Origin of the sequence: Arthrobacter sp. 49Tsu3.1M3, assembly GCF_900168135.1 — a bacterium.
In the GTDB taxonomy this organism is placed as follows: Bacteria; Actinomycetota; Actinomycetes; order Actinomycetales; family Micrococcaceae; genus Arthrobacter.
The window spans coordinates 1-57671 of sequence record NZ_FUZD01000013.1; the positions used below are offsets into that span (position 1 = coordinate 1).

Below are 57671 nucleotides of genomic sequence, written 5' to 3' on the forward strand. Positions count from 1 at the left end.
CATCGTTCGACTTGCATGTGTTAAGCACGCCGCCAGCGTTCATCCTGAGCCAGGATCAAACTCTCCGTTGAAGTAAAACAGACACAACCGGCACCCCCGGGAAAACGGGAGAAACCAGCTGCACAAAATTTGAAACCAGCCAAAAACACCAGACCACACCACGGGGTGGCGGGCCCGGCAAATTCAACCAATTCAATACAATAAATTGGTATCAACAAACTTGGCACACTATTGAGTTCTCAAACAACAGACACACCCGGCACCACCACAACCATTTCAGTCGAGGATCGCTCCGGAGCAACTTTTCAAACTTACCCGATCTTGGAAGTCTTTGCAAATTCGCATTTCTGCGATTTACATTCGTCCAAGAAGGTCCCCACCGTTATTTAGCACGCAAATTCGCGAACCATTTTCAGGCTGTTTAGAAGGGGGTCGGTCGCTTTCTTTCCGCATCAGCGGCGGCGACTCGAATTACTTTACACGCCGGGAGGACCCTGCACAAATCGGCCCCGTGAGGGGGTCCTGTAGCGTCATATTCCCCGGAATCACGCGGATTACGGCCGCCCCAGCCGCCCCCAAGAGCCAGCCGCCCGGCGTCGGGCTTCTATGGAGTGGGTCACACGCGCACAGCGCGAGGCTTCGTTCCCGGTGCCATACTCAGAGCGTGACGACGTCGTACACGTTCCGTGCCGAGCTGTGGCACTACCCCGAGGAAGCCGGCTGGCACTTCATCACCTTGCCGCCAGAGCTGACGGAGGAGCTTAAGGACCAGGCCGCTCCGTTCCGGAAGAGCTTCGGTTCGGTGAAAGTGAGCGCCTGCATCGCCGCGCAGCGGTGGCAGACGTCGCTCTTCCCGGACAGCAGGACCAACTCGTATCTCCTCCCCGTCAAGAAGGCCATCAGAACTGCAGCCGACATCCGCGCCGGAGACGAGGTGGACGTGGAAATCGATCTGATTTTCGAGGGCTGACAGCAGGGACTGGATTGCAGGGGTGACTGCGGCGCGACTCGAGCGCTTGTGCTCTCCGTCGCGCCGCCGCTTGAAGGAGCCGCTGCTTGAAGGAACAGTTCACCCCGCCGGAGATGCCTCCACGAAAGCCACTTGCGTGGCGTATTGCTGATAGAGCTTGACGGCCTCGTCGATCTCGATGTGGCCGAAGTTCAGCGCGACCTGCAGCCCCTCCAGCTGGGCGCTGGCGGTCTCGGCCGCGCTTACACGGTCCGCCACCGAACGGGACGTGGCAAAGTTCGTGGCCAGCGCCGCGGCGATGGAACAGATCACCGCCAGCAGGCACAGCCCGCGCCACACCACCGAGTCGTCGGGCAGGTTGAAGATGTTAGCCACCGCTTCAGTGAACCCCGTGCCACCGGCGGCGGGGCCGGCCGCGAACGCGGCGGCCAGCGCACTGCCCACGATGCCGATGCTGGCCAGCCGGGAGCGGCGGGGCCGTTCCCGGCCAAGGTAGGACTGAAGGTCCCGTTGCTTCTGGTCGATGCGGTTGGACAGTCTTTGCCGCGTATCAGATGTTTCGTCCATGACCTGGTCCCCGGTTCCCTCGCCGATCGTGTCCGCACGCCTGGAAAATGGGATCCGGCTTGCCACCGGATCCCCCGGGGTTCTCCCAGCTGGGACGGGATCTCCCTGCCCCGTTGCCGCTCTCCTCCCGAAACGCGCACACGTTCAGGATGCTCCCGCGCCACTGCGGGTGTCTAGACACTTGACCGACGACGCCGGCGTTCCCCGCCCGTCCGAGCGGGCCGGGGTGCCCCGAGGTTCTGCCGCCGCCGCTATTCGCTCGTCGGCGCCTTCACGTCGGCTGCCGCGTGCAGGGCGGTCTCGGTGGGAGGCCGCCAGATTGGCGTGCCGTCGAGGGAGAGGTCAGCCGGTGGAGCAGTCACATGGGCCGTGATCCCCTGGGAGCGGAGCTCGGCCTCAAGTATGAGCAGCATCGTCTCCGCCATGCCTCTAGAGAGTTCGCCTTTGGTGTCAGTCCAAATCATGGGGCCCAGTTCGGTCAGATAGACGTCAGAGACGTAGTTTGGCGTGTACTGGGGGTAGTCGCCAGTCATTTCGGCCGGGGTCAGTTCCTTGCCGTTCTGATCCACCGACATAAAGCGCCCTGCCGCGGCATACAACGCCGCGGCCGCCTTGTCCTGATCGTCGGTCTCGACAAGGAACCCGGGTGACGTTTCCCATCCGTCACCTAGTCCTTCCTCGTACCTCTCGCCCTGCTGGTCGAAGATGTCAGGTGCCACGGTTACGCTCACCGCGCTGTTTCCCTTCACGCTGCCATCGTGGGCGATGGACGGGCTCGGCTGAGGACTCGGGGTTGAGGGTGCCGCACGCATGGTAGGCGAATCGAAGGCCGGAACCAGCTGCACGGATCCGGAGCATCCGGCCAGCGCCATGCCGAGAGCCACCACTGCTGCCCCAAAACGATGTCGTCCTGACATGTATTTCTCCCCCCGGCGTCTACCAGCCGAGGTCAGTGTAAGCCTCACCCTCCGCCCCGCAGTAGACCTAGCTTGCGGGGTCGTACTGGAAAGCGCGCACCTCCTGCGCGCAACGGCAGGCAGCCGCGATTTTCGCGGCCCACTCCACGGCCGCCTCGTACGAAGGCAGCTCCAGCACCGAGTAGCCGCCTTCGAGCTGTCTCGTCTGCGGGTAGGTGCCCTCGCGCACGGTCCCATCGCCGTCGACCATAACGGGCGGGATGCTCTCATCGATGCCTCCGCCGAACACCCAGACGCCGGCGTCCTTCGCCTCCTGGACGACCGCGTGCGAGGCATCCGAAACAGCCTGCAGGTCTCCGTCAGGGAGGACCATGGCGGCACTGGGAAACGAGATCAGATACTTGGTCATTCGCGTCGACTCCTTGTTTGCACTACGGCGATCGCGTTCATCCTCGCCGATGACCTCGTGCCACGCACCGGTCTTGGCGGGTTCCGCGGAGGCCGGTGTCCGCCCCCGATCCGCCTGCCGACGGCCGGCTCCTGCTGCGTCACCGTGCCTGCGGCGTACCTGGACCGTCAGGCAGCACCCGATCCGTACGGACGCGTGATCGCCTCAAGGAAATGCCCGTCAGGATCCGCGAAGTAGACGCCGCGTCCGCCGTCGTTGTGGTTGATCTGCTGTGGGCGGGACCGTCCGGGGTCCGCCCAGTAGGGGATGCCCTCGGCCTGGATCCTTGCGAAGATTCCGTCGAAGTCCTCCTCGCTGACCAGGAAGGCGTAGTGCTGCGGGGCGATGGGTGGGGCCGCCGTGGCGAAATCGAGGGCCACCCCGTGCTCAAGGGGCACGGTCATGAAAGACCACATGGGTTGGGGTTCCGGCAGCCCGAGCACGTTGGCCAGGAACTTCGCCGACCGCCGCTTGTCCGTTGCGTAGACGATGGTGTGGTTGAAAGCGACCGTCATGGCGACCTCCTCCGGTGTGGTTGTTTGAGACCATCTGACATCCGGCACTCCTCAGATTTCAAGAGCGCCAGCTACGTCCCTGGAACGTCATGGCATGCGGTGCAAGCCCACCTCAAGCCCACTTGAGCGACACCCGGCGATCACAGAACGCCGCCACGAAGCGCTGAGCTCCGCACAGTGACCGCACGACGTCAGGCCTGACCCCCGCCTCGCTGGAGGTGGGGGGCAGGCCCGTGCGGTTACTGGCGTGAGGCTGCCGGGATTCAGTCAGCCCTGGATGGACCGCAGGGATGCGTACGGTTCGCTGGGCAGGTTGCCTGCCATCCAGGGGCGGGTGGACCGGATGGGAGGGGTGTGGCCCCGGCCGTCCCGGACGACCGCGACGATAGTGGCGACGGCTGCGAAGACCAGGAGTCCGGCGAGCAGGAGAGCGGCAAATTCCATGTGAGAAGCACCTCGGGCGAGTGATGGAGCTGGTTGTTGGGGCGGATGATGGAGCAGGTTGTTGGGCCGGAATCCCGGATGATCGGTGCGGGGTTAGGTTTGCGGCTGGGGTTCAGGTTTCCGGCCCTTTTTGTGGGGACATGTCCAGTTTCCGCACCCACCGTGTGAGCCACCGTGTGAGCATTTTCCGCTTTGGTTTCCGGCCCGCTTCCCGCTCCCCTCGGCTCCGGTCAGGCGCCGATCATGCGCCGGTCAGGCGCCGTCGCTCCCCCGGTGCACGCTCTCCGTCGGCCCCTCCCGCGCGCCCGCTGGCGGCGTAGCATGACTCATATGGCCGAGACTTGGATTCGGCTCCTCGGTCCGCCCCGGATCGAGTCCGCTGGCACCGCACCCCGGCAGCCCCGGGGCCGCAAGGCCTGGGCTGTGCTGGCCTACCTCGCGCTGCAACCGGGCGGCACCGGCCGGGCCCGGACGGCGGCCCTCCTGTTTCCCGACGCCGAGGACCCGCTCGGTGCCCTGCGCTGGAACCTCTCCGAGCTGCGCCGGACCCTCGGCGCGGAATCCGTGGGCGGCGACCCGTTGCGGCTGGTGCTGCCGGCCGGCTGGAACTGCGATGTGCTGGCGGCCCTGCGGCCGGCCGGCGACGACGACCCGCGGACCTTCGACGGCGAGCTCCTGGAGGGTCTCACCTTCGAAGAATGCCCGGCGTTCGAGTCCTGGCTCGAGGACCAGCGGCACCGGCTCGAGAACTCCGTCCTGACGCTGCTCTACGAGGCATCCCTCGCCGCGCTGGCGGCAGGAAACGCGGACGACGCCGTCGACCTCGCCACGCGCGCGCTGCACCTGGACCCCTTCAACGCCGACTGCCACGCAGTGCTGATCAAGGCCCTGGTGTCCTTGGGTGACTACCGTCGGGCGCGGGAGCAGGCCGACAAGTGCCGCGAGCTGTACCGCCGGGAGCTTGGGCTCGGTGTGCCCGCGGAGGTGCGGCGGGCACTGTCCGACGCGGCGCCCGCAGCAGAGCCCGGGCTGCCGGCCAGCTCGGCCGCGGTGCGGTCCTACCTCGATGCCGCCGAGGCGTCGCTCTCGGCAGGCTCGGTGGACCGCGGGGTGGAGCAGTTACGCCTCGCCACTGATCTCGCGCAGCGGACCGGCGATCATCACCTGCTCGCCGAATCCCTGGTCACTCTGTCCGGGGCACTGATCCACCAGACCGGCGGCCGCGGCGCCGAGGTGGCCGATCTCCTGCACAGAGCTTTACGAACAGAGGCGCTGAAGTCGGAGGGATTGGACCCGGAGTCGCTGGCGTCGGGGGGACGGAACCGCGGGCGGCCGGCGTCGCGGGTGGCGGCGGCCGCGTTCCGGGAGCTGGGGTACCTGTCCGTGCAGCGCGGCATTCCGGACCGTGCGGCCGGCTGGCTGGAGCAGGCGGCCCGGGCGGCGGACGGGTTCGACGACGAACGCTCCAGGATCCTGGCGATCCAGGGCATGGCGGCCTCGGACACCGCGCACTACGGAGAGGCGCTGGCCGCTTTGGCCGAATCGAGCCGGCTCGCCACCGCCGCGGGCGGCCGCCGACTTCTGGCATTCAGCCAGGCTCTGGCCGGCCGGGTGCATCTGCTGCGCGGTGATCTGGAGCCGGCGGCTGAATGCCTGGACCGGGCCCAGGAATTGATCGCGGCCGAGCACTGGACGGCGTTTGAGCCGTTTGTCGCCGGGCTCCGCGGCGAGACGTTCCTCGCCGCGGGCCGCCTGGAGGACGCCGCTCCCCTGATCGACCGCTCGTGGGTGATGGCCGACGTCGCCGGCGACCACTGCTACCTGACCCTGGCCGCCGGCGCCAAGGCGAGGCTCAGCATGGCGCTGGACGATCAGGCCGCGGCCGAATCGTGGCTGAAGCGGGGGCTCGACACCACCCCCTGGTATCTCTGGTACCGGGCGCGGCTGCTGGACACGGCCGCCGAGGTCGCGATTGACGCCGGCTCCCCCGCCGCCGGGGACTACGCCGACCGGCTGGGCACCATGGCCAGCCGCGGAGCCCTGCGCGAACTCGTGGTCCGGGCGCACTCGCACCGGGCGGTCCTGGGCGATGCTGCCGCCGCGGAGACCATCCCGTGGCTGGCCAAGGACATCGACAACCCGGCGCTCAATACTTACCTGGCACGGCGGGGCCAGCTCTGACTCCGGGCTGCGGCGCGCTGTGGCGCAGGGCGGCAGGGGCGAAAGACACTGCTGACTCGACGGGCGCCCGGTGCTACGGTAGCGAAATGGCAGCAACCTTGGTTCGCCCCAGACGCGGCAAAATCTTCGCAGGCGTGTGCGCTGCCTTGGCCGACCGCTTCGAAGTCCCCCGGGCTTTTGTCCGGCTCGGGTTTATGTTCTTCGGCCTGTTCGGCGTGGGTGAGTTCGTCTACGTCGCGTTGTGGATCCTCATCCCCCGCGACGACTAGCCGCAGACTCCTAGTGCGGTACCCCGCGCGGGGAGCCCCGGCCGGGATCAGGCACGCGACGGCAAAGCGGGCGGACGACGGCGGTGCGCCCGCCGTCGTCGTGCTGCTCTTGAAAGCACAGGCGGGTTAAACAAAAGCAGGGCCCGTCCGAAGACGGGCCCTGCTCGAAACCTACCGGTCCCGGGTATCTAAAAGGAAATTAGATAGCCTGGATGTTGGTGGCCTGGGGACCCTTGGGGCCCTGCTCGGTTTCGAAGGAGACCTTCTGGTTCTCTTCGAGGGAGCGGAAGCCGGAGGAGTTGATCGCAGAGTAGTGTGCGAAAACGTCCTGTGAGGAGTCATCGGGGGAAATGAAGCCGAAGCCCTTTTCAGCGTTAAACCATTTGACGGTACCAGTAGCCATTATTTTTGTCCTTCGTGAAGGTGGAGGAACTGTCCCGACTTTCGGGTCCTCCTGTTTGGGGTGCTCAAAACCGCTGCTTCAGAAGAACAAGGTCTTGCAACCTTGCGTACTGCCTGAACTACGAACTGCATAAACACAACAACAGGATCAACTGTACAGGAGATTGCGGACAGCATTTACCACGGCCCCGTTGTGCCCGCGGTCGGGGCGGGGGTCGGGGTCGTCAGCCTGGGAACCGACTGGAGTAGTCGCCCATGTCCGTGTGGCCTTTGAACCCAGGGGAACCGGAACGCCGTGCGCTTGGCACAGCCTGGTGTTGTCGTCACAAGTAGGCCGAAAAGGTAGCCAGAATTAAAGGTGCCCCGATGATGAGCGCAAGGAGCCATCCTGCACGGCGGCGTCTCGCACTGTCGACGAGAGTCCGCAGCTTAGCGAATTCAAATCGTAGGAATGACGGGGCCATCATGTCAGTGGGTTTACTGTGCCAAGTTCCCGGCTCCACTGCAGCAGCCGTGATCTCCACTATCTGCCTCGGGGTGAGTATGTTCGGACGGCCGCTCAGCCACCGTAGGAGCTGTCTGTCCGTGAGCGCAGCGACACCTGAGGGTCTTTCCCTCACCGTCAGGCTCTTCGGGGCAACGACGACTACAACACCGGTGACCTCCACGGGCTCGTTCACCTTACGGGTAAGAAGTTTCGCTGCCCTGGTGGCTTCATAGCTGGCGTTGTACAGGTGGCGCTGTTTCTTGCCGGCCACCATCAGAGTGCGACCTGCCACCCAAACAGATTGTCCCGCGTGGTTCTTGGTGTTGAGTGTGAATACGCCGGCCGGACCTATCAGAACGTGATCGATGTCGGATGTACCGGCACCCACCGGCACGGCATGCAGGACCGCCCACTCAGGCCCTAACCTCTCAAGGAGCCGTCCTACAGCTATCTCTCCGAGGGCGCCCTTGTACCAGGGGTATTCGTCGGGGCTCAGCGGATCGGCACCGAAAACACGCCTCAGGAAAGACCGCGGCGGCACACCCTCCCGGTCGGACAGAAGCTTCTCGATAACTGCCTGCCCGGCGATCCGATCAGTCAGCCCGGGAGGCTGAAGGACGTGATCCCGCCCTGGCGAATGATCCTGTGGTGGACGGTCGAATGTCATAGCTCCCTATGCGTGTGAACGAAGGCCCACTCTTGGGCCATCGACATGACCCCCGGCCGTGCCGGAACGCTCATGCAGACCATCCTCACAGGGACGCCGGCCACCGGCAGGATCCGTGCGGAATTCCTTGGGAAAGCCTGCGGGGACCTGTACATGACAGCAGGAAGCCTTATCCGACGGGAAACGCCCACTGCCCCCGCCCGGCAGGCCCGGACCGGCCATCCCGGACAGTCTCCAGGAAGCATCATCGCTCGAACGTGTCTCCTAGTTCCGGTTGAGGCCGAACCGTCTAGTGAGCAGTGCGTTCTTGAAGTGGGCTTCGGCAGCGTCTACCTGCGCTGCGGGCGCACTGGGCGAGAAGACTTGCAGGATGCTGAATTGAAAGTGATGTCGATGGCTGAGGTCGACGGTGTCCAATGCGCGCAGGGCTATATTGCCACCGTGCCCGTTCTTTGCGTACGCGTTCCAACGTCCGAGAAACCGCTCGGCCCCGTCGGCTTTACCCACATACAACTGACCGCTTTTGGTGTCTGCGATGAGGTAGATACCCTGCACGGAACTGAGGGCTGTCCGCCACTGGCCGTACCGGTCATCCTCGAGAATCGCTTGCAGCTCGCCGAAGCTAATAACGATCGAATCGAATCCGGGGAATGGCTCAGTCTTTGGATCGGAAATCTCGACGACGGGCATCGTACCGGCCTGCGTTCCGGACTTGGCCCAGTTCACGGTGTCTGCTGTCCACTCAATAACCAGGCGCTGCGTATGTGCCGAGAATACGGGCGAGTGCCGCAGATCGAAGAAGCGGAGGAGGTCGGTACGCTCCGCAACCAATTCGCCGTGGTTTTCGAAGGCGGTGAGAAACCGAGCGCGGCGGCCACTAGTGGCTAGAAAGTTCAGCCAGATCCTCGGAGGGGTCTTTCCAAGCTTGTTGTTGCGCCCCTGTTCGCGGGTATATGCCAGTAGCTTCGGTCCTGTGGCGTCCGCCTGAGTGGACAGCCCCGCAGAAGTAAGGGTGTGGCGAATGACAACTACATCATTTGGCGCTAGCCCGGCGGCCTGAAAGAGGTGTCCAAGTTTGAGATCACCTCGGGGCTCGCTGTCATGCATACCTACCTCGCTCTTGCCGTCGTCTGCAGCTTTGGGCTTCAGGAGTCAGCATACGGGCCGAGAGCCGCACCCGCCGTGCCCTACCCGATTGCCTGTACCGTGCCCGGCTGCGGGCATATCCTGCAGGAGGACCAGTCCCCGACCGTCAACTACCGGAGGAATATCCATGGAAATGCCCAAAGCGTCCGACGCCGACAAGGAGCACTTCCGCTCGGTGCTGCCGGACCATCCCGAGGTGGTGGTCAAGCCCATGTTCGGAAACCTCGGGGCGTTCGTGCACGGGAACATGTTCGCCGGCCTGTTCGGCCCCACCATCGGCGTGAAGCTGGCCGAGGCGGACAAGGAGCTGCTTGAAGGCACCGAGCGGACCGTTCCATTCGGGCCGCCCGAGCGTCCGATGGGCGGCTATACCGGGCTGCCGGAGATCTGGAACGCCGAGGGCGACGGCGATGAGGCGCGGGCGAAGGCTTGGGTGGAGAAGGCATTTGAGCATGTGGCCGGACTGCCGCCCAAGGAGCCGAAGGTTTCCAAGCCAAGGCCCAAAAAGTAGCCGCCCGACGCCGGCCCTTGAGGACCCGCGCATGGCCTTAGAAGGCTAGGGCTGGGAAACATTCACGAGTTCTGACCGGCTGCCGGTTTCCAGGTCCTCGGTCAGGGCCAGCGCGCCGATCTGGGGGCAGTGATACTTATACTCCCGGGAGTCCTTTTCAAGCGGCGTCCAGTCGTAGACCTTGACGCAGTCGGTGTACGTGCCTGACTTGGTGGAGACGGTCTCGCCGGTAGCTACGGTGTCCCGCATGTCTTCCGCGTGACCCACGTAGGATTCCTGCCGGTAGGAGTCGCCGACGCGCTGCTCGGCCTTCATCCAGATGCCTGCTTTTGCCCCATCTCTTCCATGGAGAAAGCTGCCGGAGTGGTTCACCAACATTCCATTCAAGTAGTTGTTCACGTCCTCGCCGAAGTACCAGACGTCGCCGTTTTTGTGTTGCGCCAGGTAGTCCCGGGTTTCCTCTACGAGCTGCCCGTTCTTGTACTCCTTGTCGAGATAGACCACCGTCTCCACGCCCTCTATGGTCTTGGTCTCCGGCAGGATTTGGATCTCGATCCTCTCGGTGACTTTTCCTTGCTCGGTGGCCTCGTACGTCAGTTTTTTGCCGACAGGGAGGGCGAAGTATTTGTTGGTGATTTCAGTGGTGAAATCGGCGGGATTGATCTGCGGGTTGTACTCCGCGGCCGTACTCCTTTTTGTGTTGTCGAGGACAAATAATGTCGCCCCGGCAACAACCAGCAACAGGACGATCACACCAAAGAAGATTTTGGTTCGCCGATTCATGACCGTTCCCACTCCCTCTGAGTAGAAATTCCTGTAGGGGGTCAGAGCACCGTTGCTTGCCCGTGGCCATGGGAAAAAGGTAGCGGTGCGCACGGAACCAGTACACCCTTGACGAATGTAGGCGCTCCAACCGCCGCGCGAGTGGCCCTGTGACCGCAGCACCTGGATTGCCGGAAGGAACCCCCGAGCAGGCTGCGCTCAAACGCCAACTGAAGCGCAGCTCAAGTCCTTAGGTGACCTGGGAAACGTGGCGGGCTGAAACCTACCGGACGGCTTTGTCTGCGTTTACCCGCCCATGTGCCCAGTATGTGCCCGTGCCAGACACCTTGTCGGCGGTTGACTCGACGTTTGCCCGGACTGACGTATTCGTGGCGCCAGCGTGGGAGCTCCAGGCGAGCGCGGCAGTTGCAGCGACGATGGGTGAGGACATCGAAGTCCCGTTGCCGACGTCGTACCCGAAAGAGCGATTGTTCTGCGTCCCGAGGACAAACGTGTGGTTCGGGAACGTTGAGTAGACATTCACTCCGGGTGCTGCGACGTCCACCCCGCTGGCTCCGTAAGTTGAGAACGATGCCTTGGTGTCGGTGTTGTCGGTAGCGGTGACGGCAATGACGTTGGGGTATGCGCCCGGATAGATCTTGGTCTGGTTACTGCCGTTGCCTGCTGCGGCAACGAGCACCACACCCTTACTCCAGGCGTTGTTGATGGCAGTTTCGAGGGTGCGTGACGCCCGCACTCCGAGGCTCATATTGATAACCTTCGCGCCGTTATTCACGGCCCAATTGATACCGTTCGCAAGGCTCGAGCTCGAGCCGACCCCGCTGTCGTTGAGAACTTTGCCGTCCAGGATGGTGCATCCCGGACACACACCGGCGACGCCATCCGTGTTGGTGGCGGTGGCGGCGACAATGCCGGCCACGTGCGTGCCGTGCCCGTAATTGTCCTCACCGGCTTTCCCATTGCTGAAGTTGGCGCGTGCAGCAACCTTCGGTGTGATGTCGACGTTGTCGCTGGCGACCCCGGAATCGAGAACGGCGACTTTGATGCCGCTCCCTGTCGTGACGCCCCAGGCTTCGACGGCGTCGACATCAGCGTCCGCTATGCCCCCGGCTACAGACAGCGTGTTGGCGGTGTTGGTAAATGCCTGACCGTTGTTTTGCAGAGCGTACTGGCGGGGGAAATATTCGTCAGCCGTAGCGGCGGTAACGGTTTCGTCCGGCTCGGCGTACTCAACTGCCGGATTCCGGCTGAGCGCTTCGACGAGCTGGAGCTCCCGGCCGGCCGGTACCTTGACGAGTTCAGCGCCAGTGCTGCCGACCCCGGGGCCCTCCCCGAGGCCGTGCTGGCGCAGTACGCCCGCTGCCGAGCCATTGTCGCGGAATTTGACGATGATCTGCCCGGCACTGGGTGACGACTGGGTCGCCGCGCTGCTCGTGGTCGCTGCGTTGCTTGGGGCTGCCAACGTGATGGTGCCGCAGCCTATGATTACCGCCGCGAAGCCAGCTATAACGGTTCGTTTCATGCGGAGTATCTTGCTTCAATCTGCGCCGGGTAGATAGGGGCTGTCGGCACATTACGTGCAGGCTTCCCGGGGACGTGGTCATCGTCTCCGCCGTCGTCGGGAGGTCCTATGGCCCCCTCGATGTGAACCTCCCCGAGAAATAGTCCGCATCGCCGGTTTGGATGCTCCCCGCGGGTTTAGGGTGAGACGGTCGGCACCCGCCGCGAAAACCCTCGAGGAGGGTGCATGACTTCCAGCCAGTCCAGCTCCGAACAATTCGGACAGCATCTGAAGAGCGTGGGCGGCTCAGAGGCCGACGCCGACGGTTCCGCCTACGTCGTCACGGAGGAAGACACCGTGGAAAGTGTCGTCTCGGGCCTGCGGATGAAACAGCAGGAGCACGGCAATCTGGCCAGCGAGCCCTCCATCCTCCATGCCTCGGCCCAAGTCCTCATCAGCAGGCGCGATGAGAAGGATCCGGCCCATCACGCCGGGACCTCCCAACCGGGGACGTATCAGCTGGACATTCACCTTGGCGGCGGCCACAGCACCCGGGAATCCATCCCCGAAAAGGACCTGGAATCCGCCCAGATCTGGGCACAGGGACGGATCGACGCCGAAGGTGCGGACTTCGGTGCCATCTACTTTCCCTCCGGGGGCGGCATTGCCCCCGGAACGGGTGCACTGGAGTGTAGCTACGACCGCGCGGTGGGCTGGTACCGGTAGGCTGCGTGCCCCCTGAGTAGGTCTTCTTCACCGAGCGGGACCGGAACCAGGCGCCGGAGATCGACGACGTCTCCATGGACGGGTGGGACCTCTACGCCGCGTCACGCAGGGCTTGGTGGACGCCAACGTTCGCAACGCCGTCGTCCTCACCGGCGACGTGCACCGCAACTGGGCCAACGACGTCAAGGTGGACTACAAGGACCCGGCGTCGCCCGTGGTCGGCTCGGAACTGGTGTGCACGTCCATCACGTCCACCGGCAACGGCTCGGGCTCCACCACGGACCCGGTAATGGCCTGGAACCCGCACCTGAAGTTCACCAACGACAACCGCGGCTACGTGAACACCCGCATCACGAAGGACGCCATGACCGCCGACTTCCGGACGCTGGACTACGTCACGACGCCGGGCGCGGCCGTGAGCACGAAGGCGTCGTTCGAGATTCGGGACGGGGTGCCGGGGCTGCAGTAGCGCCACTCCCCCGGCCCGCCGCCACTCACTGCTAGAGGCAGCTGGGCTGGTAAGCCGGATCGGCGGGCCCGGACAACCGGCTTAGTGCGTGGGCCGCAATCTGGTGCACCACGGGGTCGTTCGGGGTCTGGTCATGTTCGATCGCGTCGGCCGCGCACTTGTCCTGGATGGTGATGTTGGTGACCTGCCGCGCCGGCCCGCTGAGGAACTGGCTGTTGTAGGGAATGACCACTTCGTCGTGGACCGTGGAGATGACGGTGTAGGCGGGTCCCGCAACCGTATCGCCGAAGGAGTTGAGCTTCTGCATGAAAGCCGACCCCGCCTGCTGGTCTGCGCAGGCGGCACAGCCCACGCCGGTGTAGTTGGGATCCGGGACGGCGCCCGGCGGCGGGACGATCACCCCTTCGGTGCCGTGGTTGGAGGGTGCGATCCCGATGAGCTGGTGGACATTCTTGGCACCGCCGAGAAAGCCCATGTAGTAGCGGGGCATCATGCCGCCCTGGCTGTGGCCCACCAGATCTACCTTCTTGGCGCCGGTGGCGGAACGCACTTTGTCCACGAACGGGGCGAGTTGCTGCGCCGAGTCCGCGACCGGCGCGGTGGCATACACGCCGTTGGTTTCGCCGTAGTTGAGGGCGAAGACGCAGTACCCGGCGCTCTTGAGGTACGGCGAGAGGGTGGACCAGTTCTTGTCCATGCTCTCGAAGGTTCCAGGCACCAGGATGACCGGATACGGATGCTCAGCGCTTGGTTTGCAGGACCAGTCATTGGCAGCACCAAGACGACCACACCAAAGAAGATTTTGGTTCGTCGATTCATGACCGTTCCCACTCCTTCTGAGTAGAACTTCCTGCAGTGGGTCAGAGCGCCGTTGCCGGCCCATGGCTATGGCCATGGGAAAAAGGTAGCGGTCCGCACTGAACCAGAACACCCTTGACGAACACCGCCCTTGGCGAGGCACGCCGTCGTCGGGCACCTGTACGTAGCGACGCTGCGGGCATATCCTGCCAACAAAGCCAGCCCTGCACCTTGGCTACGGGAGAAGGACCATGGAGACCCCGACGGCCGCCCGACCTGCGGCTCCGCAAAGCGTCGACACCCTTATCGTCGGGGCCGGGCAGGCTGGCCTGGCCACGAGCTACTGGCTCAGCCGGGCCGGCGTCGAACATCAGTTGCTGGAACGGCGGGAAACGCTTGGCGGGGCGTGGCAGGACCGGTGGGACGCGTTTTGCCTGAACACGCCGAACTTCTCGCTCGCGCTGCCCGGCATGCCGTATGACGGCCCGGCCCCGGAAGCATTCATGCTGCGGGATGACCTCATCGGCCATTTCCGGCGCTATGCGGAGAGCATCGGCGCCCCTGTCCGGACGGGCACGGGTGTCACGCGCATCGCGCCCGCGGAGGGCGGCGGCTTCACCGTGGCCACAACTCAGGGCAGCTGGCGGGCCCGGACCGTGGTGCTCGCCACCGGCGGCTACCAGACGCCGAAAATCCCGGCACTGTCGGCGCACCTGCCTGGCCACATCCTGCAACTTCACACCGACAGCTACCGCAACCCGGGCCAACTGCCCGAGGGCGCCGTGCTCATCGTTGGCACCGGCCAGTCCGGCGGCCAGATCGCCGAGGAACTGCTCGCCGCCGGCCGCGACATCCATCTGGCGGTGTCCACGTGCCCGGAGGCACCACGCCGGTACCGCGGCCAGGACCTCCTCTATTGGATGATGCAGCTTGCAGAATTCGGCCCCGACTACGGATTGAACGGCCTCACCGCGGGGCAGTTGCCCTCCCCCGCGGCGAGGTTCGTCTGCAACCCGCTGGTGTCCGGCGCCGACGGCGGCCACGACATCCACCTGCGGGACCTCGGCCGGCGCGGCGTCCGGCTGCACGGCCATTTGGAAGCAGCCGACGACGGCGACCTGGTCTTCAGTGATGATCTTCCGGAACGCCTGGGCCTGGTGGAGGCGGCGTTCTACCAGCGGATTAAGCCGATGTTCGACAGCTATATTGCCGCCACCGGCATGTCGGCACCGGAGCCGGAGCCGCCGCGCCAGGACGGCTGGCTTCCGTCGGAGCCGGCGCGGCTGAACCTCGAGGCCGCCAACGTCACCTCGGTCCTCTGGGCCACGGGCTACCGGCTGGACTTCAGCATCCTGGACATCCCGGTGCTGGACGAATGGAACTACCCCCGCCACCACCGCGGCGTCACCGAACACCCGGGCCTGTACGCCGTCGGGTTGCCGTGGCTGACCGGGCACGGCTCGTCCATCGTGGCGGGCGTGGGCCGCGATGCCGAGTACATTGCGCAGCACATCGCGGAGAACACTGGGCAGAACACTGGGCAGAACATCGCCGGCCGTTGACGGCGGCGTTCCAGAGGGGTGGCTACCCCGCGAAGGGCCCGTCGAAGTCCACTGGTGCGGCGAGGCCGGCCGAGCTGAACCAGTCCCTGGCCCAGGCCTGGACCGAGGGCATCGCGAGTTGCTCGGCAACAAGCTCCGGCGGCCCGTCGAACACGGACTTCCCCTCCTCCAGGAGGTCCCCGGTTCCGCTGCCGGCGAGGAGCGCGAAGAGGGCAGGCTGGTCGAGGAAGGGAAGCTTCCCGCCGTCGCCGTCGGTCAGCACGCCCCAGCGCGAGGTGAACAGCGAAAACTCCTCCGGACGCTCCCCGTGGTCCGCCACGAGCGGGCAGGCTTCGCCGTCGAGCTGGATCCGCCGGTAATTGGGCTCCGTTTCGTCGAGGGCCAGCAGCTGGACATCGTCCAGCCACGAAAGCCAGACCGCCGTGCACTCCCCCATCAGCGGATACGGGGCGGCGGCGATGTAGCCGGCCCTGCTCACGTGGGCGGAGTGGCCGACGGCGATGTTGTCCAGCTGCCCCCGGACCAGCGGCAGGACAGTGCTGACAGGCTGGTGGTAGTTGGCGAATTTGCGCCGCATCACGTCGGCGCTTGAATTCGAACCGATGGCGACCACCAGTGAACGGGCGTCCAGCGGTGCCGCGCCGGCTTGCGCGAGGGCTTCATCCAGGCCGGCCGAAGGCTCAAGGGGCCGGAATTCATCGCCGTCCATGACACCCGAGGTCACGGGCGGGTCCCACGGATACAGCAGCGGATCGAGATGGCCGGCGCCGCCGGCCCCGCTCAGTCCCATGGAGTCAGCCGTCAGCCGGGTGAAGCCGTCGGCATCGTGCTGGAGACTAATCAAGGTGGCCCGCTTTCGTGGTCCGGACTTCCAGTGTCCCGCAATTTTGGGGGAAACGGAGCTTCGGGGGAACCGGACTTTCGGCGCTAGCGTCGACCAGCCCGCCGCTTCGGTACGAGGCCCTTCCTGAAATCCCCGACGCAACCACCCGCCACCAGGCTCCGCAGAGAGTCAAGATTGGTGACGGGGCCGGGCAGGCGGGGCTGGCCCACCAGCTACTGGCTCGCCCGTACGGCGTGGAGCACCATGCACGGGAACGGCGCGCCACGCCGGGCGGGGGCGTGGCAGGACCGAGGGGACTCGTTTTACCTGAACACGCCCAACTCCTCGTTCATGCTTCCGCCGCTGACATACGACGGTCCCGAGCCGGATGCTTTCCTCCCCGCGACGCCGCTATTAACCGGTTCCGCGACTATGCGCAGCGGATTGCAGCGCCGGTACAGCTGGGCACGGAGGCCACACGGATTGCCAGGGCGGGCGGCCACTTCAGCGTGGAGTCCGCCGGCGGGCGGTTCAGGGCAGAGAACATAGTCCTGGCGAACGGTGCCTTCCAGCTCCGCCCGAGCATCCCCGCCGCGTCCGCCGGTCTCCCGGGACATGTGCACCAGATCCACAGCCACGACTGCCGCGACCCTCAGCAACTGCCTGACAGTGCCGTGCTGGTGGTGGGCACGGGCCAGTCTGGCGGCCAGATCACAGAGGACCTGCCGCGAGGTCCCGTTGTCCGATTCCGCATGTCCGGAAGCGCCCCGCAGCTACCACGGCCAGGACACCATCTACTGGATCCTGCAGATCAAGCCGCACTGTCCCGCGTACGGCATCAACGGACTCCAGGTGGGGCAGCTCCCCTCCCCCGCCGCCCGCTTCATGTGCAATCCGCTGGTCTCGGCCAACCATGGCGGCAACAGTATCCATTTGCGGGACCTGGGCCGCCACGGCGTCCGGCTTCACGGCCGCTTCCAGGGAGCGAACGACGGCGTCCTCGCCTTCAGCGACGACTTCCCCCACCGCCTGGCGCTGTCGGAGGCCGGGTTCGGCCAGCGCCTCAAGCTGAAGGCGGAGGCCTACAGATTCAGTCCACCTCCGAACTAGCCCGCCGCTCCGCAGCGATGAGTGCCCGGTTCAGATTGGTGCGGCCCTGTACGGCACCGGCCCTGTCCAACAGGATGACTATTGAGGCTTTGCCGATGACCCAGCTCTGCCTGCGGCGTTTCAGACCAAACTGGTGCCGGCGCCGACCGCGTCGGGTCCGAACATTATGCAGACTCCCAAGCCGAAGAACTGGATTCACCGAGAATGGTTCCCCCGACCCGTCAATAAATGACGGGGGCCTCCTCCTCCAGTACTTCCAAGCGAGCTCCCACATGTTTCAGAAGAGCCATTGCGTGCACAGATTGAGCTCTACTTACCGGCGATCGATGGGCGATCATGTTCCGTATTTTGACTACGCTACGTATGTCCTGCAACAAAGGTGCATCAATTCGTCCGTTTGCTTCTAACCTGCCGATGACGGTACCTATGGGTGGTCTTACCGGATGGGGGGCACTACGTTCTCGTGACTCCGTTTGGCCTAAGTGACGGAGCCTATTCTCAAGCTTTTCCCATTCCGCAAGGTACATTATTTGCAGCCTGGAATCGTTGAAGTCAGTCTCTCGAGAATCGTCTTGCGTCAATTCGAACCTTCCGGCCTCGCTCGCCAACACGGAGAAAACTCTCACCCTTTCCGCCATTGCTTTGCTGCGGCGCGAGGACACTGCTGTTGCAGCCGCCATTGCCCCAAATATCGTACTTATAAGGGTCACAATAATCGTTATTACGCTGAGACTAACCGGCGAAGACTCTTCATCCGTGAGCACTCCCGAAACCATGAGGATCGGAACAACGCCGGCGAGCAATGTCATCGTGGCTGCAAGAATAAGTGTAGTGATCTGCATCTGGCGGCGTCGCTCGAATGGGAGGGAGTCTGCTGAAGGCAATGGGGCCAGACCGCCCCTTGAGGAGTAGTAGGCACGCACAATGTCTGTGGCCGTTATGCCTCCAGGTTCCGTAGTCTGCTTAGCGAAATCTACGACTTCTTGTCTCCTTTGAGCGAGAAGCTCGTCCAATGCCCGTGAAGCTGCGTCGGTCAACAAATAATGTTCCTCTTCTGGGGCCTTTCGGTCGTTCACCGGTTTCGCTCCTTATGTTCTGCAACCTCAATAGCGACTAGTACGCTCACAGCGGATGGCACGCACAAACAGAACACGGCCATCCAGCCAGCACTGGGCAACAGCCACGGCTCAGACTGAATCATGAGATTGCTGCTGACACCTATTGCGATAGCCAATATGTAGATGAAGACTTTCCCAACTACTAACCACCACGAACGGCCGGGAACGGTGATGCCTCGATTGCGGATGACGACCTCGGCGGTCGCGACTTGAGCACTCGTGTACTGCGGCACGATGGATGTGTTTCGTCGATGCTGGAGCTCGTAGAGGCTTACTTCATCGAGGAGTTCGACAGCATACTGCTTTATGGCTGAGTCGAACACCTCTCTTGCTGCGCCGCTCAAAACAGCCGCGCCTGAGACATCGACGCTAACAAGGTCAGACTGGTTTGCTTGGCCGACATGTGTGCTCGCCATTTATCCCCACTCAGTCGTGCCTTTTGCTGGGTCAAACTATATCGCCAAATTTCCTCCCTAAACGCACCCCGAATTCTGACGCTGCGACGCCCTCACTTGCTGAAGTTCTCAGGCGGCTCATTTCGCTTCGAAGACTCAACGAACTACACCGGCATCGTCGGGGGCTCAACCATTCAGGAGCGGTCTACGACGGGCCTGCGACGGGGGGGAAGGATGAAGACTGTCGTCAACTCAAACTGCTGGCCCGCCGGGCGTGGCCGCTGAACGACCCATCGAATGCCAATCCTAGCCCGACGGACGTGTCTCGTTCTTTGCGCTGGAAACGTCGGTCGTCAGCTCCGCTTGCTCCAGGTGTTAAGCTCAACGCCGTTATCGCACCTGCACCAGACTAAGGACCTTCATGTTCTCGCGCTCCACTCTTACTGGCCTTTTGGCCGTTGTCGCCATTGTTCTATCAGTCTCCGCATGTGGAGGGAGCACGAACGCTGCCCCGACGAGCAGCAGCCAGACCGCCGCGCCTGCGGCGGAGGATGGCACCAAAGCCTTCATTGAGGCAGTTCGAGATCGTGTCCCCACAATCAACAGCAGCACCGACAAGGAGATCGCAGTAATCGGCGAGAATATTTGTGCGCCAAGCAGCATGTCAGCTGCGAAGGCGGACGAGATGTCGAAGAGCATGCTTGTCATAGCCGATCATGCTCGCAACGAAGCGGAGGCGGCCGTGATTGTAGGACTGGCCAAACAGCACATGTGCCGACCTGCTTAAAGGCGCCCAGTGCAAGGGAGGGGCACCGGTCCGACCGGCGCCCCTCCCAAGTTCTTTTAGGGACATTACGAGAAGAGGACAATGCCACACGATTAGGTCACTTCTCTCGTGGCTAGGGTGCCTCGCCCATGGCCCGTATCCGGCGCCGAGGCCGTCGTGGTTCAGGTTGATTTCGCCCAAGACCTGCCCGTTGCCCCGATCAAGGAGCTGGGGTCAGGGTCGCGGAAGTCAGTTTGCATTCCACCTTGGCTGGGGCAGGACGAGCATAGGACTCGATGTACAAGAAAGCCGGGCCTCGCCCCTACAATGCATAGCAAGTACATGCGTGATCGATGAACGCTGCACGGCATGGGGATGCTGCGTTTGCCCGCAATAAGCTACGCATCTCCGCTGCCTGCAGCAAGGGAAGTGGGAGCAGTGGCCGGCAACAACAACGCCAACCTGGTGTGGAGCATCGCGAATATTCTGCGGGGCACCTACAAACCGGCGCAGTACGGCTCGGTGATCCTGCCGTTCACCATCCTTCGCCGCCTGGACTGCGTCCTGGACTCCACCAAAGATGCCGTCCTCGCCGAGCAGGAAACCAAAAAGGGCCTGAACATCCCGCTGGACACCTTCCTGCAGAAGGCCTCGGGCCACAGCTTCTTCAATACCTCCAAGTTCAACTTCGCCAGGCTCCTGGATGACCCCACCAACATCAAGGCGAACATCCTCAACTACGTCCAGGGCTTCTCGGAGAACACCCGGGACATTTTCGAGCGCTTCGAGTTCTACAAGACGCTCGAGAAGCTGGACAGCGCCGACCTGCTCTACCACGTCACCAAGGACTTCGCCGCGATCGACCTCCACCCGGAGACCATCAGCAACATTGAGATGGGCCTCATGTTCGAGGAACTCATCCGCCGCTTCGCCGAAGCCTCCAACGAAACCGCCGGTGAGCACTTCACCCCACGCGAGGTCATCCAGCTCATGGTCCAGCTCCTGCTTAACTACGACGACGACGTCCTCACCAAGGAGGGCATCGTCCGCAGCATCTACGACCCCACCGCCGGAACGGGCGGCATGCTCACCGTCGCTCAGGAGCACCTGCACGCACTCAACCCCAGCGCCTCCCTCGTTGCGTACGGGCAGGAAATCAACGACGAATCCTACGCAATCTGCAAGTCAGATCTGTTGATTAAGGGCCAGGACATCTCCAAGATCTCGGTCGGGGACACCCTCGCGAACGACCAGAACATTGGCCAGCAGTTCGACTTCATGCTCTCCAACCCGCCCTTCGGCGTGGAGTGGAAGAAGATCCAGCCGCAGATCCAGAAGGAGCACGAGCTCCACGGCTTCGACGGCCGCTTCGGCCCGGGCTTGCCCCGGGTCAGTGACGGCTCCCTGCTGTTCCTGCTCCATCTGGTCCGCAAGATGCGCCCGGCGCACGACGGCGGCTCCCGCATCGGCATCGTCCTGAACGGCTCGCCGCTGTTCACCGGCGGCGCAGGCTCGGGCGAGTCCGAGATCCGCAAGTATCTGATCGAGAACGACTTCGTGGAGGCCATCATCGCGCTGCCCACGGACATGTTCTACAACACCGGCATCGCCACCTACATCTGGATCCTCTCCAACAGCAAGGAGCAGAAATACCCGGAGCGCGTCGGCAAAATCCAGCTCATCAACGGAGTCGACTTCTTCCAGAAGATGCGCAAAAGCCTCGGCTCCAAACGCAAGGAACTCGGCCCGAACGACATCGCGAGCATTGTCCAGTTGTATGGTGCGTTCGAGGACGACGGCGAGAGGTCCAGGATTTTCAACAATCAGGACTTCGGCTACTCCACCATCACCGTCGAGCGCCCGCTGAGACTCAACTTTGCCTTCACGCCGGATCGTATCGACGCCGCGCTGGCGCAGAAGCCGGTGGAGAGGCTGTCCGACAACGACCGCCAGCTTCTGGAGAAGACGCTCACCCGGCTCGGCGAAGACGAGATGAAGTTCTGGAAGAACCGTGAGGCTTTCCTAAAGGTCCTCAAGCCTGCATTGTCCGGGGCCGGCCTCAAGATCGGCGCCCCGGTGCTGAAAGCTGTCCTCGCTGGGCTGTCGGAGCGCGACGAAACCGCCGACGTCTGTAGAGGACCCAAGGGCAGTCCCGAGGCGGATACCGATCTCCGCGACACGGAGAACGTCCCGCTCGGCGAAGACATCAAGGCCTATTTCGAGCGGGAGGTTCTCCCCCACGTCCCCGAGGCATGGATCGATGAGTCCAAAACCAAGGTCGGCTACGAGATCCCATTCACGAGGCACTTCTACAAGTACGTGGCTCCCAGATCTTTGGAGGAAATCGACGCCGACCTCAACCAACTCATTTCAGAGATCACTGAGCTACTGGGCCAGGTGGAGAGATGACCACCATAACTTCACCAGCGCTCAAAGAAAGCGGAATCCCTTGGCTCGGGCAGATACCTGATGACTGGTCCGTCCAAGCCATCAAACACGCTTCCTACATTAAGGCGCGCGTGGGATGGAAGGGCCTTACGTCAGACGAATTCGAGATAACAGCACATGCTTATCTAGTTACAGGAACGGACTTTCGCCGGCGCTTCATCAATTGGAGCACCTGCTACCAAGTCAGTGAAGAACGCTACTTGGACGATCCGTTCATTCAGCTCAGAAACGGGGATCTGCTCGTCACCAAGGATGGGACCATCGGAAAGCTATCCATGGTTTCTAATCTCGACAAACCTGCATGTCTTAACAGCGGTATCTTCCTCGTGCGCCCCTTCAAGAACTATTCAACTCGTTTCCTGTATTGGGTACTGAGGTCTCGCGTCTTCGAGGACTTCATCGACCTCACTTCGACGGGGTCAACTATTCTGCACCTTTACCAGAACGTGTTCGAGCAGTTTCGATTCGCTTTCCCGACGCCGGAGACGCAGGACGGTATTGCCAGCTACCTGGACCGCGAAACAGCCCAGATCGATGACCTAATCGCCAAACAGGAACGGCTCGTCGAACTCCTCGCCGAGAAGCGCCAGGCCATCATCACCCACGCCGTCACCAAAGGCCTCGACCCCACCGCTCCCCTCGGGCCTTCCGGCGTACCCTGGCTCGGCGAAGTGCCCAGGCACTGGACTATGACCAAGTTCCGGTATTTCGCCCGAATTTTAGGTGGCACTGCTCCCGAGCAGTGCTCGCCACAGGTTAGTGGTGCTTATCCATACATAAAGGTGAGTTCCCTGAACACACTCGACGGGAACCAGGAGGTTTCGTCGACAGACGAGTACATAGACAGTGAGGGCATCACTTGCCCGGCGGGCACTGTCCTATTCCCCAAGCGAGGTGCTGCGATCTTCACCAACAAAGTCGGCGTTGTGCGGACCCGGAGTGCTTTCGATACAAATCTCATGGGCTTGGAGCTCGACCATGTGAAGGCACATGGGCTCTTCATAGTGCACTGGCTCCGTTCTCGAACTCTGAATGAGTTGGCCGACACGTCGACCCTCCCTCAAATCAACAACAAGCACATTTATCCCCTGGAAATCGCACTACCGCCGCTATGCGAGCAGAAGAAGATCCTTGAAGTGCTGGGACTGAGACTTCGGGCCATAGACGTCCTCGCCCGGAAATGTGAAGTGGCGGTCAGTCTTCTGCAGGAACGCCGCTCTGCCCTTATCTCCGCTGCGGTAACAGGCAAGATCGACATTCGAAAGGAGGCATCGTAGCCATGACTTTGCCACAGTGGCATGGATTCGTTGACCCGGTCCTAAGGATCATGTCTGACGGTGAGATTCGTCGAAATGCTGAAATTCGGAATGCGGTGGCAGAACGGACCCATCTGTCGGAAGAGGACATGGGTGAGATCATGTCCTCTGGTGAGGCCCGTTGGGCCAACAGAATTAACTGGGCAGTTTTCGATTCGATGAAGGCAGGTTTGCTGGTTCGCGAAGCTCGCGGACAGTACAAAATCAGCGGGGAAGGTCTCCGCCGCGCTTCGAACGGGTCACCGATTACTTATCAGACGCTCACGGAGTATGAGTCCTACAGGCAATATCAGGCCAAGTCCAGCGCACCGAAGACTGTATCCGCGGCGGCCCTGCAAACGATCCGGCCCGAGCTGACCGCCGGCGCTGATTCCGACCCATCGGAGGCGCTCGAACAATCAGCCAGCCAGCTGAATCAAGTGGTCATCGACGAAATCTACCGGAACCTCATGGAACTTTCCCCCGATGCCTTTGAACGCCTCATTCCCTTTGTCGTGAAGGCGCTCGGGTACGGCACCGACCGGGAGGACAACCTCAAGCCAACGCAGCGCTCCGGGGACAAAGGCATCGATGGGATTGTCTGGCAGGACGCACTTGGATTCGACCGGGTCTACCTTCAGGCGAAGCGCTATTCCGAGGGCAATAATGTGGGAGCCCCTGAGGTTCAGGCATTCAGCGGGGCGCTGGGGCAATTCCGCGCCACCAAGGGCATCTTCATCACCACCTCGACGTTCACCACCGGAGCCCGTGCCGTGGCCAGGGACACTGCCCATTACACGCTGATTCTGATTGACGGTCAGCGTCTGGCGTCGCTGATGTTCGAATACGGCGTGGGCGTTCAAGTCGATCGAACCGTAGTCGTGAAGAAGCTCGATCAGGACTTCTTCGACAGTTTCTAGGGGGAACTATATGGCGCAGCACAATGAAGTGACGTTTGAGCAAGAGATCTGCCAGTCCCTCGCGGCCGAGGGCTGGATCTACGAGCCGCACCGCAAGGCCAGCGATCTCTATGACGCCACGCGGGCCCTGGTCCCGGAGGATGTCTTCGCCTGGCTGGCGGATACGCAGCCGGAGCATCTGGCGAAGGTCGTGAAGCCGACGGACTCACCGGCGGAACACGAGGTCGCTAAGCGGCTGCTGCTGGACCGGCTGTGTAAGGTCCTGGACAAGCCGGCGGCCAAGGAAGCGGGCATGCTCTCCGTCCTCAGGACAGGGTTTAAGGATGTCGCCGCCAAGTTTGAAATGTGCCAGTTCAAGCCAGCCATGGGCCTGAATCCGGAAACGCTGGAGCGTTACGGCAAAGTGCGGCTCCGGGTGATCCGGCAGGTCCACTATTCCACAGTCGACGCTATGAAGAGCATCGACCTGGTCCTCTTCGTCAACGGACTGCCGGTCGCGACCATCGAGTTGAAGACGGACTTCACGCAGAACATCAACGACGCTGTCGCGCAGTACCGCAAGGACCGGCTCCCCCGCAACGGCAAGAACAAGGACGAGCCGCTGCTGTCCTTCGGCCGACGCGCCCTGGTGCACTTCGCCGTCAGCAACGACGAAATCCAGATGACCACCGAGCTCAAGGGCAAGGACACCTACTTCCTGCCCTTCAACCTCGGTAATGACAGCCATGCCGGCAACCCGGTTAACCCCAAGGGGTCGGCCACTAGCTACCTCTGGGAACAGGTCCTGCAGCGCGATTCCTGGCTGAATATCATCGGCAAGTTCCTGCACCTGCAGATCAGCGACAAAACCAACCCCGTCACCGGCGAACGGGAAGTCCACAAGTCCCTGCTGTTCCCCCGCTACCACCAGTGGGACGTGGTCAACCAGCTCATCGAAACCGCCCGCACCGAGGGGCCCGGCCACCGCTACCTGGTGCAGCACTCGGCCGGATCCGGCAAGACCAACTCCATCGCGTGGACCGCGCACCAGCTCAGCTCACTGCACGGCACCGGCAACGAGAAGCTCTTCGACTCCGTGATCGTCGTGACAGACCGGACCGTGCTGGACGCCCAGCTGCAGGACGCGATCTACCAGATCGAGCACAAGTCCGGCGTCGTGGTCCCCATCCGCGGCAACGCCGGGTCCAAGTCCGCCGAACTCACCGCCGCGCTGGTGGCCCGGACGCCGATCATCATCGTCACCATCCAGACCTTCCCCTTCGCGCTGAAGGCCATCGCTGAATCCCAGGCGCTGAAGGGGCGGAACTTCGCCATCATCGCGGACGAGGCCCACTCCTCCCAGACCGGGTCCACTGCGAACAAGCTGAAGAAGGTCCTCTCCGCCGAGGAACTGGCGGACGTCAACGACGGCGGCGAGTTCGACGTGGAGGCCTATCTGACGGCCGAGATGGCCGAGCGGGCGGATGCCAAGAACATCAGCTACTTCGCCTTCACTGCCACCCCCAAGGCCAAGACGCTGGAGCTGTTCGGCCGCAAGGGTCCGGACGGGCTGCCGCAGCCGTTCCATCTGTACTCCATGCAGCAGGCCATTGAGGAGCGATTCATCCTGGACGTGCTGCAGAACTACACCAGCTACAAGGTGGCCTACCGGCTCACCCACGAGGGCCGGGACTACGATTCGGACGACGCCCAGGTGGAGAAATCCGAGGCGCTGAAGTCGCTAATGAACTGGGTGAAGCTGCACCCGTACAACATCAGCCAGAAGGTCCAGGTGGTCGTGGAGCACTTCCGCGCCAACGTCGCCTGGCGCCTCGATGGCAAGGCCAAGGCCATGGTGGTAACCGGCTCCCGCAAGGAAGCTGTACGGTACAAACTCGCGATCGACAAATACATCCACGACGCCGGCTACTCCGGCCTGGGCACCATGGTCGCCTTCTCCGGCGAAGTAAATGACGACGAATCCGGTACCGAGGCGTTCACCGAGATCAACATGAACCCCGGTCTCAAGGGGCGCACCCTGCCCGAGGCGTTCTCAACCGACGAGTACAAGATCATGCTGGTGGCCAACAAGTTCCAGACCGGGTTTGATCAGCCCCTGCTCGTTGCGATGTACGTGGACAAAAAGCTCTCCGGCGTCTCCGCCGTGCAGACGCTGTCCCGGCTGAACCGCACCGCTGTGGGCAAGGACCAGACGTTCGTGCTCGACTTCGTCAACGATCCGGACGAGATCCTGGCGTCTTTCCAGCCCTACTTCCGCGAGGCCGCGCTGGAGGGCGTCTCCGATCCGAACGTGGTGCATGACCTGCAGGCCAAGCTCGACGCCGCCCAGATCTATCTCGTGTCCGAGGTTGACGGGTTGGTGAAGTCCTACGTCATGGAGGCGGGCAACAACGCGCTCTCCGGCTGGGTCGCGCCGGCCAAGTCACGGTTCAACACCCGGTACAACGCCGCGGTGGCTGAGGGCAATAAAGCCGCCCAGGACGAGCTTGACCTGTTCCGGAAAGACCTCGGCTCGTTTGTCCGCGCCTACGACTTCCTCTCCCAGATCGTGGACTTCGCCGACACGGACCTCGAGAAGCGCTCGATCTACTTCAAGCACCTCCTGCCGGTTCTGCGTGTGAACGACGCAAAGGTGGCGCTGGACCTCTCTGGCGTGGTCCTGGCGAAATACGCGCTCAAAGACAAGGGCCAGGCCCAGCTGCAGCTTTCGGGCGAGGGCGAATTGTTGAAGCCTCTGACAGAGCCTGGCACCGGTCAGACCAAGGATCCCGTCCTGGTCACCTGGGAAGAGATCATCCAGCAGGCCAACTTGCCGTTCGAAGGCGAAGAACTTGACGCGGTGGCGCACTTCGTCGAAGGCGTGCGCCGCGAGTTGGTCAAGAATGAAACCTTGCAGAAGCAGGCCCAAAACAACTCGCGGAGCCACTTCGGCAGCAGCCCAGAACTCCATGGTGCGGTGAGCACGGCTGTCATTAACTCGATGGAAAGCCACCGCAACCTCAGCATCCAAGCATTGGGCGACAAGACAAAGATGCAGGCTCTGCTCAAGATGCTGAGCGAGCTGGTTTATGAGGAGCTGCAGACTGACGCCAACGCTGTCAGTTCTAATAACAGGGGGAGAAATTTTGGGTAATTCAAAAGCTGGGTTTCAGAATTGGTTCAAGTCTCACTTCGATGGAGCGGGTGAGACGATTGCTTCTGTCGTGGTTGTATTGATTCTCGTTCCATTAGGGATAATGGGTATCTTTGGATCAAAGTTTGTTGCTGATAACATCGTATCGATACTGTGCACCGTGTTGTCAGCGGCTACGGTTTTTGGCTACCAAGTTTGGCGTACTCAAAGGAAAATTCGTAAGGATACGAATGAGATTAACCAGGGCGTTATCGATTTGGTCCGCTCCAGAAGCCCCTATACCGTAATCGCGCCAAAGATTTCCGGAGAGCTTGCCGAATCTCTGAAGGGAGCTAAGGAGTGGTCCTTCCGAGGCGGTTCGGGAAGATGGCAGCGGGAGTGTGTTTTGCCGCAACTCTCCGAAGAAAAAAACCGAGCTGTTCCCTACAATATGCTGATTCTTGACCCTACCGAGCCGGATTTGTGTCGCCAATATGCCGATTATCGAAACAAGCACCGAGTTGATGGATCGGTAAGCACAAACGGGACGGTCCGAAATGAAATTCTTGCTTGCATCGTGGCGTGCGCATGGTATTCGAGGATGACAAGAGTTGCCGCTCGCGTTTACCTCACGCAGACATACAGCCCGCTCCGTCAGGACATGAGCTCTAGAATGGTCGCTGTTACCGTTTCGGACAAATCTCAAAGTGGACTTTTCGTCCCTCATTCGTCCTGGTACTACGAATCGCTCAGAGATGAGTTCAACGAGCACTGCGCCCGCTCTCCTGAGGTTCAATTTGCTGGGACGGAAAATCTGCCCTCCGACTGGCGAGCACTGACTTCCGGCGACGTAAAATCTGTTCTCAGATCGACCAAGGTTAGAAAACTGGATGGGACACTCCGCAAACTGTGTGAATCTCCTGATTTGTCCGCGGAATCGTTGGAGGAGATTCGGCAGCTGGTCTTCAAGGGACGCCACGCATGATCTCTGGACTCGTACAGGATGTTCTGTTGAGGGGAGAGATAACAACGGGCTTTCGTGACACACTCCTGTCTGATATTCACGAATCAATATATCAAATACCAGTTACTAAGCATCCTCTCGGGTTCGTGCACTATGACCTGAGCCAACTGGCTGACCTTCCGTCTGGAGGTTTCGCCAGACTCCATATATGGGACAGGGAACTTGCTACGCCTGATCCTGCTGGAAATATTCACGATCACACCTGGCACCTAACCAGCGCCGTCCTGGCCGGGTCCCTTAGAGATCGGACTTATTTACCATGCGCGAGCGCTCAGGGCGCCCTTACGGCGGTGCAAGTCCGCTATGGAGAGACGAATAGTTTTGAGCGTGCGGGCAGGTATGACCTCGTACCCCAGTCTGATCGAGTCGTCCGGAAGGGGGACATTTACACGATTCAGAGTCGCATCGTTCATGAGTCTGAACCTCTGGAGGTCCCTACAATTACCTTTGTGGTGGGAATCCCCGATGAAAATGCAGCAGTGTCAGGACCGCTTATTCTCTCTCGCTCTGCAAACGTTTCCGCCGGAACCGCAAAACGCGAAGCCGTTGGTCAGGCGGAGGCCTTGAAGCTCTTGGAAAGACTCTAAAGCCTTGGGACTTGCCGCGGCACCTTCGGTCTAACGTCCCGCACCGAAAAGCAGAAACGAGCGAACTTCGCAAATGACTTCCCTCATCTCCTGGCTCGACGCGTCCACCGAGGAAAACTCGAAGATGCGCGAGCTCGTGAAGCTCTACGGCACGCCGGAAACCACCGACGACCTCGGCATGGGCCAGCTGCGCGACGCGATCAGCAACAGCCTGTTCCCGGGCACTTCGGTGCTGCACCTAGGCGCACGCTATATGCTCCTCGTTCCGTGGGCTTATCAAACCGCCCACCGCAGAACACGAAATCCGGATGATCTGCGGAAGCGCTCCGAGGAATCCGAGCGGCAGCTGATCGAGAGGCTCAAAGAGATCGGCGAGGACAGCTACATCGGCCGCGATGCCGGCCGAAACGTCCAGCTGCTCCCATCCGCCGCGTACTGGACCGCGCTGCGCACCTACGGCATCGTCAGCCCGGACACTGACCGCTCCGCTGTCGCTCAGCTGATGTGTGCTGATGCCCCGGCGCCCGAAGAGGGCGAAAGCAGCTATTCGGTCTGGAGCCAGACCCTCCCCAAGCCGCCAGCCGGCTTTCCGCAGTCCGAGGATCGCGGGCTGCAGTTGTCCCACGATGAGGCCCGCTGGCTACAGGAACGCATCTTGACCACCTGTCCCGGCACCATGCTGGCCCACGTCGTCGGATCCGAGGTCGGCCCCACCACGGGACTTTGGGCGCCCTGGCTTGACCCGGCATGCCGCAGCGCGGAGGGCGACTCCGCACAGTGGCTCAAGGACGCGGAAGCGTTCTCCTTCATCCACAACGGCGCCACCATTTTGTACCAGCACCTTGTCGCGGAACTTTCGGCAAAGGTCTTCTCCGCCGGCGAGGACACTCTGGAGCCAACGCATGGGCTCCTCGAAGCGTGGGAAGACCAGAAGGACAACAAACGCGAGCTCCTCGCCGGATGGGACGTCGACGGCTTCATTAACCGATCCAAGGCGCTGAACCGCGGCGTCAACGGAAACACCGCCGACTTCGCGAGGGCCATGGCCGAGGCAGCCACAAGCCCCGGCAGTCTGATCGACAACCAACACTTCCGTGCCGCCGTCGAAACCCGGGAGAAGCTCATGAAGAAGTCCAACTCGCGGTTCCGCAACGAACGCCGGCTCCGCGCCTGGCAGCCGCCAGCGCAGGTCGCGTCTCTGTCCTTCCGCTGGGCTCAGGTACGCCGGAACGTCCTGGACATCCACGCAGGGCTCGCATTGGAAGGGCAGTCGAGTGCTTGAGGCAGCAAACAGGCAGGCACTCACCCAGCAGCTGCGCCCGCCGGCAGGATTCCGGCTCTCCCACGCCGTGGGCACCACCTTCACGCTGGACATGACCAGCGCCCTGTCCGTGCCGCTGAGCTTCTTGGCGGGCTCCGGGGAGGAATTCACCAACCCGGTGGCGGTGCTCAGCGCCCTGCGCAAAGTCTCCGACCGCGTAGACATCTTCTGCCAGGCCGGCCACATCAAAGCGCCCTCGGACGCCTCGGACCTGCTCGCACTGCTGGAGCCGATGGTCCACCAGGTCAGCGTCAAGCGCGGACTGTTCCACCCCAAAATCTGGCTCCTCGAATTCGAGAACGACTCCGAGCGCCGTTACCGCTTCCTGTGCAGCAGCCGCAACCTCACCACCGACGCCAGCTGGGACCTCCTCGTCCGGCTGGACGGCGAGCCCGTGCAGGACACCGAGCATGCCGGACCCGACAGCGGCCCGCTGGCGCGCTTCATCGCCGGGCTCCCTGACCTCTGCACTGTGACTCCCGACGCCGGGCGGCTCGCCAGAGTGCGCGGACTCGCCTCGCGTCTTGCGAATGTCCGCTGGGAGTTGCCGGAGGATATTCAGCGCTTGGCATTCCGGCCTATGGGTATGGGTGAGGACTTCGCACAGGGCTCCATCACTGCCCACCTCGGCGATCCGGGAAACTTCAATGCACTCAACGGTAAAACCGGGGAGGGGGCCCATTTTGGCCGAGAGAAGCTGGTCATCTCGCCCTTCCTCGACGACACGATGCTCGGGCGGCTGCGGGACCCGTGGACGGACAACCTCTACGTCTACTCACGCGGGGACCAGCTGGATCTCCTCAACGAGAAAACAGTGGGTGATACCCGAACGTCGTTCAAGGCTTTTGACGAACTCGGCATCCCCGAATCGTCGGAGTCAGGACAAAGCGATGTGGACGAGTCCGGGATCCTGCGGGTGGCGGACGATCTGACCGGGCTGCACGCCAAGGCCTACTTCTACGACTTCGACCACTACACCTACGCGCTTCTCGGGTCGGCCAACGCCACCGAGGCGGGCTTCACTCGTAACGTGGAGTTTCTGTTGGAAATGCGGGGAGTAAAGAAACGCCTGGGGGTGCAGCGCATCCGGGAGAGTCTCAAGGACGTGCCCTTCGCCGATTATCTGGGCACCGGCGGCGCGGCCCGCTCGGAAGAAGACGTGGCAGCCTTCCGGCTGGAGAACGCCCTGCGGGACGCTGCGGCGCAGCGGTTCCTCCTCGATGCCGTCCCCGACGGCGACACCAAGAACACGTTCACGGTGACCGTCGCGCATGGTTGGTCGCCGAAGCCCGAGTTCACCGCGAAGTTGCGTCTCCTTTCGCTCCCCCAGCCGAACGCCGTCGTCGAGCCCTCCGGCGGTCAGCACGAACATGTCTTCCGCGCCATCCCGCTGGCTGATGTGACGCCGTACCTGGTGCTCACGCTGGAGGACCCGGCGGCCGGGCTGTCCAAGAGCACGGTGATCCAGGGCAGTCTGCGCACCGATCCTGCGGGACGGCTGGATGAGATCATCGCCCGCCAGCTGGACGGCCCCCAGAAGCTTCGCCAGTTCCTGCTGTTGTTCCTTACCCCGGAAGACGCCCTGCCTGGGTCCGGGACAGGCACGGGATGGTTCGCCGGTTCAGGGTTCGGCGACGGCTCCACCGCCGGGCTCTTCGAAGCGATGGTTGACGCGATGGCGGGGCCGGACGCCGGCTCGGTCTTCCCGGATCTGAAGGTAGTCATGGACCGGCTGCTCGCCCTTCGCAGCGATGACCCGGAGATTCAGCAGCTGCACGCGCTGTGGACCGCAGCCACCGAGGCACTAGACATGGAGCAACTTCATGGGGTTTGATGCAGCGCCCGCGCTGGACGGCCTCCGCGGCTTTCAGCGCCGTACCGTGGAACACGTCTTCAAACGCCTCTATCTGGATGACCAGCCGGCGGACCGCTTCCTCGTCGCGGACGAAACCGGGCTGGGCAAGAGCATGGTGGCCCGCGGCGTTGTCGCGAAGGCGATCGAACGGCTCGACCGGCCGGATTCCGGCGTGGACCGGATCGACGTCGTCTACGTCTGCTCCAATGCTGACCTGGCCAAGCAGAACATTGGCCGGCTGAACGTTACCGGGCAGAAGGACATCATCGAGTCGGGCCGGCTGACACTGCTGCCTGCCGAGCTGGCGAAGCTCAATGCTCCGGCCGCGCCGGGAACACGGAAGCGGGTCAACTTCATCTCGCTGACTCCGGGCACGTCGTTCAACGTCGGCGGGGCGACCGGCCAGGCGCGAGAACGGGCTGTGCTGTTTCGGATTCTTGAACAGCTCGGAGTGATTACCGCCGAACGCCGGGATGACGCGGTCGAGCTGTTGAGGGCGGGCGCTGGCGTTCCCGGATTCAGCTGGGAAATCAAACGCCTCACCGAACTGCATCCCGAAGGGTTCGTCACCTCGGTGTGTGACAAATTCAGACAGCTCGCCACGAATAGCCGAAATCTTGCCGCTTTTGAAACGGCGATGAGCGACGCCTTGACTGACGGAACTGACAATGTCCGGCTCCGCATGAGCGCCATCATCGGACGGCTCCGTGGAGACCTCGCCCAGGCCGGCTTGGACTGTCTGGAGCCTGATTTGATCATTCTGGACGAGTTCCAGCGCTTCCGCGATCTGCTTTACTCTCCCGGCACCGCGCCCGACGACGGGGATCCCGCTGCGGAGCTCGCGCGCCAGTTCCTGAACTACGACGGCGCCAAGCTGATCCTGCTCTCGGCCACGCCCTACAAGGCGCACACCGGTGCGAACGAAGCGGACGGCGACGACCACGCCGCAGACTTCCGGCAGCTGCTCCGTTTCCTCAGCAGCGACCGGCAGGGGTACATGGAAGGCCTCGAAGCTGATCTGGATGACCGGCGGACGCAGCTGTTGAAGCAGGTCCCTGACGATGCGCTGACGCATCGTATCGAGGACGGCCTGAAGCTCTTCATGAGCCGCACAGAGCGGCCGCAGCTCGGCAAAGACGACATGCTGTCCGTGATCGAGATGGCACCGACGGACGTCCGGGCCGGGGACCTCATCAGCTACAAGTCCCTGGCTGCTTTGTTCCGGGCCACGCGCACCGGCAATCCGATGGAATACTGGAAATCCGTGCCGATGTTCGCGCACTTCCTCACCGATTACAAGGTCGGCAGGATGTTGGACGGCAGGATCCACTGCGACCGCGAAGCAGTTGACCCAGTGCTGCCGGCCCTGTCGACCATCGATGCCAATGCCTATCGCAGATATGGCGCGGTCGAAACCGACAACGCCAAGTTCCGGGCCGTTCGCGAGCACACCGTCGGCCAGGGCTGGTGGAAGCTGCTGTGGATGCCGCCGTCGCTCCCCTACGTATCGCCCTCCGGCGCATTTGCAGAGGTGGGTACTGACGTCACGAAACAGCTGGTCTTTTCTGCGTGGAACGCTGCCCCGACGGCGATCACCACGATGCTCTCCTACGAGGCCGAGCGACAGATCCTTGAGGGGTCGCCGCTGCACGGTGAAAACTCCGCCGAGGCCCGCAAGCGCTTCCGCGGCCGACTGCGGTTCCGTGTCCGCGACGGTGAGCCTCAGGCCATGTCCACGCTGGCTCTGTTCATCCCCCATGCTGCGCTGGCCCTTCCAGGTGATCCGCTGGAGAGCGCCTCATTGAGTGGTTCCTTGGTGCCCGGCGATGTTGTTCGGGCTGCCGCCGCGACAGCCGGCACCGCGATGGTGGAAGGCGCCGTCGTCGACCCGGCCAGCCGGCTCGGTGCCTGGGCGTCCTATTTCTCAGTACCGGGCGCTCTGCCGGCGGAGTGGAAGAACAACGCCAAACTGGCCACGCGGGAGTTGTGTCAACTGGACGAGTACACCCAGCAGCAGGGCAAAGCCTCGGATGGCGGGGACACCGAGCAGGAAGGGGGCTCCGATGCCGGGCTCTATCTTGCACACGTTGATCGGATGCTGGGCGCGGTTGTCGGTGAGCCGGCGGGCTGGGACGACGGGATTGAAGATCTGGCCGTCAACTCCCCCGCCAACTGCCTCTACCGTGCCCTGAGGCGTGTGGTGCCGGACGAGTTCGACGGTGCCGAGCTATGGAAGGCCGCCGTCTTCGCCGCGACCGGCTTGCGAACGCTGTTCAACCGCCTCGATGCCACCGAGCTGCTGGACAAGCTCTACCCCGAAGGCGACTACTGGCAGAAAGTCCTGCGCTACTGCGAAGCCGGAAACCTCCAGGCCGTGCTGGACGAGTACGTTTTCCAGCTCCGCAGCCAGCAGGCCCCCGGGGAGATCACCACCGAACAGCTCTGGTCACTTGCCGACGACATCCGGCGCTCCTTGTCCCTCAAGCCGGCCCAGATGCTCGCCAAATACCCCGACGGCTCGCACGAGGATCTCCGGATGGGCAGCCGTTTCGCCGTCCGGTACAGCAACGCCAAAACGGACGACGGCGACAGCCACCGCATGCCCGACGTCCGCCGGGCCTTCAACAGCCCCTTCTGGCCGTTCGTGCTGGCCTCCACATCCGTCGGTCAGGAAGGCATCGACTTCCATTGGTGGGCCCACTCGGTCATCCACTGGAACGTGCCTAGCAACCCCGTCGATTTCGAACAGCGCGAGGGCCGGGTCCACCGGTATCTGGGACACGCGGTTCGGAAGAATGTGGCTGAAGCCCACGGAGCAGAGGTGCTGAAGCCTGGGGTGACTGACCCGTGGGAGACGCTGTTCTCCTTGGCTGCAGCTGACGTTGCGGCGCACCCTGAAGATTCCAGCACCGAGTTCGCTCCCCACTGGATCTACCCTGGAGACCACAAGATCCAGCGAAGGCTCCTGGACCACCCGCTGAGCCGCGATGTGCTCAGAACCAAGCAGATGCTTTCGGGGCTGGCGAACTACCGGCTGACGTTGGGTCAGGCCCGGCAAGACGATTTGTTGGGCCTGATCAAGGATGGGGCGGAGATAAAGCCACTGGATTTGCGGCCTTGAGAGGATTGTAAACGCGCGCCGATGTAAGTCACCGCACAAAGGAGACTTTGTGCGGTGACAGAAACAGCGGCTGCAAAGTAGTGTTCGGCCAAATAACAACGCAATCAGCCAGCCTGCCTATCTACTTTGCTGCTTCAGCTGCGTGTCCGAAACGTCTACTCGAAGCCGCCGAGATGGCTAGGCAGTTTTGTCTCAGCGAGCAAGGAAGCGAAGGTTGGCTAATGCCAATCATTCAAAATACGCTCAGCTTGGTGGTCTCTGAGACGATTTTCGTTCTTTTCTAGGGCTCCGAGTGCCTTTTTGGCGTAGTTCCGAACTCGTTGTGGCGAGCCGGCGGCAGTTAGGTCGATGAGCATAAGAGCCCGGGGATGAATCATCTGTCGCTGTGGTGCGAGCATTTTCTTGGGCGCCATTAAATTGAGCGCAACGCCGACAGCAGACGAATCCCCGCTTCGAAGTCGGCGGAGATACTCTAACGACAGGCTACTCTCGATCGAAAGGCGCGGCTCAAATTCAAAGACCGTCGCACTGTCGGCCGACTGCAACATAGCGGCCTGAAGGCGGATGAGGTTAGTTGAAGCAAACTCCGGCTTCTGGGCGAGTTGAATAAGTTCCAGCTGGCCCGCCCTGTTGGAGAACTTCCAGGCAACAATGAACCAACTCGAACAAAGACGATCCCGTATTGTGGAATCTAATGGCGTCTTAGCAATGCGATCAATTTCCTTCATCGCCCCGCTAAATATCTTAACCCGAAGAGTATCAGAATCGCTTGTGGGCGCGGAGGACATAGTTTCCGCTGCCAAAATACCAATATTTGTATAAATATCCGAATAAATTAGCGCCGCTTGAAATAGCTCATCGATAGTGTCAGAGTCCAGCGGCCAAGACCTCAAGTATTCGAAGTACACGCTCGCACCGGACGGATCATGCGCTAGATCAGCGCTCCAGTACTGACGCCAGGTGCCCAGACCTACGCGCCGGTGAAGAGTATTAATGCGCCTGGTGACGCGGTTCCATCTACGAGGCTGAGGAGCGAGGTCCCGGTGCTCGGCCGACAAGGTAGCCAACTGATCAATCGCAAGCTTAGCTTCGGGTTCAGTCGATCCACCCAAGGCCCCGGACGATTCGAGAAGACTCTGTATGCGCTCGATTTCGGCATTAGACTCTACCATTGAGTCACGAAGATATTCATCAACCGGAACAATTTTTGTCTTGGCGGAATTCGGGGTCAGCGCGAGACTCTCCAAGGACCGCTGGAGTCTGGATATGATTTTTTCTCCCTCGGCGACATGGCGCACCCCATACAGAACATCATCCATATAACGCGTATACCGGCCAGCCAGCCCTTCGACATCAAATTCTTGGTCGATCGGCGCCAAAAAACTATGAGCGATGGCTCGAGAAGAATCATTGTTTCCCTGAGGCAAACCTAAATGGGAATAGTCAAGATAGTTACTTCGAGGTAATACGCCGTCAATCATCTGCATGCACAATCGAACCAACTCTTTAGAGAGTCGCGTATGTGCGAGTAGATGCTCACGGACATGCTCAAGACGAATCGAAGGAAAGAAATTTGAGATATCCGACTCAACAATAAACTTCACGCCGTCAATTTCAAGTATGTCGGCAATTAGGCCCTGCCGCCTTAGCCAGAACTGGAACCAGTCAAAACTGTCTACGGCCCCGTCGCCGGTCTCAACCGAACTCCCCTTGTCAGAACGAGTGTGCCCTACCCACTTTCTGGAGGACACAAGAAGCTGGTCTTCAACACGTTTGACAATCGCGGTGTATACGAGAGCATCTCTTGGGGACAGCTCACAGACTGGGCGCGTCAGCCCTGTGCCTTTGGCGGCACGAATGACTTCTCCTCGCTCGGGAGTGAACTGATGCAGCTTTAAATCTCGTACGATTCCGTCAACAAACGCGTCAAGATTCCATTCATATGCGGCGTAATGTAGGGGATCTATGGCATATCGGGAATTACTAAATTTTGCCTGCCGCAGTAACGGGCGAATGTCGGATTTCCACACAGATTTCAGATATTCAGCATCAGCTAGCTGCTCCAGCGAGAAGTCGCCCAGTTCAGCTGCTGCGGAGGATCCCTGATCTGTGTCCGTATCGCTTGTCATTATGGCCTTTCCGTGAATCTTGTTACCCCACCTAGTACAGAACAACGCGGCGCGGTTCAAATAGCTTAATCCCAACCTTAGTTTCCAGAAGCGGTGGCGGGGCCCACAAGGTGTAGACAAAACCCAAACTTGGGAGGCTCGTATCCGTGTTTCCAATCATTGCGCCACCGCAGCGGCCGTCGCGAACACATCAGCCGGCATCGGACGGTGCAGCCGCCAGGTAATGGCAATCGGCTTCTCCCCTTTATGCTGCACATAATCCACCTGCCCGAGGCACGTGTAAGGAACGGTCAAGCCGGTCTCGTCTTCCGCCGCATCGCGGGTGAAGATCAGGATCTTCGATCCGTGAGCACCACGGTTCAGATACCGCCTGCCGGTCGGACTCCCCGGTGATGTCGCGTTCTGTGATTCCCAATGGAACAACTCCGGACTGATGGAATAGTCCTTGTACATGGTGGTTGCCGAGTGCTTCTTGTCGTCTTTGTTGAGGGTGACGAAGAAGGCGTCCGTGGACGTGGCCGGGCACCAGGCCACACCCTCGCGGTGCTGCACGTTCTTGCCGAGCTCCAACGACCCATATTGCAGGGCGGCCAGGACCTCCTCGCGCCGGTAGGTCGCGTGCGAGAGCAGCGGAACGTGCTGCAGGCCCCCTCCGAGGCCCTTGGCGGCATGCTTGGACGCTGCAACGCCCAGCTTCACGAGCTGGCGGATCTCGCTGCAGACAAACTGGTAGCCGCGCAGATAGTCCAGGCCGGCGTCGTACGTGGGGAACCCGCCGCCGTCGTCCCAGAGTGTGTAGAACAGCATGCGGGCGAACGTCTGTTCCCGCATGCCGAGCTCCGCGTAGCGGGGCCCGCCGGCGCCGACGAGCATCGAGTAGGCCTCCGCGCGTTCCGGATCGTCCACATGGATCAGCGCTGCCATGCGGCCGAGGAGCCTCTTCTCGTCCGAGTCCGACAGGTCCTGGATCCTGCCCCCGAGAGCCGTCTCCAACGGCGAGAGCTCGTCGATCAAACCGGCCTGGCGCAGGTACCCCGTCCACGAATCCTTGGTCGACCGGTAAATCGACTTCACGTCGTTCCCGGACCGCTCCAGATAAGCCTCCAGTTCGGTCTCCGCGTACGAGGCGATGTCCCGGACCAGCTGCGCACGGTTGAACCGCAGCTGCGCCTTGATGTTGTCCAGCACTACCTTCTGCGCCACCCGGTCCAGCACGATCTGCGAGCCCGACGGCAGGTAGGGAAATTCGTCCTCAACAGCCTTTTCCAACTCCTTGCGCCCGTAACCCGTCAGCGCCCGGTAGCGCAGATCGAAGCGGAACTCGCGGCGTTGCTGGCCGATAAAGTCCATGACGGTCAGCACCGCCTTGCCCTCGGCACGGCGCAGCCCGCGCCCCAGCTGCTGGAGGAAAATCGTGGCGCTCTGCGTGGGCCGGAGCAGCAGGATGGTGTCCACCTGCGGCAGGTCCAGGCCTTCGTTGAAGAGGTCGACGGCGAAGATGCAGTTGATCTCCCGCCGGCGGAGTCGCTCCAGGGCCGCGGCGCGGTCGGCGTCGTCGGTGCTCCCGTCGACAGCAACGGAGGCGATGCCGGCGCGGTTGAAGACTTCGGCCATGTAGTGGGCGTGCTGGACCGAGACACAGAAGCCGATGGCCCGCATCTGCTCCGTGCTGGTGACCTTGTCGCGCAGTTCGCGGATCACCTTGGCGGCGCGGGCATCGTTGCCGGTGTAGAGGTTGTTCAGCTGCGTGGTGTCGTAGTTGCCGCGCTTCCACTCCAACTGGCTCAGGTCGACGTCGTCCGAGACACCGAAATAGTGGAACGGCACCAGCAGATCGGCGTCTAGGGCGTCCCAGAGGCGCAGTTCGCTGGCGGTGCGGCCGTCGAAGAACTGCCTGGCGACGTCGACGCCGTCGCCGCGTTCCGGCGTCGCGGTCAGTCCGAGGAGCTGCTGCGGCTGCAGGTGGTCCAGCAGCCGGCGGTAGGTGGGCGCCATGGCGTGGTGGAATTCATCGATGACGACGACGTCGAAGAAGTCGGGTGCCAGCTTTTCAATGCCGAGGGATGACAGCGACTGGACAGAGGCGAAGACGTGCTTCCACTGCTGAGGTTTGTGTTCCCCGACGTAGAGTTCGCCGAAGGCGCCGTCCTGCATGACGTCACGGTAGGTGCGCATGGCCTGTTTTAGGATTTCCTGGCGGTGGGCGACAAAGAGCAGCTTCAGATCACGGCCGGCCGCTTCACACAGGCGTTTGTAGTCCAGGGCTGCGATGACGGTCTTCCCGGTACCTGTAGCTGCGACCACGAGGTTGTGGTCGAAACCCTTGAGCCGCTCGGCCTCCAGGTCTTCAAGCATCTCTTCCTGGTGGAGGAACGGCTGGACCTCGAGTCCGGTGGCTGCCCCGGGGATCGCCGTCCGCCGGCCGCCATTGCGTTCCAGAGCCGCGTCCAGCTTTTCGCCGTCGCGTTCCGGATCGTAGCTTTGGAAGGCGCGCTGAGCCCAGTAGCTGTCGAAAGTGACCTCGAACTTGTTCAGGAGCGCGGGCGTGCCAACGGAGCTGAGTCGGACGTTCCATTCGAGGCCGTCGAGGAGGGCCGCTTGGCTGAGGTTGGAGCTGCCGACGTAGGCGGTGTCGAATCCGGAGTCACGGCGGAACAGCCAGGCCTTGGCGTGCAGTCGCGTCGCCTGCGTTTCGTAGCTGATCTTCACCTCCGCGCCGTAACGCGTGACGAGCTCGTCGATGGCGCGGCGTTCGGTGGCGCCCATGTAGGTGGTGGTGATGACGCGGAGTTTGGCGCCGCGTTCCTTGAGCTCTTCAAGCGCCGGATGGAGGAGGCGGAGGCCCGTCCAGCGGACGAAGGCACAGAGGAGATCTACGGTGTTGGCGGACTCGATCTCGGTGCGGAGTTCCGCGGCGAGGTTCGGATCGTCCTTGCTGTTGGTGAGCAGTGCGGAGTCGCTCAGTTTGGTCGTGGGGCGGCGCAGGTTGCGGCGTTTGAGGGTATCCGGTCGGTGGAGTGACTGGAGCTGGGTGGGGCCATCGGCGATGCGGTCCGTGTGCTTCAACTCCTGGAGGAGCTTGTTTGCGAGGGCCACGCGGTCGGTGGGTTTGGCTGCCGTCAGGGCTTGGCGGACTGCATCGGCGATGTGGCGGGAAAGGATGTCCGGGCTGTCTTCATCGTCTATGTCAGCGAAGATTGACTGCAGGCCAGACCCGTTATTCAGCAGATTGCCGAGGACATCCGTGTTCAGAAGTTCATACAAGCCCTCGGACAGCTGCTCCGCCGCCACTCCCCCAATGAAATTAGTCACTGCGCCAGGGTAATTGTAATGAGCTAATACGAACAATCGAAATGGATGCGGTTTTGAATGCGCTCCAACGCTCTGGCTACTCGCCGAAGGCAACGACACAGCCAGGATCATGGTGTTGGTGTGGTCAGAAAGATGATCGGCAGGGCTCGTTACATCCTCTGGATCAGCTCCGGGTGTTGAGTGAGCGCTCGGAGTCCAACAGTTTCCTGGCTGATCCTCATTCCGGTGGCCAGCAGTTCCCGCACACGGGGGCGCAGCTCGACGGGGAACCAGGCCAGAGCGTGGTCTACGGTCTCTTGGCTGCTACCGTCCGGCTGACGAATCCCGTGTTCCAGCATCCACTCGTAGTGTGGGACGGCTGGCTCTAGGGGCAAGTCCCCAGCGATCGATTCAGCGGCCCGCGCAGCGATCTGGATCCCTGCACGGTCGAGGTCACCGCAGTAGAGGACCCGCACCGGTACAGGGTCCAGGAAGGCGATCTCGCCGTGACCGACCGAGAACTGGTTGCCGCCGCCAAATGCCACGTGCAGGTCCGGCCGAACCTCTGGCGATAGGCCTTGGGCAGCCTTGATCATTGAGTAGTACGCCGCACTGTTTTCACAGACCAACAGACGGGTGGGGAGATTGCCGGGGATATGCCGGGAAGGCAGCGGAAGCGGCGTGCGGTGGCAACCAAGCATCTCCAGGCTCAGGGCACCGGAAGTGAAGAGCCGGGAACCAGACCTCCGGCCGAGAGCTTTCTCGTCGCCGAACATCTCCAGTGACCGTTCCTCGATCGGCACTATCAGCAGGTCAACGTGATCCCTCCGCCAGTCGGCGACCCTGTTGAGCAACTCGAACTCGTCGTCCCGGGTGGCGACGGCTGCAGCGGGTTCCAGCCAGTCCGGGTAGATTTTGCGTTTCGGTCCCCGGGCCCCCGATTCGGGAGGCCGGACGACCTTCGACACCCACGCGGGCAGCCGCGGCGACATGGAGTCGTCCCAGCCCGTCTTGGAATTCGCTGCTGGCAGCTGCACCGTGCCAGCCACGGCGAGTTCGTCTATGGAATCGCGGAGCCGTGCGCGGGCCTGCAGATCTCCGTATAGCTCCGGATGTACGACGTAGGCCCGCTCGCGCAGCACCGTCAGCGGCACCCGCCGGTAGCCGTACTCGTCGACGCAGACAGCAAGCGTGACAGCCAGTGCGCTCAGGACAGGATCATGCGGTGGCTGGTCGTTCATGCGTCCACCGGGCCCTCAAGCCGGTCGGCGTGGGCGACCCTGGCCCCGGTGATCGCCTCGTCGTCGTCCCTGAGGACAAACTTGTACCGACCGGCGAGGCCGCGACGGTTCTCCAACCTGGTGATCGTGGGAAACTGTGACACTGCGTCGAAGTCCTGAAGCCCTGTGGCGTAAATCAGCTGTACACCCTGAGCGGCGGCGACCCGGCGCTGCAGCTCGACCATGGGGCCGTGCGAGGCGCGTCCGATCGGGTTGTCCAGCACCAGAGTCCCGCCTGACTGGTCCTTGTGGCCAGCATTGACGGCGCGGACTTTCGCGATGGTGCAGTACAGAGCGACACCTGCGGTGAGGCGTTCGCCGCCGGACCATTTGCCCAGTGCTGCGACGTCCTCCTCGATCGGGCTCTGGTCCCAGACCGGCTTGACCACCTTAACGGTGAACCCGCGGGCTCCGACGGCTGCGTGGGTGCAAGCCATGAGAAGGTCCATCCCGTCGGGCTTATTGCCCTTCGCGACGGCATCCTCAATGACCTGTTCGACGTGGGAGCGCAGGTTTTCCTCGGCCAAGTTGAACCTAATCTTCAGGAGTGGTCGGCCAGACAGTCCGCCGAGGCCTTCGGGCAGGAGGGAGTACTTCTGGGTGCGTCGGAACATGTCGAAGTTATCAGCGACCACGCCTGCAAGTGCCTGGGTGACGACGGCCTGGTCGAGGGCGATGGCGTCCAGGTCACCGTCGATTTGCATGGCCCGCAGGTTCAGGCTGGCAGCGAGCTTGTGCGCGTTCGCGGCCAACACGTCCGGAGGATCGAACCGCAGCCGATCGCGGGCCTTCACCGGAACGGACGAGTAGTCGGCCGCCGTGAGCCGAAGCAGCTCCACCTGCTTGGCGATATACAGAGCCTCGGTATCGACGCGGGTTTGTGCGGCACCCAGCGCTGCCAGAACCTCGTCCCTGGCAGTCGCGCCGGTCGCGAAGTCCCCGGCGAATACTTCGGCCGGATTGCCAGTCTCCGCGGGCTCAGGCAGTCCAGAGGCGAGGTTTTTCAGTTTCTCAGCCCGCACTTCCAGGCTATGGTCTTCATCGTTAAGGGCTCCAATGGTCTCCTCGAGGTCGGATGCAAGCTGACGCATCCGGGCGGCCATCTCCTCCTGCTCCGTGGCGAGCTGAGCCGCGTGCGCGGCGTCCGTCGGTTCGACGGCGTCACGGCGGGTCACGGTCCGGCGTGGGTCGTTGGTGCTGTCGAGGGTCTCCTTGGCGTTGGCGACGTTGCTGCGGGCCTCACCGATTGTCTCAGTGCAGGTGGACAGGGCTTTATCGGCGGCTTCCAGGGCGGTAGCGCGGTTCTGCCTGCTTTGCCCGGCCGGGGTAGATAGCACTACCTTCGCCTCGGCCAGCAGGTCAGGATCGTCGGGCAGCTCGGCGTCGAGCTGGAAGAGACGACGGGCGAGGTCGTCGACCCGGGCGGCGGCCAGGAACTGGGAGGCCGGGAGGTCGTGGGCACGGCGGGCATTGTCGGTGCGCCGGCGCAGCATCTCCAGGGTGAAGCCAGCAACGTCATCCGGCGTGGGGATGTCAGTGGGCTCATCGATGTAGGCCAGCTCTCGAGCATGGTCACGGTGGACCTGCGCTTCTCGTTCAAGCTCTTGAGCTTCGAGATCCAGTTGGTGACTGCGATTGGAGGCGGCTGTGGAGGCAGCCCGATGGCTGACAGCCTGGGTGGTCAGTGCCCGGTACCGTGCCGTGGCGGCATCACGGGCCGCTTCCCATTCACCGCGACGGACCGCGCCGCCCCTGAGCAGACTGGCCAACCGAGCCAGCGCCTGGCCCAGACCACTGATCCAAGTGCTGAGCCCCGTTTCCTTCATCAGGTCTGCGGCGTCGTCCTCGGCAAGGGTGAGCTGGGCCCGCTCGTTAGCAGAAATCTCATCGTTGAGCTGTGCGAGCCTGCCGTCGAGGTGGGCGATTCGGTCCGCAAGGTCAGAAAGATGACCGGCAGGGCAGTCGTTCAGGAATTCGACGACCTCCCGCCGCAGTTCCCGATCAGATTCCCGGGCGTCAATCAGAGCCGTCGAGAACGAGGCCTGGTCACGGGCGGCGGCCACCAGTGCGTCTGCGTCCGCCTCGGCGGCGGCACGGTCGACGAGTCCGGGGGCCAGTCCGCTCCAGGAAGACATCACGTATGGTTCACCTTCCGCAATGCGGACCGACACTGCGAAGCCAACGGCGGCGGCGGTGAAGACATCCACCAGGGCGACCGTATCCGCCTCGGCGGCGCTCAGGGCGTTGCATGCTGCATCAGCCCGGTCAGTGGCAACGACCACGCCAGCGCCGATGCGGGACAGGACCGGGTCGGCGAGCGCCTCGTGGAGCAGGTTGTCAGGCAGCTCCGACCGTAGGTGCTCCCACCCGATCACGGCGTCAATGCCGGTTTCGGCGAGAACACGGACGACCCGGTCGGCATCCAGGGTTGAGGGCAGGTAGCCAGTCTCGGCGTGTGCGTCAATGGTGCGTTCGGCGTCGGCCAGGGCGACCTTCTCGGTGATCAAGGCGGCGTCAGAGCGCCGGACCTCCCGCTCCAGTGCGTGCACCAGGGTCTCGGCATCGGTCCACAGGTTTACCGGCTCATCAGTGGAGGCTTCAACGAGGGAGATGACCCGTGCCTCGCCAGCCAGGCGGGCCGCTGTGGCCTCGTGCAGGTCGCGCTCGGTACGGAGCTGCGACTGTTCGTTCTGGATCTCGGTTCGGTCACCCGTCCGGCGGAGAAAGTCCTGGTTCAGTCGAGTGTGTTCAGCAGGCCGCACTGCACGGCGCTCCCGCACCTGCTCCAGCTCCTTGATACGAAGGTCACGGTCCGCTTCCAGGGCAGCGGCGTGGGCGACCGGGTCAGCGTCTATGTCCGGCAGTGCCTGGTGTTCGACCGCTTCGCGCAGCTGCTCGGTGTACTGGTCGAGGCGGACCTGAAACTTCCCGGCCTCCGTTTGCGCATCGCCGGCGGCGTCCCTGGCTTCTTCGGCCTGCCTGTCTGCCGCAGCGGCCGCGTCCAGTGCTTCAAAAGAGGCGGCATGTGCCTCCCGCGCGCTTGCGGTCGACGCGTCGGCGAGAACACCCAGCAAGGTCTTGTAGGCGGCGGCATGATTGTCGTGGATCAGGGCCAGCGGCGCCAGTTCCAGGGCTTCCTCCGCGGCCGCGGCGCGGGCCACTTCGAGTTCGTCGGCAGCGTCGCGGTGCTCGGCCAGCGGGCCAGCCGTCTGCCAGACCTTTACGGTTCGGCGCGCATGGGATCGAGCCTCCTCCGCTAGCTCGAGCTGCTCCTGCGCTTCGGCCAACCGCAATTCTGCAGCACGGCGGCGGTACATTGCAGCCAGGGCTGTGCTATTGCGCTCTTCGGTACTGAGCCCGGCGCGGTCGGTGGAGAGTATGCCGGTTCCCTCCGTGATCTCCGCCCGTCGCGACTCCGCGGCCTGAATCGCGGCGCCCAACCGGGCAGAGAGTGCTCTGGCGTCCGTGGTGGCTGCTTCCAGCTCGGCGACCATCCGGGTCTGGGCATTGGACGCTTCCGCCAGCCGCTGCAGCCCGTCGGCGGCGGCGCGGCAGAACTTTCGCTCGATGATCTTGGTCGGCTTCAGGGAGATCCTGTCGGCGATCATGCTGACACTGTCCGCGATGCGGTCGGTGACCTCAGGGGAGACGGTCAGCTTCAGCAGGAAGTCGATGAAATCCTTGGCGTTCTTGAACTTGAAGAGGTTCTCCACATCGCCTTCGACGTGGTTCATCTGTTTCTGAGAGCGGAACAGGTCCGGGTCCAGGCCCCGGGCGGCCAGCGTGCGCTCCCAGTCGCCGAAGTTCTTGTGGACGATCGCGAATTCGGACGCGTTGTGTGCAGCTGCCTGGGCTCCAAGCCGTCCGATGAAGTCGTTACGGCGCACGCGGTATCCGCTCTCATCGGTGACCGGCAGGGTGTAGGCATCAAAGACTCCCGGGGTGGCGAAGAACGCGTAGTAGGTTTGGGCCAGGTCTTCGCTGCTGGCGAAGTTGGCGGGCTTGCGCTGGTCCTTCCATTCATAAACCGCTCCGGTGACCAGAACCCGTTCCGGTGACCCGCCGAGCGTTCCGGTAGTGGCGGAGTGCCACACTGCGATGGTGTGGCTGGTGTCGCCCGTGTCTATGTAGTCAGTCAGCGCACGGTTCGTACCCCTGCCCATGAAGTCGTATTTGCGGGGCAGTAGCAGTGCGTAGAACAGGGACAGAAGCGAAGACTTCCCGCCGCCGTTGCGCAGCCACACTATGTGGTCCTGCGGGGTGCCGTCGATACCGATCGTTGAGACAGTGAGGTCCGAGAACCGTGCGGAACGATCTCCAATGGAACACATCCGCAAAGAGGCAAGATGGTAGGTCATGGTTGGCTCTCCGTATCTGTAGCTGCTGAGGCGGCGTGGACGCCTCGGAGATATTCGTAGGCGGCGCCAGCACCCATGTGCCGCACCTGAACGCGGAATCGCTCGGTCAGTTGCCAGTGGCCTTCGCCGCCGAGTGTGTCCGGACGGGCCATCCCATTTTCGGCGAGCCAGCTGAGCACGTTGTGGACCCAGTACAGGGTGCAGTTTAGGGAGAGCCTTCCGACGGTGCGGTTCGGGCGCGAATCCGTCTGCAACTCGTCGAAGATGCGCCAGGCGTGATCCAGGCCCTCTTCGGGGATTACTTCGCCGGCCGCCTCTTTGCCCTGCAGCTTCCGGCAGACAACGCGCAGCCACTGTTCGAGTTCACCCTCATTGACCTGTCGGACTCGGTCCTCCTCCAACTCTTCGGCCGAAGGAAACGCGAAGGCAGCGAGTCCGGCAAGCACGAGACCATTCAGTAGCCGGTGTTGCGGCTCCTGGCTGCGCGACATGTCACCGGCACGGAAGGCGAACGGGGATTCTGTGCGCGCCCCGAGGATCAGCCCGTAGTCGCCGACGGAGAGGACCAGCATCGACAGGCCCTCAAGGATCCCGTCGACGGCTTCGCGGAAGGACGACTCCGCCCGGTAACGGGCCAGGGTACGGCGGTAGTCGGGGTCGGAGAGCCGTTTGGTGGGCTGGATGGCGAACCCGATCAATTTCCCGACGTCCGTGTAATCGTTCGCACTGAGCATTAGTACACCTTCCTGCCACGGAGGCCGGTTGGCCTCGTCGGAGCACTAGAAGGCAAGGTGGTTGTCGGTGCCGGAGGGGTGGCGTTGGCAAACTGGTCGACATGTGCGGCGACGATAAGATCGTCACCGCTCCAGCCCGGCAGCGCCAGCGCGGTGCCGTCGGTCCCGGAGACGGCCTGGTCACCGAACATGGCTGTTGCTAGCTCGACGCTGAGCCGTGACGTGTTGGGCGGTTCGTCCTCATTGGTGGACTCGCTGGGAGCAAAACACCACAGGGCGACAAGAGCGACGAGGTCGGCAGCCTGCAGCCGTTCGGCCGGGTCCGGCAAAGCGGTCTCGGCGCTCAGGCACGCGACAATCAGCGTCGAGGTGCGTGCTGGCAGCCCCACGGCAGCGGCGATGGTGACCGAAGCCTCACGTACATGAGCCGGGATGGTCTGCGGTTCCGCTGCCTCGACCTCTTCGGCGTCCACGGTCTCATGGGGCGGTTCTGGGCGGCGGCGGGTGTCGAGCAGCTCATTGACCAGCCGTCCAAGGTCCGGCAGCCTAGGCGGACGGGGACCGGTGACGTGCACAAGCCACTGCTCAGCCAGCGGCTGAGCCAGTGGGACTGGTAGTGCCCAGAACGGGTCAAAGACATCCTCGAGCATGTCCACGGACAGCCCTAGGGACGGGGCTCGGAACGATTGGCGGTCCTGCTCGTCGAAGAATACCTGGCGGGCTCCGATCACCTTCGTCAGAAGCGTCTGGTGGCGGCGGAAGCAATCGTCGAGGGTGACACTGATGCGGGCGGCGGTGGCGCGCACGTTGGGGTCGTCCGATTCGAGAGATTCCCGGGCTTTGCCCGCCAGACGGCGTTCGGTATTCAACCGGTCCACGATGTGCTGGCGTGCCTCATCGAGCCGGGTCGGCATCTCGACTTCCCACAGCTGGAGCACCGATCGCAGGTCCCGACGTGTGTCGTTGAGGACAGATTGGATCTGCTCGGCGAGCTTAATCGAGAGTACCCGGTGCTTGATCGCTGCTTTCTCCGCTGCAGCGAATGCTCCGCGGGCGAGCTGCCTCTCCAGCATTGCCTCATTGGCGACCTGTTCGTCGGTGACGTCGAACTCCAGTCCGCCGACGAGGGCGTTGATCGCGTCCGCGGTGGCGTTGAGGACGGTGACCCCACGAGAGGAGTCTTCCTTTAGCTCCAGCAGCCGGAAGGTCACCTCGCGCTGGAGGTGGCCGCCGGGCGTGTAGTCGCTAATCTGGTAGCTGAACTTCCTGCCATGGTTCGCACGGTTCAGGAGGATGTCCAGGGTGTAGCGCGCCGCTTTCTCGAACTCGTCCGCGGGGCGCTGAGGCGCGGCTGCCGAAGCGAGCGTCGTCAGGTAACGGGTGGCTTCCTCCGGGGTGACCTCATCGTCGAATCCCTGCCGCGAGATCACCATGTCGATGACGGCCAGAGCGAAGGTGGCCACGTCGTAGAGATTTTCGGGCCAGACCGGATAGGCGGCCGAGGCCCGTAGCCCATCGATGATCGGTCGGGAGCGAGTGAGGGCGGCGACGCGGTCGGCGAAGCTGGGATCCAGGACCGCGGTGGCGGGTTGCAGCGGAGCTGCCCGATATGCGTGCACCGCCGGTGACGGAGCAGTCACGCCAATCGATTCCTCCGTGAACAGAGCTTCGTTCATTTGCGCTCTCCCTTCGGTCGAGGCCTCCCCTGATCGGAATGCTGCCGAAGGGTGGGCCACTCGAGTTCACTGTAGGGGCAGGGTCCGACTGTAAGTGCCATCTGGCTCGTGCAGCGTCCAGTCGGGCTGCTGGTGCACCAGCCATTCGTGTTTCTTAGGCAGATTCGGTCGGTGCCAGGGCTTCTTACTGTGGATTCATCACCATGTTCCCCATTGAAGTAAATTCTGTCAACACCCGGCCTTTCTTTCAACTATTCTGAAAAGCACCACATAAGTGAATAAGTGAATGCGTGAATACGTGAATACGTGAATACGTGAATACGTAGGCAACTGACCCCGTGACCACGTAAATGTAGGACATGCTCCTTAATGAATGACAGCCATCGGAGGAGAAGTGACACCATGAGTCCCATCCCTAGGCATCACCAGGTGAACGATGTTAACAAGCGACGACTCGCGCGCCCCTGCCGAAACCCGTGACCAGCTTGCCCCGGAGCTGCGGAGGCGCCGCTATATCCAGTGGAATGCCTCTGACTGCGGGCCCGCCAGCGGCGCCGCTTATATCTACTTAGGCGGGAGTTCGGGCTGCCCGAGGTCGACGTTCTGGCGGAGGCCCGGCTGGATCCGATGTGTGCCCGCGGCGGCGTCTGCGTCCCGCTGCTCTGGACCGAGGGCGCGGCGCTGAACCACAGCTTCCCGCCCGGAGTTTCTGCCGAGCTGTTCTCTGAGCTGTCCTCCGAGCCCTGGCCCCCCCATCCCGCAGACCGGTTAACTACGCGATCGAGAGGCAGGAGCAGAACCCGCCGTTGGACCTGAAAGGCGACCCTGCAGCTGGGCCGTCAGATGTGGAAGAACTTAGTTTTCACCGCGGACGACTGAGGCTGCTGGGTCAAGGCGGAGAACCTCTCACCTGCGAGTGCAACGCACACCTTCTGATCGCCGTCGCGATGGGAACCGAGCCAGTGCACCTGCCCACCGGCACGGCGCTCTCAGCGCCGTGCCGGTGGCCGAGAACGGCTGGCTGCAGCCGCACAACTGCGCATGGGTGCTGCGCGGCTAAGGCTGCCGGTCATGCGAAAGGGCCGTCCACGTTTCCTTGGGAGATATGGAAGGCCCTTGTCCGTCACCTCTGGCGGCCTACGTTTACGAAACTCAACGCGATCCCGCACGCACCCCCTACTGTTGATCCTGCACCTAACGAAACCGTTTACGTAAACCGTTTGCGCGACCCGGCGCACAGCCGGCTCACGCAGCACCCGCAGACACCCTCAGGGCGGAGGAACAGTGGTCACCATCCGCGATGTCGCCAAGCACGCCGGCGTCTCCCCGGCCACCGTCTCCCGGGTTGTCAACGGGCTGGTGGGCTACTCGGACGAGACCCGGGAACGCGTCGAGACCGCGGTCAAGAGCCTCAGCTACGAAACGGACTACCTCGCCCGGGGCCTCAAGACCCGGCAGACCTCCGTGATCGGGCTGCTTGCACCGATGGTGTCGGACGCCTTGGCCTCCCAGGTCATGCAGGGCGTTGAGGAGGAAGCCCAGGAACGCGGCTACGCAGTGATGCTCGGCCGCACCGGAGCTAAGTCCGCCTGCACCCCGGTGACCGCGAATGGCAGCTTCTTCTACAAAAAATGGCAGCTTCTTCTACAAAAGCGGCGCCCCGGGTGCCCGGCAAGTGCGGAGCGGCCGAACTGGCCGACTTTATGGTCAGCATGGCCAGCTCGGCTAAGCATCGCGGAGGGCGCGCCCGGCAATAGCCGGACGCGCCCTCCGCGTGCACCGAACCCGCGATGTGGGTCCACAGCCCCTGATTCAGTCGATGAGCACCGGGTCCTTGGCACGCTCCGAAGCTTCCACAACCGGCGCAACCTTCCCCGAACGGTGATGCATCCAGTTCGCCAGGGCCAGGAGCGCCACGAGTGCGAAAGTGCTCAGGAGCTGGGGACGGGAGTCCTCGCCGATGAGGCCCACCGTGAAGATCGCCGCGAGGATGACAAGGCCGATGCCGGTGAGCCACGGGAAGCCGGGCATCCGCAGGGGAAGCTCCGTTCCCTCGCGGTCGGCGCGGAGGCGCAGTGCGAGCTGGGCGAGGAGCGCGGACGTCCACACCAGCAGGCAGGTCGAGCCCACGATGTTGAGCAGGACAGGAAGGACCTTCTCCGGGAAGGCCAGCTCCAGCACAACCGTGACAACGCCGAAGGCGACGCTGGCGAGAACTCCGACAACCGGGACACGTGCCTTCGACACGGAGGCAAGCAGGCGTGGCGCTTCACCCCGCTCGGCGAGGGAGAACGCCATCCGGGAGGCACCGTAGAGGTTGGCGTTGAGGGCGGAGAGCAGTGCCGCTACGGCTACCAGGGTGATGGCAGTGGCTGCGCCAGGCATGCCGGCCGCATCCAGCACCGCGGCGAACGGGCTCTTCAGCCCCGCCGAACCCACGGGCACCACTGCAGCGATCACGAAGATCGCGCCGATGTAGAAAACGAGGATGCGCCACAGCACGGTCCGGACTGCCTTCTTCACGCTGCGGGCAGGCTCGGCGGTCTCAGCTGCCGCCACGGAGACAATCTCGGTGCCGCCGAATGCGAAGGCCACCACGAAGAGTGCCGTGGCAATCCCGGCAAAACCGCTGGGCGCGAATCCGGCACCCGTGAAGTTGGACAGGCCCGGCGACTGGACGCCCGGCAGCCAGCCGAAGAGCAGGGCAGCGCCCACCAGGAGGAACCCGACGATTGCTGCCACCTTGAGCAGGGCAAACCAGAACTCGAATTCACCGAAGTTCTTCACGCTGGTGAGGTTCACAGCGGTGAGCACCACGATGAACACGAAAGCCATCAGCCACACCGGCAGGGCCGGGAAGATGGTGGCCAGCAGGCCGGCAGCACCGAGCGCCTCGGCCGCGATCACCACCACGAGCTGCAGCCACCAGAGCCAGCCCACCGTGGCACCGGCCACCGGCCCGTAGGCCTTCGCGGTATAGACGGAGAACGCGCCGCTGTCCGGATTGGCGGCGGCCATCTCACCGAGGGCCCACATCACCAGGATGATGAGGGTGCCGGCCACGAGGTAGGAGATCAGCACGGCCGGGCCGGCGGCCTGGATGCCGGCGCCGGAGCCGATGAACAGGCCCGCGCCGATGGCGCTTCCGAGGCCCATCATGGTGAGCTGGCGGGGTTTGAGTGCGGCGCCCAGTGCGCGGCCAGACGTCATTGTCTGTTGTTCCATGGGGAGTCCTCTGGTTGTTGGTGGAACGGATGGGGATTCAGGTCAGTGGTTTCTAAGCAGCGTGGGCTTCCAAAAGCCGGAGCACGCGATCATTGGAGGCGGGATCGGCAACGGTGATCCGCACACCGTCGCCCTGGTACGCGCGGACCAGGATGTCTGCGCGGTCGAACGCGTCCACCAGCCTCGCCCGGAGGCTGTCATCCGCGCGGATCCACAGGAAATTGCCCTGGCTTGGCTGGAGTTTCCAGCCCTGCGCTTCCAGCTGCGCGGCCATCCGTGCGCGTTCCTGCTTGACGGCTGTCACCCGCGATTCCATCTCTTCCCCGGCGTCCAGCGACGCGATGGCAGCCTTCTGGGCCAGCGCACTCACCGAAAAGGGAAGGGCGGTGCGGCGCAGTCCCTCGGCGATGGCCGGCGCCGCCACGGCGTAGCCCACGCGCAGGCCGGCGAGTCCGTAGGCCTTCGAGAAGGTGCGCAGGATGCAGACGTTCGGGTGCTGGCGGTAGAGCGCCAGGGAATCCGGGCCGCTGCCCGCTTCGGCGTACTCCACGTAGGCCTCGTCGACCACCACGAGGATGTCGGAACGGACGGACTGCAGGAAGACCTCGATGCGCTCGTGGCTGATCGGCACGCCGGTGGGGTTGTTGGGGGTGCAGAGCAGGATCACCTTGGTGCGGTCAGTAACGGCCGCGGCCATGGCCTCGAGGTCATGGCCCTCGGCGTTGTCCAGCGGGATTCGGACCGGCCGGGCGCCGGCCAGCTCGACCAGGATGGGGTAAGCCTCGAAGGAGCGCCAGGCGAAGATCACTTCATCGCCGGCGTCGCACAGTCCGGTGATGATCTGCTGGAGGACTCCCACGCTGCCGGATCCCACCGCTATTTCCCCGCCGGTGACGCCCAGGTGCCGGGCCAGCCGTTCGCGGAGTTCGACGGCGGCACTGTCCGGGTAGCGGTTCATGGTGCCGGCCGCTTCGGCCACCGCAGCGGCGGCCGCGGGCAGCGGCTCGTAGTGGCTTTCGTTGCTGGCGAGGGCTGCGATGTCTGCGCCGGCGCCGCGGCGGCCCGGGACGTAGGACGGAAGTCCGGCCACAGCGCCGCGAAGGGTGGGGAGCGCGGTGTCCGGTGCGGTCAGGAGCTGATCACTGGTCATGAGGACTGATCATGATTGTGACCCGCCCCACAATGCAAGATACCCTCATCCCATTGGGACTTCTGCTCAACTTCTAGTAACTGTGGTGAAAATGTGACCATCCCGAACCCTCGCACCTTGGATTCCCTTGACGGCAGGATCATCCTGGCCCTCGACAAGGACCCGGAAGCCAGTGCCTTGGCACTCTCGCGGACACTCGGCGTCGCACGGAACACGGTCCACTCCCGGCTAGGGCGGCTCGAGCGCAGCGGTGCGCTCCGCTCCTTCAGCCGGCGGCTGGATCCCGCCGCGCTGGGCTATGACCTGATGGCCTTCCTCTCACTGTCCATCAGCCAGACGCGGACAGGCGCGGTGGAAAACGGGCTCGCCGCTATTCCCGAGGTCATCGAGGTTCACGCCACCACCGGGGACGCGGACCTCATGGCCAAGGTGGTGGCCCGCAGCACGGCCGATCTCTACCGCATCACCAACGAGATCCTGGAAATCGAGGGAATCCAACGGACCAGCACGGCCATCTCCGTGCTGGAACTCATGCCGCCCCGCTACGACGGCCTCCTAGCCCGGCTCTCCGAGCAGGAATCCCGCCCTTCGAAGTAATCCAGGTGACGCACGCCACAATTAGGCATATTTTCAGTTGCGCCCGCCCATTCCTGCCAAATATCCCAGTCAAATTCGACTCTCTTGCCTGTCCAGGGATCAGCGCAGAAGATTCGTGCATGACTTCACTTACCGTCTCAGGCCGCGTGGCGCAGGTTCTCAGCAGCTATCTCAGCGATGTCTTCGGCGTGATGGGCAACGGAAACGTCTACTTCCTGGACGCCGCGGAAAAGCTGGGCCTCCGCTTCTCCGCCGTCCGCCGTGAAGGCGCCGCCATCGCCGCGGCCGACGCCTACTACCGGACGTCAGGACGTCTCGCCGCGGGCACCACCACGTATGGCCCCGGCTACACCAATGCACTCACCGCCCTGGCCGAGGCCGTGCAGGCTCAGATCCCCGTCGTGCTGGTCACCGGGGACGCCCCCACCAGCGGCGCCCGCCCCCAGGACGTGGACCAGGCAGCCATCGCCGCAGGCGTTGGCGCGGCCACCTTCACCGTGACCCGCGACGCCGCGGGCTCCATCACGCGGCAGGCGGTGGAGTACGCACGCACCAAGCGCACCGCCGTCGTGATTGCCATCCCCTACGACCTCGCGTCACTCGAGGCGGCAGATGAAGAGCTTCCGGCGCCGTTGGCACCGGCAGTGACTGACGACGTCGACGGCGGCCTTGGACAGGTAGCCCGCCTGCTCGCCGGGGCGAAGCGGCCGCTGATCCTCGCCGGCCGCGGTGCACATCTCGCCGGCGCCGGCCCGGAACTCCGCGAGCTCGCCGACCGCCTCGGCGCGCTGACCGCCGGAACCGCACTGGCGCTCAACCTCCTCCAGGGCGACGGGTATCTCGGCGTCGCGGGCGGCTTCGGCACTGATACCGCGGCCGGGCTCATGGGTGAGGCCGATGTGGTCCTCGTGGCCGGGGCAAGCCTGAGCCCCTTCACCATGCGGTTCGGGCACCTGCTCGGCCCGGACAGCACGGTCATCCAGATCGACGCCGCCCTGCAGCCGACGCACCCCCGGGTGGACACGTTTGTCAGCGCGGACGTGAAGTCTGCTGCGGGACACATCCTTGCGCTGCTGGATGACCCGGCCGTACTGGCCGCCAGCCCCGCAGAAGCCTGGCGCGCGGAGGCCCGCAAGCGCCTGGCCGAGGGACCGGCCCACCATCCAGGCTCAGCGGAGACGCCGGACGGCCGGCTGGACCCGCGTCCCCTCGCCTTGGCACTGGATGGGGTGCTGCCGGAGCGCCGCACGGTGGTCCAGGACGGAGGGCACTTCGTGGGCTGGGCACCCATGTACTGGCGCATCCCGAGGCCGCAGGACCTGGTCATGGTCGGGACCGCCTACCAGGCCATCGGACTGGGCCTTGCCAGCGCCGTCGGGGCAGCCCGCGCGGTGGAGGACGGCCGCACCCTGGTGTTGGCATCCGGCGACGGCGGTTTCCTGATGGGCCTGTCCGACCTCGAATCGCTGATTGGCGCGGCCAGCAGCGCCGTCGTGGTGATCTACAACGATGCCGCCTACGGAGCCGAAATCCACCAGTACGGCTCCCGAGGCCTGACCGAAAAGCCCATGCTGATCCCCGAGGTGGACTTCAGCAGTATCGCCCGCGCGCTCGGAGCCGAATCCGCGATCATCCGCTCACTGGAGGACCTTTCCGCGCTCCAGGACTGGATCGACGCCGGCGCCAGGGGAACCTTCGTGGCCGACTGCCGGATCACCTCGAGCGTGCGGGCCCCGTGGCTGAGCGAGTGGATGCAGGCCTCGCAGGCCGCGAAGGCGGCGGTGGCGGGCTAGCTGTCCGGCTGGCACGAAAAAGGAGGCTGACGACGACATCCAGTGTCGTCGCCGTCGGCCTCCTTTTATGTCCGGCGGTGGTGCTATCCCCGCAGGGCGCTGGACCCTAGGCCGCCGTCGGAAGCGTTACGTAGCTGCCCTCGATGGCGCCGGCGGCAACTACGGGAGCGCCGTCAGTTGTGACATAGCTGCCGCGGGTGACGGGGGGCAGGTTTCGTGCGCCAGCGACCGTGACATAGCTGCCCTCGACGCCGGCGGGGACGCTGCCGTCGGGGAGGGTCACGTAGCTGCCGCCGCGCACTGCGGTGTCAGCGACACTGGGGCCGGTAGCGGCTTTGAGGGTGGCTTCGGTGGTGGATGAGGAGGTTGCGGGGCGTTCGGTCAGCAAAGTCATGGAGTCTCCGTGGGGTTTCGCGATGAGGGGCGTACAGGTTCTTGTGCCGCTCAAGCAGGAGGGCGGTTGCGCGTTGTGTCGCTTGCCCGGCTGTCCCGGGTGTCTTCACCGGTGCGGTACTCAAGGGCTACGGCGTCCTGCACCCAACTTTACAGGCGTATTGTGATCTACTCACAATAAGGTGGGAAGGCTCACGTTTTACGCAAGGCACCTGTGGACTTCTCCGAATGGCGCCGGCGCCATAGTAGACGCACAGGTCCGTCCCCTAGCATGGCCCACATGAAGACTGCCCGGGACGCACGCTCTGCCGCCGTTGTCATCAACGCCGGATCCCGCCGAGGGGCGGCACCCGAACTTGCCGTGGACACGATGCGCAAGGCAGGAGTGCCCATCTCCTCCGTGCACCACGTGCTGTCCGGGGCAGACCTGGCCGGGACGCTTGATCGGGTGCTTGCGGACGGGCACGACATGATCGTTGTTGGAGGCGGCGACGGGACGGTGTGCTACGCCGCCGGCCGGGTTGCCGGCACCAACGTTGGGCTCGGCGTTCTTCCGCTGGGCACCGCCAATGACTTCGCCCGCACGCTGGAGATTCCGAGCAATGTTGCCGAGGCGTGCGCTGCTGTCGCCGAAGGGAAGGTGGTGGACATCGACCTGGGCCGGGCCAACGGTGAGCCGTTCCTCAACGTCGCGTCCGTGGGCCTCTCGGTGGCAGTTACCGAAGCTCTCAGCCCCCGCCTGAAACGGTACGTCGGGCCGCTGGCGTACGGCATCGCCACGCTTGGGGCTTATGCCCGGCACAAGCCGTTCCGGGCCCGCCTCGAGTTCCCCGAGGGGGACCACGAGCCGCTGGAGCTCGAGGACCTGCTTCAGGTGGCCGTCGGCAACGGCCGGCACTATGGCGGTGGCAACACGGTCTCCCCCACGGCAGGGATCGACGATCACATCCTTGACATCTACGCCATCCTGGCGGGGCCGCTCCGGGAGCACGTGAGTATCGCACGGTTGCTCAAGGACGGGAGCTTCATCGAACACGACCGGGTGTACCACCTGACCAGCCGGCATGTGCGGCTGGTCACTGAGCCGCAGATGCCGGTGAACCTCGACGGCGAGATCGCCGTCACCACGCCGGCCGACTTCACCATCGAGCGCAACGCCGTCCACGTGGTCGTTCCCCAGAGCAGCACCAGTGCGCTGTTCGACGGGCCGGGCGCCGCGGGCGGGCCGTCCTGAAGCATTATGGTGCTGATCTTCCAGCGGCGGATCGTCGAAGGCCTCACCGCAGGCGCGAGCAAATGAGCTCTGTGCCGCCGGTGGGCCCGGTCGAGGAAACCGCTCTGGCGCCCGCCCCCGAGTGGTGGCAGTCCGCCGTCATTTACGAGGTCTACCCGCGCTCCTTCGCCGACGGCGACGGCGACGGCGTGGGCGACCTCGCCGGGCTCATCGCCCGGCTGCCGTACATCGCCGCCCTCGGCGTCGACGGCATCTGGATGACCCCGTTCCAGCCCTCCCCGCAGGTGGACCAGGGCTACGACGTCACCGACTACTGCGGCGTGGACCCGCTGTTCGGCACCATGGAACAGTTCGAGTCACTCTTGGAGAAGGCCCACGCGCTGGGACTGCGGATCCTGCTCGACGTCGTCCCCAACCACTGCTCCTCGGAGCACCCGCTGTTCCAGGCGGCCCTCGCGGCCGGCCCGGGTTCGCCGGAACGGGACATGTTCCACTTTGTGCCGGGACCGGTGGGCATGTCCGACGACGACGGCGGCGCTGGCGCTGCGTCGAA

At 63.3% G+C, this 57671-nt stretch carries 42 protein-coding genes, 1 rRNA gene and 4 pseudogenes (1 of these 47 running past the window's edge); 22 read left to right on the forward strand and 25 right to left on the reverse strand.

The features are described from left to right. Positions 1-71: ribosomal RNA gene (locus B5X90_RS13925) — 16S ribosomal RNA — on the reverse strand; the annotation flags it as partial. 593 nt (positions 72-664) lie between these two features. Between B5X90_RS13925 and B5X90_RS13930 the strand changes: the two genes are divergently transcribed. Further along, positions 665-970: a DUF1905 domain-containing protein gene (locus B5X90_RS13930; protein ID WP_079554015.1), complete on the forward strand. Its 306-nt coding sequence runs from the start codon at positions 665-667 to the stop codon at positions 968-970. A gap of 99 nt (positions 971-1069) precedes the next feature. On the opposite strand, the gene B5X90_RS13935 is transcribed toward B5X90_RS13930, so the two are convergent. The 5 genes from B5X90_RS13935 to B5X90_RS21280 all read right to left on the reverse strand — a co-directional run bounded on the left by B5X90_RS13935 (position 1070) and on the right by B5X90_RS21280 (position 3861). Beyond that, positions 1070-1537 carry a hypothetical protein gene (locus B5X90_RS13935; protein WP_079554166.1) on the reverse strand — a complete coding sequence of 156 codons (468 nt, stop codon included), beginning with the start codon at positions 1535-1537 and terminating at the stop codon, positions 1070-1072. Between the two features lie 251 nt (positions 1538-1788). Beyond that, complete coding sequence (locus tag B5X90_RS13940; RefSeq protein WP_079554017.1) at positions 1789-2268, reverse strand: hypothetical protein; 480 nt, start codon at positions 2266-2268, stop codon at positions 1789-1791. Positions 2269-2521: 253 nt separating this feature from the next. Beyond that, positions 2522-2863 carry a YciI family protein gene (locus B5X90_RS13945; protein WP_079554019.1) on the reverse strand — a complete coding sequence of 114 codons (342 nt, stop codon included), beginning with the start codon at positions 2861-2863 and terminating at the stop codon, positions 2522-2524. A gap of 167 nt (positions 2864-3030) precedes the next feature. Continuing rightward, positions 3031-3417: a VOC family protein gene (locus B5X90_RS13950; RefSeq protein ID WP_079554022.1), complete on the reverse strand. Its 387-nt coding sequence runs from the start codon at positions 3415-3417 to the stop codon at positions 3031-3033. Between the two features lie 267 nt (positions 3418-3684). After that, complete coding sequence (locus tag B5X90_RS21280; protein ID WP_179129150.1) at positions 3685-3861, reverse strand: hypothetical protein; 177 nt, start codon at positions 3859-3861, stop codon at positions 3685-3687. 330 nt (positions 3862-4191) lie between these two features. Here B5X90_RS21280 and B5X90_RS13955 point away from each other — a divergent pair, with 330 nt between their 5' ends. Together B5X90_RS13955 and B5X90_RS13960 are read left to right on the forward strand one after the other, a co-directional pair. Continuing rightward, positions 4192-6042 carry a BTAD domain-containing putative transcriptional regulator gene (locus B5X90_RS13955; protein ID WP_079554024.1) on the forward strand — a complete coding sequence of 617 codons (1851 nt, stop codon included), beginning with the start codon at positions 4192-4194 and terminating at the stop codon, positions 6040-6042. A gap of 86 nt (positions 6043-6128) precedes the next feature. Beyond that, positions 6129-6311: a PspC domain-containing protein gene (locus B5X90_RS13960; protein ID WP_026266527.1), complete on the forward strand. Its 183-nt coding sequence runs from the start codon at positions 6129-6131 to the stop codon at positions 6309-6311. 199 nt (positions 6312-6510) lie between these two features. Here the strand turns inward: B5X90_RS13960 and B5X90_RS13965 are convergent, their stop codons facing one another. From B5X90_RS13965 to B5X90_RS13975, 3 genes are all read right to left on the reverse strand, one after another. Next, positions 6511-6714: a cold-shock protein gene (locus B5X90_RS13965; RefSeq protein WP_011690916.1), complete on the reverse strand. Its 204-nt coding sequence runs from the start codon at positions 6712-6714 to the stop codon at positions 6511-6513. A 322-nt stretch (positions 6715-7036) separates the two neighbouring features. Then, positions 7037-7867 (reverse strand): nuclease-related domain-containing protein, encoded by an 831-nt coding sequence (locus B5X90_RS13970; RefSeq protein WP_079554027.1) that lies wholly within the window; start codon positions 7865-7867, stop codon positions 7037-7039. A 264-nt stretch (positions 7868-8131) separates the two neighbouring features. Then, positions 8132-8974 (reverse strand): GIY-YIG nuclease family protein, encoded by an 843-nt coding sequence (locus B5X90_RS13975; RefSeq protein ID WP_079554029.1) that lies wholly within the window; start codon positions 8972-8974, stop codon positions 8132-8134. Positions 8975-9140: 166 nt separating this feature from the next. Here B5X90_RS13975 and B5X90_RS13980 point away from each other — a divergent pair, with 166 nt between their 5' ends. After that, positions 9141-9524, forward strand: coding sequence for a TfoX/Sxy family protein (locus tag B5X90_RS13980; RefSeq protein ID WP_079554031.1), 384 nt, complete (start codon positions 9141-9143; stop codon positions 9522-9524). A 45-nt stretch (positions 9525-9569) separates the two neighbouring features. On the opposite strand, the gene B5X90_RS13985 is transcribed toward B5X90_RS13980, so the two are convergent. Further along, positions 9570-10307, reverse strand: coding sequence for a hypothetical protein (locus tag B5X90_RS13985; protein ID WP_079554033.1), 738 nt, complete (start codon positions 10305-10307; stop codon positions 9570-9572). 262 nt (positions 10308-10569) lie between these two features. Further along, on the reverse strand, positions 10570-11829 hold the full coding sequence (locus tag B5X90_RS13990; protein ID WP_079554035.1) for a S8 family serine peptidase: 1260 nt from the start codon (positions 11827-11829) through the stop codon (positions 10570-10572). A gap of 225 nt (positions 11830-12054) precedes the next feature. On the opposite strand from B5X90_RS13990, the gene B5X90_RS13995 reads away from it, so the two are divergent. Together B5X90_RS13995 and B5X90_RS14000 are read left to right on the forward strand one after the other, a co-directional pair. Further along, positions 12055-12534 carry a hypothetical protein gene (locus tag B5X90_RS13995; RefSeq protein ID WP_079554037.1) on the forward strand — a complete coding sequence of 160 codons (480 nt, stop codon included), beginning with the start codon at positions 12055-12057 and terminating at the stop codon, positions 12532-12534. A gap of 20 nt (positions 12535-12554) precedes the next feature. Next, positions 12555-13003: pseudogene (locus tag B5X90_RS14000) on the forward strand (alkaline phosphatase D family protein); the annotation flags it as partial. 31 nt (positions 13004-13034) lie between these two features. On the opposite strand, the pseudogene B5X90_RS14005 reads toward B5X90_RS14000, so the two are convergent. Further along, positions 13035-13775, reverse strand: a pseudogene (locus tag B5X90_RS14005) (esterase/lipase family protein); the annotation flags it as partial. A gap of 277 nt (positions 13776-14052) precedes the next feature. Here B5X90_RS14005 and B5X90_RS14010 point away from each other — a divergent pair. After that, positions 14053-15363, forward strand: a complete 1311-nt coding sequence (locus B5X90_RS14010) for a flavin-containing monooxygenase (protein ID WP_079554039.1) — start codon at positions 14053-14055, stop codon at positions 15361-15363. Positions 15364-15385: 22 nt separating this feature from the next. Here B5X90_RS14010 and B5X90_RS14015 read toward each other — a convergent pair whose 3' ends face one another. Then, entirely contained in the window at positions 15386-16207 is an 822-nt protein-coding gene (locus tag B5X90_RS14015; RefSeq protein WP_079554041.1) for a hypothetical protein, read from the reverse strand. Positions 16208-16485: 278 nt separating this feature from the next. Here B5X90_RS14015 and B5X90_RS21670 point away from each other — a divergent pair. Continuing rightward, positions 16486-16857: pseudogene (locus B5X90_RS21670) on the forward strand (NAD(P)-binding domain-containing protein); the annotation flags it as partial. Between the two features lie 67 nt (positions 16858-16924). Further along, positions 16925-17296 carry a hypothetical protein gene (locus B5X90_RS21675; protein WP_256860234.1) on the forward strand — a complete coding sequence of 124 codons (372 nt, stop codon included), beginning with the start codon at positions 16925-16927 and terminating at the stop codon, positions 17294-17296. A 221-nt stretch (positions 17297-17517) separates the two neighbouring features. On the opposite strand, the gene B5X90_RS21025 is transcribed toward B5X90_RS21675, so the two are convergent. The 3 genes from B5X90_RS21025 to B5X90_RS14030 form a co-directional block, all read right to left on the reverse strand. Continuing rightward, on the reverse strand, positions 17518-18372 hold the full coding sequence (locus tag B5X90_RS21025; protein ID WP_143264757.1) for a hypothetical protein: 855 nt from the start codon (positions 18370-18372) through the stop codon (positions 17518-17520). Next, on the reverse strand, positions 18369-18830 hold the full coding sequence (locus B5X90_RS14025) for a hypothetical protein (RefSeq protein WP_079554043.1): 462 nt from the start codon (positions 18828-18830) through the stop codon (positions 18369-18371). The genes B5X90_RS21025 and B5X90_RS14025 overlap by 4 nt, the downstream gene beginning before the upstream one ends. Before the next feature lie 369 nt (positions 18831-19199). After that, the gene (locus tag B5X90_RS14030; protein WP_079554045.1) at positions 19200-19517 is read right to left on the reverse strand and encodes a hypothetical protein; all 318 of its coding nucleotides are present in this window, start codon (positions 19515-19517) and stop codon (positions 19200-19202) included. 496 nt (positions 19518-20013) lie between these two features. Here B5X90_RS14030 and B5X90_RS14035 point away from each other — a divergent pair, with 496 nt between their 5' ends. The 8 genes from B5X90_RS14035 (at position 20014) to B5X90_RS14065 (ending at position 35258) form a co-directional block, all read left to right on the forward strand. Beyond that, a complete protein-coding gene (locus B5X90_RS14035) occupies positions 20014-21984 on the forward strand; it encodes a type I restriction-modification system subunit M (RefSeq protein ID WP_079554046.1) in 1971 nt (656 codons plus the stop codon). Continuing rightward, the gene (locus B5X90_RS14040; RefSeq protein ID WP_079554048.1) at positions 21981-23300 is read left to right on the forward strand and encodes a restriction endonuclease subunit S; all 1320 of its coding nucleotides are present in this window, start codon (positions 21981-21983) and stop codon (positions 23298-23300) included. The genes B5X90_RS14035 and B5X90_RS14040 overlap by 4 nt, the downstream gene beginning before the upstream one ends. 2 nt (positions 23301-23302) lie before the next feature. After that, positions 23303-24238 (forward strand): restriction endonuclease, encoded by a 936-nt coding sequence (locus B5X90_RS14045; RefSeq protein ID WP_079554050.1) that lies wholly within the window; start codon positions 23303-23305, stop codon positions 24236-24238. Positions 24239-24248: 10 nt separating this feature from the next. Next, positions 24249-27371: a type I restriction endonuclease subunit R gene (locus B5X90_RS14050; protein ID WP_079554052.1), complete on the forward strand. Its 3123-nt coding sequence runs from the start codon at positions 24249-24251 to the stop codon at positions 27369-27371. Next, the gene (locus B5X90_RS21030) at positions 27364-28335 is read left to right on the forward strand and encodes a hypothetical protein (RefSeq protein WP_143264758.1); all 972 of its coding nucleotides are present in this window, start codon (positions 27364-27366) and stop codon (positions 28333-28335) included. The genes B5X90_RS14050 and B5X90_RS21030 overlap by 8 nt, the downstream gene beginning before the upstream one ends. A gap of 699 nt (positions 28336-29034) precedes the next feature. Next, complete coding sequence (locus B5X90_RS14055; protein WP_079554054.1) at positions 29035-30243, forward strand: DUF6361 family protein; 1209 nt, start codon at positions 29035-29037, stop codon at positions 30241-30243. Further along, on the forward strand, positions 30236-32116 hold the full coding sequence (locus B5X90_RS14060) for a phospholipase D family protein (protein WP_079554056.1): 1881 nt from the start codon (positions 30236-30238) through the stop codon (positions 32114-32116). The genes B5X90_RS14055 and B5X90_RS14060 overlap by 8 nt, the downstream gene beginning before the upstream one ends. Further along, complete coding sequence (locus B5X90_RS14065; RefSeq protein ID WP_079554058.1) at positions 32106-35258, forward strand: helicase C-terminal domain-containing protein; 3153 nt, start codon at positions 32106-32108, stop codon at positions 35256-35258. The genes B5X90_RS14060 and B5X90_RS14065 overlap by 11 nt, the downstream gene beginning before the upstream one ends. A gap of 218 nt (positions 35259-35476) precedes the next feature. Here the strand turns inward: B5X90_RS14065 and B5X90_RS14070 are convergent, their stop codons facing one another. The 6 genes from B5X90_RS14070 to B5X90_RS14095 all read right to left on the reverse strand — a co-directional run bounded on the left by B5X90_RS14070 (position 35477) and on the right by B5X90_RS14095 (position 48726). Beyond that, the gene (locus B5X90_RS14070; protein WP_079554060.1) at positions 35477-37387 is read right to left on the reverse strand and encodes an RNA-directed DNA polymerase; all 1911 of its coding nucleotides are present in this window, start codon (positions 37385-37387) and stop codon (positions 35477-35479) included. 156 nt (positions 37388-37543) lie between these two features. Continuing rightward, positions 37544-40699, reverse strand: a complete 3156-nt coding sequence (locus B5X90_RS14075) for a DUF3427 domain-containing protein (protein WP_079554063.1) — start codon at positions 40697-40699, stop codon at positions 37544-37546. Between the two features lie 149 nt (positions 40700-40848). Beyond that, a complete protein-coding gene (locus B5X90_RS14080) occupies positions 40849-41919 on the reverse strand; it encodes a hypothetical protein (protein WP_079554065.1) in 1071 nt (356 codons plus the stop codon). Continuing rightward, complete coding sequence (locus B5X90_RS14085; RefSeq protein WP_079554068.1) at positions 41916-46316, reverse strand: hypothetical protein; 4401 nt, start codon at positions 46314-46316, stop codon at positions 41916-41918. Before B5X90_RS14085 ends, B5X90_RS14080 begins: the two co-directional genes overlap by 4 nt. Continuing rightward, entirely contained in the window at positions 46313-47050 is a 738-nt protein-coding gene (locus tag B5X90_RS14090) for a hypothetical protein (protein WP_079554070.1), read from the reverse strand. Before B5X90_RS14090 ends, B5X90_RS14085 begins: the two co-directional genes overlap by 4 nt. Then, on the reverse strand, positions 47050-48726 hold the full coding sequence (locus B5X90_RS14095) for a hypothetical protein (protein WP_079554072.1): 1677 nt from the start codon (positions 48724-48726) through the stop codon (positions 47050-47052). The genes B5X90_RS14090 and B5X90_RS14095 overlap by 1 nt, the downstream gene beginning before the upstream one ends. A gap of 1284 nt (positions 48727-50010) precedes the next feature. Here B5X90_RS14095 and B5X90_RS21680 point away from each other — a divergent pair. Further along, positions 50011-50139, forward strand: a pseudogene (locus tag B5X90_RS21680) (LacI family DNA-binding transcriptional regulator); the annotation flags it as partial. A gap of 399 nt (positions 50140-50538) precedes the next feature. Here the strand turns inward: B5X90_RS21680 and B5X90_RS14105 are convergent. Then, complete coding sequence (locus B5X90_RS14105) at positions 50539-51951, reverse strand: amino acid permease (protein WP_079554074.1); 1413 nt, start codon at positions 51949-51951, stop codon at positions 50539-50541. 52 nt (positions 51952-52003) lie between these two features. Continuing rightward, on the reverse strand, positions 52004-53101 hold the full coding sequence (hisC, locus tag B5X90_RS14110; protein WP_079554076.1) for a histidinol-phosphate transaminase: 1098 nt from the start codon (positions 53099-53101) through the stop codon (positions 52004-52006). A gap of 93 nt (positions 53102-53194) precedes the next feature. Between hisC and B5X90_RS14115 the strand changes: the two genes are divergently transcribed. Together B5X90_RS14115 and B5X90_RS14120 are read left to right on the forward strand one after the other, a co-directional pair. After that, the gene (locus B5X90_RS14115) at positions 53195-53698 is read left to right on the forward strand and encodes an Lrp/AsnC family transcriptional regulator (protein WP_079554078.1); all 504 of its coding nucleotides are present in this window, start codon (positions 53195-53197) and stop codon (positions 53696-53698) included. Positions 53699-53817: 119 nt separating this feature from the next. Next, a complete protein-coding gene (locus tag B5X90_RS14120) occupies positions 53818-55491 on the forward strand; it encodes a thiamine pyrophosphate-binding protein (RefSeq protein ID WP_079554081.1) in 1674 nt (557 codons plus the stop codon). 106 nt (positions 55492-55597) lie between these two features. On the opposite strand, the gene B5X90_RS14125 is transcribed toward B5X90_RS14120, so the two are convergent. Next, entirely contained in the window at positions 55598-55885 is a 288-nt protein-coding gene (locus B5X90_RS14125; RefSeq protein WP_079554083.1) for a hypothetical protein, read from the reverse strand. 279 nt (positions 55886-56164) lie between these two features. Between B5X90_RS14125 and B5X90_RS14130 the strand changes: the two genes are divergently transcribed. After that, complete coding sequence (locus B5X90_RS14130; protein ID WP_079554085.1) at positions 56165-57118, forward strand: lipid kinase; 954 nt, start codon at positions 56165-56167, stop codon at positions 57116-57118. Positions 57119-57180: 62 nt separating this feature from the next. Next, positions 57181-57671: the 5' portion of an alpha-amylase family glycosyl hydrolase gene (locus B5X90_RS14135; protein WP_079554087.1), read on the forward strand. The gene runs 1210 nt beyond the window's last position; the window shows 491 of its 1701 coding nt (coding positions 1-491); its start codon is at positions 57181-57183; its stop codon lies off the right edge, out of view.

What these genes read in the sequence shown, in the direction of transcription:
- B5X90_RS14010 (WP_079554039.1), top strand. Translation starts at nt 14,053, where the DNA reads ATGGAGACCCCGACGGCCGCCCGACCTGCGGCTCCGCAAAGCGTCGAC.
- B5X90_RS13945 (WP_079554019.1), bottom strand. Translation starts at nt 2,863, where the DNA reads ATGACCAAGTATCTGATCTCGTTTCCCAGTGCCGCCATGGTCCTCCCT.
- B5X90_RS13950 (WP_079554022.1), bottom strand. Translation starts at nt 3,417, where the DNA reads ATGACGGTCGCTTTCAACCACACCATCGTCTACGCAACGGACAAGCGG.
- B5X90_RS13990 (WP_079554035.1), bottom strand. Translation starts at nt 11,829, where the DNA reads ATGAAACGAACCGTTATAGCTGGCTTCGCGGCGGTAATCATAGGCTGC.
- B5X90_RS13975 (WP_079554029.1), bottom strand. Translation starts at nt 8,974, where the DNA reads ATGCATGACAGCGAGCCCCGAGGTGATCTCAAACTTGGACACCTCTTT.
- B5X90_RS14085 (WP_079554068.1), bottom strand. Translation starts at nt 46,316, where the DNA reads ATGACCTACCATCTTGCCTCTTTGCGGATGTGTTCCATTGGAGATCGT.
- B5X90_RS13970 (WP_079554027.1), bottom strand. Translation starts at nt 7,867, where the DNA reads ATGACATTCGACCGTCCACCACAGGATCATTCGCCAGGGCGGGATCAC.
- B5X90_RS13995 (WP_079554037.1), top strand. Translation starts at nt 12,055, where the DNA reads ATGACTTCCAGCCAGTCCAGCTCCGAACAATTCGGACAGCATCTGAAG.
- B5X90_RS13980 (WP_079554031.1), top strand. Translation starts at nt 9,141, where the DNA reads ATGGAAATGCCCAAAGCGTCCGACGCCGACAAGGAGCACTTCCGCTCG.
- B5X90_RS14040 (WP_079554048.1), top strand. Translation starts at nt 21,981, where the DNA reads ATGACCACCATAACTTCACCAGCGCTCAAAGAAAGCGGAATCCCTTGG.
- hisC (WP_079554076.1), bottom strand. Translation starts at nt 53,101, where the DNA reads ATGACCAGTGATCAGCTCCTGACCGCACCGGACACCGCGCTCCCCACC.
- B5X90_RS14120 (WP_079554081.1), top strand. Translation starts at nt 53,818, where the DNA reads ATGACTTCACTTACCGTCTCAGGCCGCGTGGCGCAGGTTCTCAGCAGC.
- B5X90_RS14050 (WP_079554052.1), top strand. Translation starts at nt 24,249, where the DNA reads ATGGCGCAGCACAATGAAGTGACGTTTGAGCAAGAGATCTGCCAGTCC.
- B5X90_RS14070 (WP_079554060.1), bottom strand. Translation starts at nt 37,387, where the DNA reads ATGACAAGCGATACGGACACAGATCAGGGATCCTCCGCAGCAGCTGAA.
- B5X90_RS14095 (WP_079554072.1), bottom strand. Translation starts at nt 48,726, where the DNA reads ATGAACGAAGCTCTGTTCACGGAGGAATCGATTGGCGTGACTGCTCCG.
- B5X90_RS13935 (WP_079554166.1), bottom strand. Translation starts at nt 1,537, where the DNA reads ATGGACGAAACATCTGATACGCGGCAAAGACTGTCCAACCGCATCGAC.
- B5X90_RS14055 (WP_079554054.1), top strand. Translation starts at nt 29,035, where the DNA reads ATGACTTCCCTCATCTCCTGGCTCGACGCGTCCACCGAGGAAAACTCG.
- B5X90_RS13955 (WP_079554024.1), top strand. Translation starts at nt 4,192, where the DNA reads ATGGCCGAGACTTGGATTCGGCTCCTCGGTCCGCCCCGGATCGAGTCC.
- B5X90_RS14090 (WP_079554070.1), bottom strand. Translation starts at nt 47,050, where the DNA reads ATGCTCAGTGCGAACGATTACACGGACGTCGGGAAATTGATCGGGTTC.
- B5X90_RS13985 (WP_079554033.1), bottom strand. Translation starts at nt 10,307, where the DNA reads ATGAATCGGCGAACCAAAATCTTCTTTGGTGTGATCGTCCTGTTGCTG.
- B5X90_RS14105 (WP_079554074.1), bottom strand. Translation starts at nt 51,951, where the DNA reads ATGGAACAACAGACAATGACGTCTGGCCGCGCACTGGGCGCCGCACTC.
- B5X90_RS14025 (WP_079554043.1), bottom strand. Translation starts at nt 18,830, where the DNA reads ATGGCGAGCACACATGTCGGCCAAGCAAACCAGTCTGACCTTGTTAGC.
- B5X90_RS13965 (WP_011690916.1), bottom strand. Translation starts at nt 6,714, where the DNA reads ATGGCTACTGGTACCGTCAAATGGTTTAACGCTGAAAAGGGCTTCGGC.
- B5X90_RS14030 (WP_079554045.1), bottom strand. Translation starts at nt 19,517, where the DNA reads ATGACAAGCATGCTCTTCGACATCTCGTCCGCCTTCGCAGCTGACATG.
- B5X90_RS13960 (WP_026266527.1), top strand. Translation starts at nt 6,129, where the DNA reads ATGGCAGCAACCTTGGTTCGCCCCAGACGCGGCAAAATCTTCGCAGGC.
- B5X90_RS14045 (WP_079554050.1), top strand. Translation starts at nt 23,303, where the DNA reads ATGACTTTGCCACAGTGGCATGGATTCGTTGACCCGGTCCTAAGGATC.
- B5X90_RS14125 (WP_079554083.1), bottom strand. Translation starts at nt 55,885, where the DNA reads ATGACTTTGCTGACCGAACGCCCCGCAACCTCCTCATCCACCACCGAA.
- B5X90_RS14065 (WP_079554058.1), top strand. Translation starts at nt 32,106, where the DNA reads ATGGGGTTTGATGCAGCGCCCGCGCTGGACGGCCTCCGCGGCTTTCAG.
- B5X90_RS14080 (WP_079554065.1), bottom strand. Translation starts at nt 41,919, where the DNA reads ATGAACGACCAGCCACCGCATGATCCTGTCCTGAGCGCACTGGCTGTC.
- B5X90_RS21280 (WP_179129150.1), bottom strand. Translation starts at nt 3,861, where the DNA reads ATGGAATTTGCCGCTCTCCTGCTCGCCGGACTCCTGGTCTTCGCAGCC.
- B5X90_RS14130 (WP_079554085.1), top strand. Translation starts at nt 56,165, where the DNA reads ATGAAGACTGCCCGGGACGCACGCTCTGCCGCCGTTGTCATCAACGCC.